This window comes from Nocardia sp. NPDC050697 (assembly GCF_040654395.1).
GTDB lineage: Bacteria > Actinomycetota > Actinomycetes > Mycobacteriales > Mycobacteriaceae > Nocardia.
This window is the reverse complement of the sequence record NZ_JBFAHY010000010.1, coordinates 166,850-223,896: the sequence shown is the minus strand read 5'-3', so window position 1 is coordinate 223,896 and position 57,047 is coordinate 166,850. Positions and strand designations below refer to the sequence as shown.

Sequence of the window (57,047 nt, the reverse complement as noted above, 5' to 3'; positions counted from 1 at the left end):
CGACCAAACCATCACCCCCGGCATGCCGGTGACCTGGCTCATCGGCGAAGGACAACACGGAAAGTACCGCCAAGCCAGCGAGGTCCGGCCAGTCCGGTCCTGACCGCGCGGGACGACATCGACAGCCCCGGCGCACCAGCACCGGGGCTGTCGATGTGCGCGCGGCAGCTGCAGCGACCGCCATCGGCCCCATGCACGTCGAACCGGCACCGCCCCGATCGGGCCCGAGCTGGCCCACGTCGCCTGGGAAGCCCAGGCCACCGGCAACCCGGTACTCACCGCGAACGCGGCCGCCACCGTCCTTGGAATGACTGTCAACCGTGATGCCGAGGTCAGCGGTCATCTTGTGCAGGTTACGGTCACTATGAGTTGGTCCGGCGCTGGTCGATGACGGTGCCGCAAGTTGGCTTGGGCGGCTCGCCGACGTCCCGGACGTTGAACTCAGCAAGCCACTCTGTTCGAGCCGCGTGATGGTGGGTGCTGCAGGCAAAGGCGATGGCATCCGGAGTGGTGCCGGTGTTCGTCGTGCTGTAGGCCTCGACCTGCTGAGAAGCAGGAACTCCGCACTGAGGGAATGGTGGATGGATCTCGGGACCGTCACCGTCGTCCCGGAGAACAGCGAGGGCGCGGTTCAACTCGTGCGGTGCAATGTCATTCTTCAGTTCGGTCAACTTGCGCCTGTACCAGTCGATCGCGCCTTGTCTCGTGATGCCGAGGAGGCCGCCGATCTCCGCCCAGGTCATCCCGCCTTCGCGAGCCTCGCGCATCATCGACCATCGCGCGGAAGTGGTCGTCTCTACGATGCGGCGGGTGGCTATCAAGGCCTGTCGGGGGCTGATGCTGGCCAGCTCGTTCAGCATGCGAATACAGGTGGCACGGCCCTGCTCGCTTTCGGCGGGATGCTCCAAAGCCTCGGTGAAAATCCGGCGTTGCCGGTGGGCGGCCAGCACCGCGAAAATATCTTCAAGGTCGGTGTTCGTGAGGATGGCTTCCACGTTCACGCTGGCGGCCAGGTGACCGGATCGCGTGCGTGGCATGACGTGATGACCGTAGTTGTCCATGAGGCAAGTTTGCTTGCTTCGCCGGGGGTGCGCAAGTTTTCTTGCCTAACGGTTGTCGACGCCGATCTGGCTGCCCCGGGCCTGGATGGCTGAGGCCTATCTGCGGGGGTAGGGGATCTACCTACTGCAGCGCGCGGCAATGCCAGCTGTAGTGGCAGCATCATCGGAGTGAACTGATCAGGGCTGTGTCCGGGGTGCTTGGTGGCCGCGCTTGGGACGACTGCAAGGTTGAGGGAAGTGCTCATGGAGTCATCGCCTCTCCATCGGGGCCGGTCGGTGACGGCTCGAACGCCCAGGTCGGTCGCATCGTCGGGGGCGACGGCTTCGCAAAGTTGTCACCGCGGGGCCCGCGCGTTCCGTTCCCATTCGTTGTAGCCGTGTTGCGCGAAGGACTATGTGACCTGGTGTCAGTTTGCTTGGAAGTTGCGGGGAATAGCGCTGTGCCCGCGCTCGCTTACAGATGGTGGGCCAAATTGTAGACAGATCGTAGAGAACCGGGGGATACGCCACAGATGCCCAGGTCGTGGTGGGATAGGGTTTATTGGTCATGATGTCGGCTTGCCCGGGCACCCCCTCTCGCGCGGTGCCCAAGACGGTCTACCTCGATCACGCGGCAACGACTCCGATGTACCCCGCCGCCCTCGAGGCGATGACGGCTGCCCTCGGCCGGGTCGGGAACGCTTCGTCGCTGCATGGTTCGGGGCGGGCGGCGCGGCGGATGCTGGAGGAGGCGCGGGAGTCGATCGCGGCGGATCTGGGCGCCCGGCCCTCCGAGGTGATCTTCACCTCGGGTGGGACCGAGAGCGACAATCTGGCGATCAAGGGCATCTACTGGGCGCGGCGGGACGCGGAGCCGCGGCGGCGGCGGATTCTGGTCGGCGCCACCGAGCATCACGCGGTGCTGGACGTGGTGGAGTGGCTGGAGCGGCACGAGGGCGCGGAGATCACCTGGCTGGCGGCGGACGGCGCGGGGTTCGTCACGCCCGCGGTGCTGCGGGCGGCGCTGGACGAGCACCGTGACGAGGTGGCGCTGGTCACCCTCATGTGGGCGAACAACGAGGTGGGGACGATTGCGCCGATCGCGGAGCTGACGGCGGTGGCGCGGGAGTTCGACGTGCCGCTGCACAGCGATGCGGTGCAGGCGGCGGCGCAGCTGCCGATCGATACCGGCGCCGTCGGGCTGGCCGCGGCGAGCTTCGCCGGCCACAAGGTGGGCGGGCCGCACGGGGTCGGCGTGCTGCTGCTCGGCAGGCAGGTGCCGTGTGTCCCGCTGCTGCACGGGGGCGGGCACGAGCGGGATCTGCGCTCCGGGACCTCGGATATCCCGGGGGCGGTGGGGTTGGCGGCGGCGCTGCGGCAGACCGCGGCGGAGCTGCCCGCGCGGATCAAGGAGCTGCGGGAGCTGCGCGATGCCCTGATCGAGGGAGTGCGCGCGGTGGATCCGGAGGCGGTGCTGAACGGCCCGGCCGGGGAGCTGCGGCTGCCCGGGAACGCGCACTTCACCTTCCCGGGCTGCGAGGGCGATTCGCTGCTCATGCTGCTGGATGCGGCGGGGATCGAATGCTCGACCGGGTCGGCCTGCACGGCTGGGGTCTCGGGGCCGAGCCATGTGCTGGTGGCGATGGGGGTCGAGCCGTGGCAGGCGCGCTGCTCGCTGCGCTTCTCGCTCGGCCACACCTCCACCGCGGACGATGTGCAGACGCTGCTCACGGTGCTGCCGGGAGTGGTGGAGCGGGCCAGGGCGGCCGGGCTCACGAGCGTGAAGGGAGCGTACTGATGCGGGTTCTCGCCGCGATGAGCGGCGGTGTCGACTCCGCGGTGGCGGCGGCGCGGGCCGTTGACGCCGGGCACGACGTGGTCGGCGTGCACCTGGCGCTGTCGGCGCAGCCGGGCACGCTGCGCACGGGGTCGCGGGGCTGCTGCTCGAAGGAGGACGCCGGGGATGCCAGGCGCGCCGCCGATGTGCTCGGAATTCCGTTCTACGTCTGGGATTTCGCGGACCGGTTCAAGGAGGACGTGATCGACGACTTCGTCGCCTCCTATGCCGCGGGTGAGACGCCGAACCCCTGTCTGCGCTGCAACGAGAAGATCAAGTTCGCCGCGCTCGCCGATCGCGCGGTCGCGCTCGGCTTCGATGCGGTGGCGACCGGGCATTACGCGCGGCTGTCGGACGGGGTGCTGCGGCGGGCCGTCGATGCCGACAAGGACCAGTCCTATGTGCTCGCGGTGCTCACCGCCGAGCAGTTGAGCCGGGCCATGTTCCCGGTCGGGGACACGCCGAAGCCGGAGATTCGCGCCGAGGCCGCCGCGCGCGGGCTCGCGGTGGCGGACAAGCCGGACAGCCACGACATCTGCTTCATTCCGTCCGGGGATACCAGGGCGTTCCTCGGGGCGAAGATTGGGATCCGGCCGGGTGCCGTCGTCGATGCCGACGGGCGGAAGCTGGCCGAGCACGAGGGGGTGCACGGGTTCACCATCGGGCAGCGGAAGGGGCTCGGGTTGCCGGGGCCGGGTCCGGACGGGAAGCCGCGGTACGTGACCGGGATCGATCCGGACTCCGGGGAGGTCAGGGTGGGTTCGGCCGAGGAGTTGCAGGTGTGGACGGTGCGGGCCGAGCGGGCTGTTTGGACCTCAGGGGCCGCGCCGGACGGGGCTCTCGACTGCGTGGTGCAGGTTCGGGCGCACGGGGGGACGGCGCCCGCGGTGGCCGAGGCGGTGGATGGTGGGCTCACAGTTCGGCTGCGCGAGCCGTTGACCGGGGTGGCGCGGGGGCAGGCCGCGGTGCTGTACCGACCGGATAGTGCCGGTGACGAGGTCATCGGCAGCGGGACCATCGCCGGTACCGACAGCGCCGTGCCGATGGCCGACGCCCGGTGAGCGCCGCCGTCGAGGCCGTGCTGCGGGGTGGGGTCGCCACGGGGGTCGGCTCCTGGCCCGGTACGGATCCGCGGGAGGCCGCGGCGACCGTTGTCGGGGAGCTGCCCGGGTTGGCGCATCTGGTGGAGTTGCCTGCGCGCGGGGTCGGGGCCGATCTGCTCGGGCGCGGGTGTGCGCTGCTGGTGGACCTGCCGTTCGACAGCACCACGCGGGGGTACCGCTTCGCCGCGCGTGCGGGTGGGGTGGCGCGGCGGGCCCATGATCTGCTGCGGACCGATCTGGATGCGCTCGAGGAGGCGTGGGAGCGGGCGGGGGCGCCCGGGACCGGGCGGGCGGTGAAGGTGCAGGTTGCTGGGCCCTTGACCTTGGCGGCCGAGGTGGAGCTGGTCAATGGGCATCGGGTGCTCACCGATTCCGGGGCGCGGCGGGATCTCGCGGAATCGCTGGCCGAGGGGTTGGCTCGGCACGCCGCCGAGGTGGGGAAGCGGTTGAACGCGCCGGTGGTGGTGCAGGTCGATGAGCCGTCCGCCGGGTCGGTGCTGGAGGGTTCGCTGCGCGGGGTGAGTGTGCTGGACTCCGTGCGGTCGCTGCCCGAGCCGGAGGCGCTCGATCTCCTGGATACCGTGATCCGGGCGCAGTCCGTGCCGGTGGTTGTGCACAGTTGCGCCGCGCCGCCGCCGCTCGCGCTGTTCCGGGCCAGCGGGGCCGCCGCGCTCGCCATCGACGTCGCCGCGCTGCGGACCAAGGATCTGGATGGGGTCGGGGAGACGCTGGATGCCGGGAAGCTGCTGGTTCTCGGGTTGGTGCCGAGTACGCCCGGGGACGGTGAGCAGGGGTGGCGTGAGCTGGCCGAGCCGGGGGTTCGGCTGGTGGATCGGCTCGGGTTTCCGCGTCGGACGCTCGCCGAGCGGGTGCTGGTGAGCCCGGCCTGCGGGTTGGCGGGGGCGACGCCCGAATGGGCGCGGCGTGCACTGGATCTCACCGCCGATATCGCCCGCGCGTACGCGGAGGAGCCGGAGATGCTCGGCGCGGAGTAGCCGCTTTGTATGTCGCCCGCTTCGCGCTCGACTGATCTTTCGCCGTGGTGATTGGCCGGAGATCGCCCGATTGCGGGGGCGGGCGCGCCGAGGCCAGGGCTCGCCCAGCCGCGGGTTGTGGGTCGCGCGTTCGGGCTCGAAGCTCGCGCCCGCGACGCCGGGCCGAACGCCTCGCACCGCGCCGACGTGCGGCGATCCGCCCGGAATGTGTCATACCCCTGGACTATCGTGCCAGTTGTGACCGAACCCGAGGCCCCCGCACCGGCCACGGCCGAGGAGCAGCGCGCCTGGCAGCAGCTCGCGGACGAGGTGCGCGAGCATCAGTTCCGCTACTACGTGCGGGACGCGCCGATCATCACCGACGGCGAGTTCGACACGCTGCTGCGCCGCCTCCAGGCCATGGAGGACGAGCACCCCGACCTGCGCACCCCGGATTCGCCGACGCAGCTGGTCGGCGGCGGCTTCGCCACCGACTTCACGCCGGTGGACCACCTGGAGCGCATGCTCTCGCTGGACAATGTCTTCGACCTGGACGAGCTGCGTGCCTGGGCGACGAGGGTGGAGGCGGAGACCGGGCCGGACCTGCACTACCTCTGCGAGGTCAAGATCGACGGGGTCGCGCTGAACCTGGTCTACCGGAACGGGCGGCTGGAGCGCGGGGCGACCAGGGGGGACGGGCGCACCGGCGAGGACGTCACGCTGAACGCGCGCACCATCGAGGACATCCCGGCCGAACTCACCCCGAGCGAGACCTTCCCGATTCCGGAGCTGCTCGAGGTGCGCGGCGAGGTCTACCTGCGGCTCGAGGATTTCGAGACGCTCAATGCCGCCATCGTCGCCGACGGCAAGCCGCCGTACGCGAACCCGCGCAACACCGCGGCCGGTTCGCTCCGGCAGAAGGACCCGGCGGTCACCGCGCGGCGCCGGCTGCGGATGATCTGCCACGGCCTCGGCCGGATCCGCGGCTACGCCCCGGCCGCGCAGTCCGAGGCGTACGACGCGCTGGCCGCCTGGGGGCTGCCGGTCTCGCCGCACACCCGGCGGGTGCGGGGGATCGACGCGGTGATCGAGCGGGTCGCCTACTGGGGCGAGCACCGGCACGATATCGAGCACGAGCTGGACGGCCAGGTCATCAAGGTCGACGAGGTGGCGCTGCAGCGCAGGCTCGGCTCCACCTCGCGCGCCCCGCGCTGGGCCATCGCCTTCAAGTACCCGCCGGAGGAGGCGACCACCACGCTGCTCGACATCAAGGTGAATGTCGGGCGCACCGGGCGGGTGACGCCCTTCGCGGTGATGGCGCCGGTCTCGATCGCGGGCTCGACGGTCTCGATGGCGACGCTGCACAATGCCGCCGAGGTGGTGCGGAAGGGCGTGCTCATCGGCGACACGGTCACCATTCGCAAGGCGGGCGATGTGATCCCCGAGGTGCTCGGGCCGGTGGTCGATGCCAGGCCCGCCGATGCCCGCGCCTTCGAGATGCCGACGCACTGCCCGGAGTGCGGCACGCCGCTGGCGCCGGAGCGCGAGGGCGACGCCGATATCCGCTGCCCGAACACCCGCTCCTGCCCGGCCCAGCTGCGCGAGCGGGTGTTCCACGTGGCGGGGCGCGGCGCCTTCGACATCGAGGCGCTCGGCTACGAGGCCGCCATCGAGCTGCTGCGCTCCGGCGCCATCACCGACGAGGGCGATCTCTTCGACCTGGACGAGCCGCGGCTGCTCGGCACCCCGCTCTTCGTGAACAAGAACGGCAGCCTCTCGGCCAATGGCAGGCGGCTGCTGGAGAACCTGCACGCCGCCAGGGACCGGCCGCTCTGGCGGGTGCTGGTCGCGCTCTCCATCCGGCACGTCGGGCCGACCGCGGCGCGGGCGCTGGCCGCCGAGTTCGAGACGATGGAGCGGATCGAGGCGGCGACGCTGGACGAGCTGGCCGCGGCCGACGGGGTGGGCCCGACCATCGCGGCCGCGGTGGCGGAGTGGTTCACCGTGGACTGGCACCGGGCGATCGTCGAGAAGTGGCGGGCCGCGGGGGTCCGGATGGCGGACGAGCGGGACGCCGGGATCGAGCGGAACCTGACCGGTCTCTCGATCGTGGTCACCGGCTCGCTCACCGGGTTCTCCCGGGACGAGGCCAGGGAGGCGATTCTGGCGCGCGGCGGGAAGGCGGCGGGGTCGGTGTCGAAGAAGACGGCCTTCGTCGTGGTCGGCGAGGCGCCGGGCAGCAAGGCCGCCAAGGCCGAGGAGCTCGGGGTGCCGATCCTGGACGAGGAGGGGTTCCGCACCCTGCTCGCGGAGGGGCCGGAGGCGGTGCGACCGGCCGCGGGGGAGTAATGCCCGGCTCGAATCCGGCCCAGTGCGTCAGCTGACGGTGACGATGGCGCCGGTGGTGCCCTTGGGGTCGAACTTGGCGCAGTGGTTGTTGCTCAGCTCGACCGTGCGGCGCAGCTTCTTCCGCTCGCTCTGCACCTCGACCACGACGGTCGAGCCGCTGTTCGAGCAGACCTTCACCACCGCCGGGCTCAGCCCGTAGGCGACGCTGCCGGACTGGCAGGTGTAGGTCGTGTCGTGGAAGAAGATGCGGGCATTGCCCTCGGCGCACTCGAAATCGTCGGCCGCGGCGTCCGGCGCCGCCAGCGCCAGCCCGAGCGCGACCGCGGCGACCGCGCAGCCACCGGCCGCGATCCGCACCGGGAGGGCGAAGGGCTGCGGCTCGGCCACGGCGGTGACGGCAGTGTGCTGGTTCATGGGCGACCACCTGTTCGCAACGGTCGGGCAGGGCGGGCCGCGGTGTGCGGCATCGGAGGATGCGCACCGGCCCCGGCAGCAGGGATGCTACCCCGCCCGGCCGCCGCCCGCCGGGCGTGTGCTGCGACGATAGCCCGATGCTGCGCAGTTTCCAGGTGACGAACCACCGGTCGCTGGCCGGCCCGCAGGAGCTGCGGCCCGCCCGCGGCAGCGGCCGGGTCGCGGTGCCGGTCACCGGGATCACCGGCGCGCCCGCCGCCGGGAAGTCGAACCTGCTGGACGCGCTGGACCGCATGCGGGACGCGGTGCTGCACTCGGTGACCGGCTGGGACCCCTACGCGGGGCCGCCGCGCACCCCGCACCCCGGCTTCCCGGAGCGGCCCACCGAGTTCGTCGCGGGGTTCGTCGCCGAGGGCGTGCCGTACAGCTACGGCTTCCGGCTCACCGATGCCGAGGTGACCGCGGAGTGGCTGCACACGCAGCCGCGCGGGCGGCGCCGCATCGTCTTCGAGCGCGAGGGCGAGCAGGTGCGGATCGGGCCGGCCTTCGAGGCCGCGCGGTTCGGGCTCGGCGCGGTGGTGCCGCTGGTCCGGCCGAACGCGCTGCTGCTCACGCTGGCCGGGCAGCTGAACGCCGAGGCGCTTGTCCCCGCGTACCGCTGGTTCGCCGCGCTGCTCGAGGTGCAGCGCGGCCCGCTCGACCCGGACGCGGTCGCGCTGCGGCTCGGCGGCTACCTCTCCCGGGAGCCGCGCGGCGCGGTCCGGCTGCTGGAGCTGGCCGGGGAAGCGGGGCTCGGCATCACCGATCTGCTGCTGCCTGCGCCTGACCCGCGCTACGCCGCGTACCTCGCCGAGCTCGACCGCGACCTGGCGGGCGGCGCCGAGCAGCTGGAGCTCTGCGCCACCCGCCCCGGCCACGCCGACCTGCTGCTCCAGCAGCACGGGCTGACCGAGAACGCGCTGGCCAGGGAGCTCACCGCGCTGCGCGGGGCGCGGGACGCGCTCTTCGCCCGGATGGCGGCGCGCTCCGGCCCCGGCGTCCGGCTGCTGCACGCCGGGATCGACACGCCCTTCGCGCTCGCCGACGAGCCCGCCTCGGCGCAGGCGCTGCTGCGGCTGCTCCCCGCGGTGCTGGACGCGCTGGACACCGGCCGGGTGCTCGCCGTCGACGATCTCGACGCCGCGCTGCCCGCCGCCACCGCCGAGCGCCTGATCGGGCTCTTCCGCGGACCGGAGACCAATTCCCGTGGCGCCCAGCTGATTTTCACCAGCCGCGAGCCGCTCGGGGGCGGGCGCGGCTGGACCATCCGCCGCACCGAGCAGGGCACCTCCGAGCTGACCGCCGGCTGAACGCCCGGAATGCCCGGTACGGTGGGGGGCGTGCTGGAGTTCGCGATGCTGCTGATCATGGCGGCCACCCTGGTCGCGCTGGTGGTGCTGTACCGGCGCGGGAAGCGCGGCATGCCGATCGCCGAGCCCGAACAGGGCTCGCTGTACATCACCGGCGTGAGCCCGCGACCGGAAGCCTTCGGTGAGCAGTTCGTCACGGTGACGGGGAATCTCACCGGCCCCGGCGTCGCGGCCACGCAGGTCTACCAGCGGTTGGTCTGGGACGGCGATCATTGGCCCGCCATCGGCGACACACTGCCGGTGATCTACCCGGCCGGGAAACCGGACCGCTGGCAGATCGTTCGACCGGGCTAGAGCACCCCGGCGACGATCCCGGCCAGGTAGCCGAGCCGCGCCACCTCGGAGGGGCGGAAATCCGGGCCGCCGGGGCGGCCGAGCAGCAGCGCGCGGCCGTGGTGGCCGAGCGGCGCGGCGGCCAGCTTGGTGTCCATGTCGCGCCAGATCTCCGGCACCCATTCGGATTCCGGGTCGAGCACGGTCGGCTTGTCCAGCGGCAGCCACGGCGCGGAGCCGGCCTGGGTCTGCGGCGCGCTCTGGCTGCCGACCACCCGGTACGCGCCCTGCAGCCCGGTGTCGATGATGGTGCTCCAGCCGACCCGCAGCACCCGGGGCACGCCGTCGACCAGCACCTGCAGCCGGTCGTCGCGCGCGCTCGCGACCTGGTCGATGAGCTCGAGCTCGCGGTGCGTGTCGAGCAGCCCGGAGTAGGGGCGGATGGAGTCGACCACGACGTCGCCGATCGACTCGGCGGCGGTGATCAGGGTGTCCGGGAGCGCGTTGGGCGGTACGTCGACCACGAGGTCGTCCACGGCGAACCCGGCACCGCGCTCGACCACGTCCAGCGAGATGATGTCGGCCCCGACCGATCCCAATGCCAGCGCGAGTGCACCGAGGCTTCCCGGGCGATCCGGAAGTTGCACGCGGAGCAGGTAAGACACGCGCGTTCCTTTCCTTGGTAGCCGAGGCTCTGTACGGATACCCGGGTCACGCAATACTTACACCCGGAAGGCAGGGTTATCGACCCGAACTCGGCGCAGTGACGTACGCCACAGTCGTTTTCGCGCGGGGGGTGCTCCGAGGCCGGGGCGCGGGAACCCGCGGAACCGCGCGGACTAGGCTGGACGGGTCTTCTCGCCCCCGGCGCCACGTGCCGGGGACGACCTGCTCGAACCCACCATCACCGACGCCGAAAGGGGTCCCGCGGTGCCCGCCATCTCCCGCGACGAGGTCGCACACCTCGCCCGGTTGTCCCGGCTCGCGCTGTCCGACGACGAACTGGATCAGTTCGCCGGACAGCTGGACTCGATCCTGAGCCACGTGCGGACCATCTCCGAGGTGGCCGCCGCGGACGTCCCGGCCACCGCGACGCCGAATCCGGTCGCCAATGTCACCCGGCTGGACGAGGTGCGGCCGTGCCTCACCCCGGAGCAGGCGCTCTCCGGCGCGCCCGCCGCCGAGGAGCAGCGCTTCCTGGTGCCGCAGATCCTGGGGGAGGGCGAATGAGCGACAGCACGCAGCTCTCCGCCGCCGAGCTGGCCGCGAAGATCCACGCCCGCGAGCTCTCCTCGGAAGAGGTCACCCGGGCGCACCTGGACCGGATCGCCGCGGTGGACGGCGAGTACCACGCCTTCCTGCACGTCGCGCCGGAGGCGGCGCTGGCCGCCGCCCGGGTGGTCGACGCGAGCCTGGCCGCCGGCGAGGAGCCCGCCTCGGCGCTGGCCGGAGTCCCCTTGGCGCTCAAGGACGTCTTCACCACCACCGACATGCCGACCACCTGCGCCTCGAAGATCCTCGAGGGCTGGATGTCGCCGTACGACGCCACGGTGACGGCCAAGCTGCGCGCCGCCGGCATCCCGATCCTCGGCAAGACCAATATGGACGAGTTCGCCATGGGCTCCTCCACCGAGAACTCGGCCTACGGCCCGACCCGGAATCCCTGGGACACCACCCGGATTCCCGGCGGCTCCGGCGGCGGCTCGGCCGCGGCGCTCGCCTCCTATCAGGCGCCGCTCGCCATCGGCACCGACACCGGCGGCTCGATCCGGCAGCCCGCCGCCGTCACCGCCACCGTCGGCACCAAGCCGACCTACGGCACCGTCTCCCGCTACGGCCTCGTCGCCTGTGCCTCCTCGCTGGACCAGGGCGGCCCGTGCGGCCGCACCGTGCTGGACACCGCGCTGCTGCACGAGGTGATCGCCGGGCACGACCCGCGCGACTCCACCTCCCGCGACGTGCCGATCCCGGCCGTGGTCACCGCCGCCCGTGAGGGCGCGCGCGCCGATCTCACCGGCGTCAAGGTCGGCGTGGTGCGCGAGCTGCACTCGGACAGCTACCAGCCCGGCGTGCTCGCCTCCTTCGACGCCGCGGTCGCGGTGCTGAAGGATCTCGGCGCCGAGGTGATCGAGGTGTCCTGCCCGCACTTCGAGTACGGGCTGCCCTCCTACTACCTGGTCATGCCGTCCGAGGTCTCCTCCAACCTGGCCCGCTTCGACGCCATGCGCTACGGGCTGCGCGCCGGCGACGACGGCAAGCACAGCGCCGACCAGGTCATGGCGCTGACCAGGGCGGCCGGGTTCGGCCCCGAGGTCAAGCGGCGCATCATGCTCGGCACCTACGCGCTCTCGGCCGGGTACTACGACGCCTACTACGGCCAGGCGCTCAAGGTGCGCACGCTGATCGCGCAGGACTTCGACCGCGCCTACGAGCAGGTCGACGTGCTGATCTCGCCGACCAGCCCGTTCACCCCGTGGAAGCTGGGCGAGAAGGTCGACGACCCGCTCGCCATGTACCTCTCCGACCTCTGCACCCTGCCCACCAACCTGGCCGGGCACCCGGCCATGTCGGTGCCCTCCGGGCTCAGCGCCGACGACGGCATGCCGGTGGGGCTGCAGATCATGGCGCCCGCCTTCGCCGACGACCGGCTGTACCGGGTGGGCGCGGCCTACGAGGTGGCGCGGGGGCCGATCGCCTGAGCGGGAGCCGCCGGACGCTGTCGTCCGGCGGCTTCGGCGGCCGGGGTCAGTGCGCGCGGAGCGCTTCCGCGCGGGTCTTGACGCCGTCGGTCATGCCGCTGAAGCCGCGGCGCAGGTCGGCGCCGAGCAGCGTGGCGACGAGCGGGTGCAGCCAGCCGTTCAGCTCGAAGTGCGAGGCGTAGCGGGTGCGGCCGGCGTCCAGCGCGGTGACGGTGTGCGTGCGCAGGCTGTGCAGGGTGCCGAGCGGGACCGGTTTCATCCGGTAGCCGAGCGTGCTGCCGGGGGTGTGCTCGACGATCCACTCGCGCTGCCTGCGCGGTGTCGCGCCGCGCAGCCGGACGTGCATGTCGATGGGGTCGCCCGGCTCCAGGGTGCTGCGGCACTCCGGGACGAAGGGGTTCCACTCGCCGTAGCGCGGCAGGTCGGTGACGACGTCCCAGACCAGTTCGGCGGGGGCGTCGATCTCGACGACGTGATCGAGGACGAAGGCCATGCGGCGAAACTAGAACAAGTTTCACTTCGGGGCAAGGTGGGTGGCGCAGTCGCCCATGGCGGTGCCCTGGTCGGTGCCGTAGCGGTGGCCGTGGCCCGCAGGGGCGTCGAGGGCGCCGAGGAGGTCGGCTCCGGTCTGCAGGAACGACAGGACCGGCTGCCACTCGGGGGCGGGGGCGTCGGGGCGGGTGGTGCCGAGATCGGGGGCGTGCCACAGCAATCGGGGGGACCAGTGCACGACGGGGTCGGAGCGGTTGGCGAGCACGGTGGCGCCGGCGCGGTGCACCGCGTTCGCCGGTGGTCCGGCCCAGAGCGCCGCGCAGGTGCGGCGCTGCTGGTCGGCGGCGTCGGGGAAGATGCCGCTGCCGCCGAGGGCGCCGAGGCTCTGGCCGTAGAGGTAGAGGCGCGGCGGGTCGGGGAGGGTGGACAGTCTCCGCTCCAGGGCGGTGAACAGGGCGCGGGCGGAGTCCGCCGCCTTCTCCGGGCCGGTGACGAAGGTGACCCAGCTCGGGGCCGCGGAGTACTGGAGGGCGACCATCGCCACGTCGCCCGCGAAGCGGGTCTCCAGCCCCCTGGCGGCGCCGGCGTCGAGCCAGCCGGAGCCGGTGGGGACGGCGAGGACCAGGTGGCGGCGGGCCAGGCCGCCGGTGCGCTGGAGTTCACGCAGGGCGAGGGCGACGCGGTCGTCCAGGGTGGGGGCGGAGTCGAGGCCGATGTAGACGCGGACCGCGTCGGCGCTGCCGTCGGCGACGAAGCGGCGGCCCTGGGTGCCGAGGGTGTCCCAGGGGACGGTGGAGTACGTCGAGCCCGAGCGGGTGTACGGGAGGGGGGAGTTCGGCGACGCTACCGCCTGGGCGCCGTGCGGGAGCGGGACCAGGACGACGGTGGCGACGCCGAGGGCGAGTGCGCCTATCGCGGCGCGGCGGGGGGCTCTGCGGACGGTTCGCACCACCAGGACCGGGGTGGTGAGCAGGGCGGTGGTCAACGTCGCCCAGAGGGCCCAGTGCGCGGGCGTGGCCGGGGTGGTGTCCATGGCGGTGCGCAGGGTGTTCTGCCAGATGGCTGCGGCGGTGCAGCCGACGAGTACCGCGGCCGCGGTGAGGGCGAGGACCGGGGCCCGGTCGGCGATCTCCGCACGGTCGCCCCACGCGGGTTTCTGTCCTGGCCGGGCGCCGCCGCGGCGCGGGAGCGCACGGACCGCCGCCGTGCCGCCGAGCGCGAGCGCGACCAGCAGGGCGGTCAGCATCGCCTGGGTGAGCGGGCTGCGCGGGAGCAGGCCGGGGGCCAGCGAGGCGACGACGGCGAAACCGGTTGCCAGCGTTGTCGGCACGCGCGGCAGTGCCTCGGGCCGGGCAGGGAGCGCGACGGCAGCGATCCGCGGTGCGTACCCGGCGATCACAGCCGTGCCGCCACGGTCGGCCCTGCCGCCATCGGCCGTGCGGCGCCGTCCGGCCGCACCTCGGCGCGGGCCGGCGCGGTTTGCACCGCACCCTTTTTCCCGCGCCGGGAGAAGCGCAGCGCGACGGCGCCGGTGGCGAGCACCCCCGCCCCGGCGAGCATGCCGGCATTGTTCCCCTCGGGGTCCGGCACCGTCACCTCCTCCACCACCGGCACCCCGAAGTCCTGCCGGTGCGAATTGGCGCTGACGGCGGCGCTCGCCACATCGGCCATGAAATGGCAGCGGCTGCGGGAGAACTCGTCGGCGCGCACCTCGCAGGCCCGGTGCAGGTGGGCGGTGAGCGCGGCGTCCAGGTCGCGGCGCGCCCACGGGCCGAGCGGGGCGCCGCGGCCGTCGGCGAAGCGCAGCAGGTCGTAGCCGAGATCGTGGCCCTTGCACGGCAGTTCGAATTCGGCGGGGAGGGTGACGGGGGAGGAGCAGCCGCCGTCGGGGCGCACCACGAGGCCGTCGAGCAGGGCGGGGTGGTAGCCGAAGAGCTCGGGGAAGCCCTGCGGCACGGTGAGATCGAGGTCGTCGGTGCTCAGCGCGCGGACCGCGGCCGCGGCGTCGGAGTCCTCGGCGGGCGCCGGCGCGCTGGCCGCCGATTCGCCCGCGGTGAGGGTCAGCGCGGGTGCGACGACGAGGGCGAGCACCGCCCCGGTCGCGGTGACCGCCGCCAGCCGCCGATGCGGGGTGCTGCGCTTCCATCTGCTCATGCCGGTCGACGCTAGGGACGCCGGTCCGGCCGTTACCTCCCGCTCGGGTCGCTTCCCGCACCGGTTCCGGTGGGGGAGGGGGTCGGGGGGCCCGTACCCGGGTAGGGGGGCTGCTTCATCCGCCGGGGTGAGGACAGTCCTCGCCGGAGTTCCTACTGTCGAGGTCATGAGGAAAATCAGGGTAACCGCGCGACGGAGCGCAGCGTGAAACGGCGGATGCGGGGTATCCCCGCCAAGTTGTGGGTCGATGCCTGCACGGTGCTCGTCGCCGTCACCTTCTACTCCGTGGCCTGGCCGACGCTGCACGTCACGCACGTGGTCACGCCGCCGGTGCAGCCCTTCCTCGCCGCGCTCGCCGCCTTCCCGATCCTGCTGGTGCGGGTGAACCCGGCGCTGGGCTGGGCGGTCTCGGCGGGCTCGGCGCTGCTCATCGCGGCGGCGGTGCCGCACCAGCCGGGCAGCGACCTGCCGTTCCAGGTGGTGCAGCTGATCTGCCTGATCGTGCTGCTCTTCGCGGTCGGGCTGCGCGCCCCGCTGCCGCTGGTCGGGGTGGCCTGGCTGGCGACATCGCTGCTGGTCGGCGCCACCATGCCCGGTGCGGGGGCGGAGCTGGGCTGGCCGCTCGGGTTCGGCGCGCTGATCCTCTTCGCGCTGCTCGTTCGCTGGCTGGTGCTCTCCCGGCGGCAGCTCTCCGCCTTCGAGGAGGAGAACGAGCTGGAGCGGGCGCGGCGGGCCATCCTGGAGGAGAAGGCCAGAATCGCCCGTGACCTGCACGATGTGGTGGCGCACCACATGTCGCTGGTGGTGGTGCAGGCGCAGACGGCGCCGTACCGGGTGGAGGGGGTGAGCGCGGGGGCGCGCGCCGAGTTCGAGTCCATCGGGGCCACCGCGCGGGAGGCGCTGAACGAGATCAGGGGCATGCTCGGCGTGCTGCGCAGCGACGGGCAGCTGCCGGAGCACGCGCCGCAGCCGAGCGCGGCCGATCTGCCCGCGCTGCTCGACGCCACCCGGCGGGCCGGGGTGCCGCTGAGCTGGACGGTCGAGGGCGAGCTCGGCGGGGTGCCGGAGACGGTCGGGCTGGCGCTCTACCGGATCGTGCAGGAGTCGCTCGCCAATGCCTCCCGGCACGCGGCGGGGGCCGAGGTGCGGGTGGCCGTCGCGGTCGGGGCGGAGCTCACGGTGTGGATCGGGAACGAGCCGGGGACGCCGGGGCCCGCCGGGAACGGCGGGCACGGGGTGGCGGGGATGCACGCCCGCGCGGTCGCGGTCGGCGGTGAACTGGTGGCGGGGGCGCGGCCCGGCGGCGGGTTCGACGTGCGGGCGCGGCTGCCGCTCGCGGCGGGTGTGGCACTGATGCCCGCGGCGGCTGCCCCGCAGCGGTGATCCGCCGGATCCGCGGCGCGTCCGGCCCGGCGGCCCGCACCGTCACCCCCGGAATCGGGGGCACGGACCCCGGGACAATTAGGGTGGGCGCGTGGCAATAACGGTGCTGATCGCCGACGACCAAGCGATGGTGCGGCAGGGGTTCGGCGCCCTGCTCGCGGCCCAGCCGGACATCAGCGTGGTCGGCGACGCGGCGGACGGAAGGGCGGCGGTGGCCGAGGCCGCCCGGCTGCGCCCGGACGTGGTGCTCATGGACGTCCGGATGCCGGAGATGAACGGCCTGGACGCCGCCCGCGCGATCCTCGCCGCCGGGTTCGACCCGCCGGTCCGGGTGCTCATGCTCACCACCTTCGACATCGACGACTACGTCTACGAGGCGCTCGGCATCGGCGCCAGCGGCTTCCTGCTCAAGGACGCCCCCGCCGAGGAGCTGGTGCGCGCCGTCCGGGTGGTCGCCGAGGGGCAGGCGCTGCTCGCCCCGACCGTCACCCGCAGGCTGATCGCCGACGTCACCCGGCGCCGGGCGGGCCGGGTCAAGCCAGCGCCGCACCTGAAGCAGCTCACGCCGCGGGAGCGCGAGGTGCTGGAGCTGGTCGCCCGCGGCATGTCGAACACCGAGATCGCGGAGTCGCTCTTCGTGGCCGAGCAGACCGTGAAAACCCATGTCTCGAAGATCTTCTCGAAGCTGAACCTGCGCGACCGGGCGCAGGCCGTCGTGCTCGCCTACGAGTCCGGGCTGGTCACCCCGGGGTGAGCGGTCAGTGCGGGCAGCCGCCGCTCGGCAGCGTCCCGACGTGCCTGGCCAGCAGCTGCGCCAGGGTGTCGAGCAGCGCGGTGCCGTCGTCGTAGCTGCCGGAGTCGGCGCGCGCGGCCATGGCCACCGCGACCCGGCCGGTGGTGGTGGCGATGGTGCCGAACTGGCGCACGGTGTACTCGCCGGTGTCGTCGTCCGGGCCCCAGCCGCCCTTGAACTGGGCGGTCGAGAAGCGGCCGAGCCCCCAGGACTGGTCGGGGGTGACCGACCCCATGAGCGCGGTCACCATCTCGCTGCCGGAGAGGCAGGGCAGCTCGGCGGCGAAGGTGGCCTGATCGGTCAGGCTCCACTCGGTGCTGCCGTAGGAGGCGCCGTCCAGCTCGGGGTGCGTGACCGCGGTTCCGGTGGCCGAGTGCCCGGCCTCGTCGAGCACCTCCTGCACCGCGGCGCTCGCCTCGGCGTCGTCGCCGAGCTGCTGCCAGAGCTCCCACGCGGCGTCGTTGTCGGACACCGTGATCGCGGCCTCGGCGGCCTCGTAGGCGGCGTCCGCGTCCCTGCGCAGCGCGGCCAGCGCCAGCGGGACCTTGATGGTGGACCAGGCGATGCCGGAGGTCCAGTCACCGAGCACCGTCATCCGGCCGCCGCCGACCGGGAGCACCGCGAGCCCGACCTCGCCGGGAAGATCCTCCCGGAGCCGGGTGAAGTCCGCGACCAGCGCGTTCGGCCGGTAGGTGACCCGGGCCCGCCAGTCCGCGGCCCCGGTCTGGGTGGCCACGGTCACGGGGGTGGAATCGGTCCTGCCGGAGAGCAGCGCACACGAGGAACTCACCAGGACGACGGTCACCATCAGGGTCCGGATCGACCATCCGGCCCGCCGCCGCAGTCGCCCGGCATCACCGGACCGCCACTTCGACCTCACCACGCGCGTCCTCCCCACCACCAACTACCAACCCGCGTGTGCGTTCGTTCTCCGGCGGTGCACGACAAGCCATTCGACAACTCGCGGGCCGCCCTGCGATGCACGGCCCGTGGAATCAGTTTCACCGATTGTGCCCGGAAACCGAAACTCCGTGGTGACGGCGGCTGCGGGTAGGCTCTCAGCCTGGGTGTCACCGGAAGGGGGCGTGTTGCTGGAGCGCGGTGAGGTGTTCGCGGGATTCACCGTGGAGCGGCTGCTCGGCGCGGGCGGCATGGGCTCGGTGTACCTGGCGCGGCAGCCGAGGATGGACCGGCTGATCGCGCTCAAGCTGCTGAACCGGGAGTTGTTCACGCACACCGAGGTCAGGGCGCGTTTCGAGCGCGAGGCCGATCTGGTGGCGCAGCTGGACCACCCCTCGATCGTCGCGGTGTACGACCGCGGCACCGAGGACGGGCAGCTCTGGATCTCCATGCAGTACGTGGACGGGGTGGACGCCGGCACCGTCGACGTCACCGAGCTGCCGCCGGAGCGCGCGGTGCAGATCATCGAGGGGGTGGCGGCGGCGCTCGACTACGCGCACAGCATGGGCATCCTGCACCGGGACGTGAAGCCCGGGAACATCATGCTGGCGCGCTCCCAGGGCGGGCAGGGGGAGCGGGTGTTCCTCACCGACTTCGGCATCGCCCGGCTGCGCGAGGACTCGACGCACCTCACCCAGGACGGGATGTTCACCGCCACCCTGGCCTATGCCTCGCCGGAGCAGATGACCGGCAATCCGCTCGACCACCGCACCGACCAGTACTCGCTGGCCTGTGCGCTGTACTGGCTGCTGGTCGGGATCGGGCCGTTCGACTCGCCGAATCCGGCGGACATCATCCACGGGCACCTGAACCTGGTTCCCGCGCCCATCGCGCCGCGGCGGCCCGGGATCGCGCCCGCCATGGATCTGGTGATCGCCAAGGCGATGGCCAAGCATCCGGCGCACCGGTACGGGAGTTGCGGGGAGTTCGCGGCCGCGGCGCGGGCGGCGTTGAACGCGCCGGGGAGTGGGGGAATGGCGGCGGTCGCGCCCGTCGCCGCGGCGCCGTTCGGGGGCGGGCCGGTTCCGGCGGGGGCGCCGGTGGCGGCGCAGGCGGGGGCGCCGCCCGGTGTGCAGGGCGGGCCACTACCGCCCGCCGCGCCCGGGCCCGCGGGTCCTGTTCCGGTCGCCCCGCAGGGCGCGCCCGCGCAGCCGGGCCCGGTCCCGTCGGCCCCGGCGCAGGGTGGTCCGGTACCACCGAACAACCCCGGCGCGGGGCCGGTGCCAGCGGCTCCGGCGCAGGGCGGGCCGAACAACCCCGGCGCCGGATCAGTGCAGCCGAGCCCCGGAGCGCCGAACAATCCCGGCGCGGGGCAGCTGCCCCCACATGGCCCCGGCGCGGGGCAAACACCGCTGAATAGTCCCGGCGCAGGTCCGAGTAATCCTGGCGCGGGGCAGCCGCCGCCGAACGCACCCGGTGGCCGGGCGCCGAACGGTCCAGGTCCGGCGCCGGGTGGGGGTGCGCCGCCGCGCAACGGGCACGGCCCGCTGCCGCCGGGGCCGGGGCACGGGGTGACCCCCGGACCGCGCCCGCGGCGGCGGGGCGGGGGACGCCGGATCGTCGGTACCCTGCTGCTCGGCTGGCTGGTGGTCGTGGTGGTCGCGCTGCTGGTGCTGGTCGGCATCCTGTTCGTGGTCCTGCGCGCCGACGGCGACGAGGGCTCGTCGACCACCCAGGGCCGCGCGGTGGGCCCGCCCCCGATGCAGCCGACCCAGACGACGCAGTCGGCGACGGCGGAGGCCGACCCGCTGGCGGTGAGCCGCCGCGCCTTCCCGCGGCTGGTCCCGGCCGGCCGGGACGAGGACGGCACCGGCTACCTCGGCACCCGCTGCGTCCTGGTCACCCCGGACGAGGACCGCATCCGCTTCGAGGAGCTCGCGCTGAACGCCGGCACCTGGACCCGCGCCTGGCGCTGCGACCGCGACGGCACCGACCCGGATTCGCTGAGCTACGTGGTGCTGCAGTTCCCGGCCCCGGCCGCGGCCCGCGCCGCGGTCGACGCGCTGCCCGCGCACACCAGGTCGGTGGAGCGCAAGGACGGCACCCCGGTGACGCTGCACCGCTGGCTCCGCCCGGACCCGGCGGGCCCGTTCACCGAGCCGCAGAGCACCGCCCGGCTCATGGTGAGCTTCGGCGAAGACCCGCAGCGCGCCGCCTTCCTGATCTCGGTCGCCAACCACGGCGAGGCGAGCGGCACCGGCCCGGCCCCCTCCGCGCAGGCGGTGATCGACGACTGGTGGGAGGAGGCCCCGCTGTAGCGGTCAGTCCACCGCCAGCGCCTCCACCACCGGCATCCGGGCCGCGCGCAGCGCGGGCGGAATCGCCCCGAGCATGGCGAGCCCGAGCGCGATCGCCCCGTACAGCACCGGGATCGGCCCCGGCCGGTAGACGATGTCGATGGTCATGGCGTGCCCCATGGCCAGCGTGGCCAGGTACTGCACCGCCGCCCCGACGGTGAGCCCGAGCACCGCCCCGACCAGCCCGATCCCGGCCGCCTCGGCCAGCACCGAGCGCAGCAGGAAGCGGCGTCCGGTGCCGATGGCGCGCAGCACCCCGAGCTCCCGGCGCCGCTCCAGCACCGAGAGCATGAGGGTGTTGAGCAGCGCCACCGTCGAGACCAGGACCACGATCCACAGGATCATGGTGCTCAGCGCCGACCCCTGGCGCATGCTCGACGAGATCGCCGCCACCGAGTCGTCGCCCGAGGTCACGTACAGGTCGGGGGCGGCCACCCGTTCCAGCTCCGCGCGCACCGCGGCGGGGTCGGCGCCGGGCGCGAGGTCGACGGCGAGGATGGTCTCGCCGGGGCGCTGGTACCAGTCGCGCATGTGGTCCAGGTCGAGCATGACGACGCCGGAGATGGCGGAGAAGTACGGGATCACCTCCAGCACCGTCACCGTGCGGGTGCCGCTCGGCGTCGGCAGCGTGATCGGGTCGCCCGCGTCGACCTCGAGCGTGCGGGCGATATCGCGGGAGATCACCACGCCCTCGCCGGTGGCGAGCCGGGGCAGCACGTCGGGGCGCACCGCGCGCCAGTTCGGCGAGCCGGGATCGGTGGCCGCGTACCCCTGCAGCATGATCCGGCCGGTGCCGAGCGTGGCGAAGGCCATCTGCGCGGGGCGCACCCCGGCCACGCCCGGCAGCGCCGCCACCTCCTCGCGCAGCGCGGCGGGCAGCAGCGGGCCGGTGGGGAACTGCTCCAGCGAGGCCGGGCTGAGGTAGAAGTCGTTCTCCGCGAGCTGGTCGAAGGTGGTGGTGGCGGAGTCGACCATATTGGTGCCCGCGCCGCCGACCGCCACCGTCGCCGCGACGCCGATCAGCACCGTCATGGCGGTGGCCCAGACCCGGCGCGGCGCGCGCTCCAGCGTGGTCGCGCCGAGCGTGCCCGGCGCGCCGAAGAGCCCGGCCACCGCCGCGGTGGCCCGGACGATCGGGCGGGTCGCGGCGAAGGCGAGCAGCACCGAGGCGGTGAATGAGAGCGAGACCGCGGCCAGCGAGTACCGCCCGAGATCTGTGCTGGCGACCACCACCGCCACCCCGGCCAGCACGGCGCCGAAGAGCCCGGCCGCGATCCGCAGCGGCCGCGAGTCCGCCTCCGCGGTTCCGGCGTCGAGCGGCACCAGCGCCTCCACCGGCGCGACCTTGTACACCTGCCTGGCCGCGACTGCCGCCGCCACCACCGCGGCGAGCACGCAGGCCGCGACGGCGAGCGGGATGGCGTACCAGGGCACCAGGTACTCGGTGCGCGCCTCGACCGACTCCAGGATGGCGGCGGGCAGCGCCGCGATGGCGCCGCGCCCGATCAGGGTGCCGACCAGCGCGCCGAGCGCGCCGCCGACGATGCCGATCACCGCCGCCTCGGCGAGCAGGTCGCGCACCATCGGGCCGCGCGCCGCGCCCATGGCGCGCAGCAGCGACAGCGTCGGCCTGCGCTGCGCCACCGCCATGCTCATGGCGTTGTAGATGAGGAAGGCCGAGACGATGAGCGCCGCCGCCGATGACATGAGCGTGGAGTAGCGCACGATCTGGATGGCGCCGCTCGCCTGCACGGTGCGCAGCCCCGGGTCGGCGACCACCGCGCGCCCGCCGACCGCGGCGGTGAGCGCCGTGCGCACCGCCGCCGGGTCGGCACCGGGCGCGAGCACCACCTGGATGGAGTCGAGCTTGCCCTGCCGCCCGGTGACCAGCTGTGCCAGCGGCAGCGGGGCGACGACCAGGTGGCCGCCGTTGAGCGTGGCCGAGGTGGCGTCGTCCAGCACCCCGGCGACGGTGACCTCGCCCGCCCCGAGCGCGAAGCTCTCGCCCTCGGCGTGGCCGGTGGCGGCGCCGACCAGGACGCCGCGCGGCACCGTGAGCAGCTTGCCCGCCTGCCCCGCCATCGGCGCGGTGAGCGCGCTGTCCAGCGCGCCGATGCTCGCGTCCGCGCCGATCAGCAGCTGCCGGTTCGCGCCGGTGCCGACCTGGGTGCGCAGCATCGGGACCGCGTGCGCCACCCCGGGCGTCGCGGCGACGGCGGGCAGCAGCGCCTGCTCGAACCCGGCGTCGGTGATGCCGGTGATCTCCAGCTCGGCGGCGCCCGCCAGGTTCCTGGTGAGCGCGTCCACCGACCCGGTGACCGAACCGGAGATGCTCAGCACCGCCACCAGCAGCGCCGCCGACACCGCCATGACGATGAGCGAGAGCGCGGTCCGCCCCCGATGCGCGAGCAGCTCCCCGAGATTGAACAGCCGCAGCCGATCCCACCCGGCACTCATGCTGCCTCGTCCCGGCCTGCGCGCGGGCCCTCCGTGGTGACGCTCCGCTTCCTCCTCCGGGCCTGACGCGCTCATGCCGTGATCGCCCCGGCTCGCTCGTCCGACCCGATCCGCCCGTCGCGCAACGTGATCGCGCGATCGCACGCGGCCACCGCGCTCCGGTCGTGGGTCACCATGACGACCGCGTTCCCGTTCCCGGCGATCTCCCCGAGCAGCTCCAGAATGCTGGCGCCGGTGCGGGAATCGAGGTTGCCGGTCGGTTCGTCGGCGAGGATCAGCGGCGGCTCCATGACCAGCGCCCGCGCCACCGCGACGCGCTGCATCTGCCCGCCGGAGAGCTCGGCGGGCCGGTGCTCGGCGCGCTCCGCCAGCCCGACCCGCTCCAGCAGCTCCATCGCCTTCGGCTTGGCCCGCCGTAACCCGGTGCCGTCCAGCAGCTTCGGGATGGCCACGTTCTCCCAGGCGGTCAGCGTGGGCAGCAGGTTGAAGAACTGGAAGACGAACCCCACCTGGCCGCGCCGGAACTCGGCCTGCCTCTCCTCGTCCAGCGCGCCGATCTCGGTGCCGCGGAAGCGGATCGACCCGGTGTCCGGGCGGTCCAGCGCGCCGAGCAGGTGCAGCAGCGTGCTCTTGCCGGAGCCGGAGGGCCCGACGATGGCGGTGAACTCGCCGCTGTGCAGCCGTAGGTCGATGCCGTCCAGGGCACGCACCACCTGATCACCGACCCGGTAGTGCCTGCCGACTCCGCTCAGCTCCAGCATGGCCGGTTGCGTCATCGCGTACTCCCTCGCTCGGGGCGATTCCCCGCGTGTTGCCCGCTCGTCTCCCGATCGAAGCAGCCGGAGCGCCGGGCGGGCGGCGGATCGGCCGAGAAAGACCCCCTGATCGGTGCGGTGCCGTTCCACGGTACGGCGCGCGGCGCCTGCCCGTCCTCGTGCCCCGGGACGTTTTCCCGGCTCCGCCCACGGGTGGAGGCGGCTCCCGCCCCGGCACGATGTGCGCGCCGTCACTCCGGCGGTAACCTGGGCGGATGGGAGTGCCCGGGCCGGTGCGGCGAATCGCCGCGGTGCGCGATCGGCTGCCCGCCCTGCGCGATCGGACGATCGCCGCCATCCGGGCGCGGCTGGACAACCCGCCGGTCGACTACCCGCCCTCGGTGATCCTGCTCGCCGACGCGGCCATGCTCTCCATCGCGATCGCCGCCGGATTCCAGCGCCACGCCTACCTGCCGACGGTGCTCCCGGTGATCGCCGTCGGGTTGCTGCTCGGCTCGCTCGGGCTCTTCACCTTCACCGCCGTCGAGCCGACCCCGCTCACGCTCGGGCTGCCCGCGCTGATCGCCACCGCGGTGCTGCTCGCGCAGCCGGTCGAGGGCGATTTCGCGCCGTTCATCCTGGTGGTCGCGGTGGGCGAGATCGCCGCCGTCACCCCGAAGCGGGTGAGCGTGCCGAGCGCGCTGGTCGCGCTGGCGCTGCTGATCGGCTTCGACCTGGCCGGGAAGCTGGCGTGGCTGGACACCGGGCTGGCCGGGCTGCCCATGTACTGCGTCGGCGTGCTGCTCGGCTGGATGTGCGGCGAGATGCTGCGCAACCAGCGCCGATTCCTCTACCAGGAGCGCGCCTACCAGGCCATCCGCAGCGCGCAGGCGGCCGACGAGGAGCGCCGCCGGATCGCCCGCGAGGTGCACGACGTGATCGCGCACTCGCTGAGCATCACCCTGCTGCACCTCACCGCCGCCCGGCGCGCACTGCAGACCGACGAGGACGTCACCGAGGCGACCGAGGCGCTGGTCGACGCCGAGCGGCTCGGCAGGCAGGCGATGGCCGACATCCGGCGCACCGTCGGGCTGCTCGACACCCGCCCCGCCTCCCCGGCGCCGGAGCCGGGCGTCGGCGAGATCGCGGACCTGGTCGGCGATTTCGTCCGGGCGGGGCTGGACCTGAGCTTCCGCACCGAGGGCGATCCGGACGCCGTCTCGGCCGCCGCCGGGCTCGGGCTCTACCGGATCGGGCAGGAATCGCTCGCCAATGTCGCCAAGCACGCGCCCGGCGCCACCGGCAGCGTGCGGCTCGCGGTCGGCTCCGGGCACGTCACGCTCACCGTGCGCAACTCGCTGCCGGCCGGCCGGGCCGGCGACCCCGCCGGCATGGGCGTCACCGGCATGCGCAGACGCGCCGAGCTGCTCGGCGGCGAGCTCAGCGCGGGCGCGCGGGACGGGCACTGGACGGTCAGGGCCCGGGTGCCGCTGGCCGAGCAGCGCGGCTGCGGCGCCCGGCTCGCCGCGGAGGGCCGGTGACCGCGGCCGGGCCGGAGGACCCGGTCACCGTGCTCGTGGTGGACGACCAGGAGCTGGTCCGCGGCGGGCTGCGCCGCATCCTGCGCCGCCGGGACGGCTTCGCGGTCGCCGAGTGCGCCGACGGCGACGAGGTGCCCGCCGCCGTCGCCGCCGCCCGCCCCGACGTGGTGCTCATGGACCTGCGGATGAAGCGGGTCGGCGGCATCGACGCCACCCGCGCGCTGCGGCACGACCCCGCCGCGCCCCCGGTCCTCGTGCTCACCACCTTCGACGACGACGAGCTGCTCTCCGGCGCGCTGCGCGCGGGCGCGGCCGGGTTCCTGCTCAAGGACTCGCCCGCCGAGGACCTCATCCGGGCGGTGCGCACCGTCGCCGCGGGCGGCGCTTGGCTCGACCCCTCGGTCACCGACCGGGTGCTCGCCGGGTACCGGCGGGTGCGGCCCGCGGTGGATCGGGCCGCCGGGCGGCTCGCCGAGCTCACCGCCCGCGAATACGAGGTGCTGCAGCTGATCGGCCGCGGCCTCGCCAACGGCGAGATCGCGCGGGCCCTCGGAATCAGCCAGGTCACGGTGAAAAGTCATGTGGGACACATCTTCGGCAAGCTCGCCCTGCGCGACCGCGCGGCCGCTATCGTCTTCGCGTTTGACCACGGGGTGGTTTCCCCAGGAGAATCCACAGGTTGACGCGCGGCGCGTCTGGAACCGGAAGGTGAAGGAAGGACGGGGTGGAGACCGACGGCGTGGCACACGGAACACGGACGGGCACCCGCTTCGGGCCGTACGAACTGCGGTCGGTGCTCGGCCGCGGCGGTATGGGCGAGGTGTACGAGGCCTTCGACACCGTCAAGAACCGCACGGTCGCGGTCAAGCTGCTCACCGAGGAGCTCGCGCGCGACCCGGTCTACCAGGTTCGTTTCCGCCGGGAGTCGCAGGCCGCGGCGCGCCTCGCCGACCCGCACGTCGTCCCGATCCACGACTGGGGCGTGATCGACGGCACGCTCTTCCTCGACATGCGGCTGATCGCCGGGGTCGACCTGCGCACCGTGCTGAGCCGGGGCGGCGCCATGGCGCCGGAGCGCGCGGTCGGCATCGTCGAGCAGATCGCCGCCGCGCTGGACGCCGCGCACAGCGCCGGGCTGGTGCACCGGGACGTCAAGCCCTCCGACATCCTGCTGACCGCCACCGACTTCGCCTACCTCACCGACTTCGGCATCGCCGACACCGAGGGCGACGCCGCCGTCACCATGGTCGGGGTCGGGCTGGATTCCTACGCCTACACCGCGCCGGAGCGGTTCGACGCCGGGCCGGTCACCGCCGCCGTCGACATCTACGCCCTGGCCTGCGTGCTGTACGAGTGCCTGACCGGCGTGCCGCCGTACGCGGCGAGCACCCTGAACGTACTCATCCGCGCGCACCTCGCCGAGCCGCCGCCGCGGCCGAGCCTGCAGCGGGCCGGGGTGCCCGCGGGGCTGGACGAGGTCATCGCGCGCGGGCTGGCCAAGACGCCGGAGGAGCGGTACGCGAGCGCGCTCGACCTGGCCCGCGCCGCACGCGCCGCCGTCGGTGGCGCCGCCGGGTCGGTGCGGCCGGCCGCCGCGGCCCCGCAGTCCTGGTTCGAGACCGGCGCCGCCGAGCCCGCGCCCGCCGCGCCCGAGCCCGCGGAGTTCTCCGCCTTCGGCGAGCCCGCTGCCGAGCCCACCCCGCTGCGCGGCAATGGCACGGTGAACCCGTTCGCCGCCCCCGCCGCCGCGGCGGGGGCCGCCGGATTCGCCGCAGGCGCGCTCGCCGCCCAGCCATCCGAGGCGACCGCCGCCGGTTCCGGCGCGATTCCCGCGCAGCCGCGCGCTCCCTTCGGCGACAGCGCCGCGCCGGACGGCGCCGCACCGACCCCCGCCGCGCTCCGCGGCAACGGCACCGGCCCCGCGCCGGCCCAGCCGAACCATTCGAGTACCGGAGGAATTCCGATCACCCCGCCCGGCCCACGCCCCTACCCCGGTGGCCCCGGCCGCCCGCCGACCGGCGGCCACCCCATTCCGCCGCGGCAGCCCGCGGAGACCACCCCGCCGGTCTCGCCGGACTCGACCGCGGGCCCGGCCGAGGCCAGGCCGGTCGTCCCGGCCGGCACCCCGGTGCCGAACCCCGCCACCGGCGCCACGCTGGTGGTCCGGGTGCCGGACCACCTGCTCCCGGAGTCCGAGCGCAGGGCCGACGCCACCGGCGAGCACAAGGTGGTCCGCCCCAGCGGCGCCACCGAGGTGCGCCTCGGCGAGGTGCAGTTCTCGCTCCCGCCGGAGCCCGACCCCGCGCCGGAGCCGGCGCCGGGCAGCGGCCAGATGCGCGCCTTCCCCGACGCCCACCTGTACGCGGGCGGCCAGCAGTACCTGCCGCCGGAGCGCTACCAGCCCCCGGACGCGACGGCGAACGAGACCACCCAGTACATCCCGCCGGTCACCGACGCCGCCCCGGAGACCCGCCGCTACCCGGCGGAGCCCCCGCGCACCCCGCCGCCGGCCGAGACCACGCGGTACATCCCGGAGCAGGCGTACTCCGCGATGGAGCCCGCCGTCGACCCGGCCGGCTACGACCGCGACAACCCGCAGACCGAGTACCTCGGCCCCGCCGGGTACGCCGAGCCCGGCTACGACGACGGCTACGGCGAGCAGGGCTACGCGGGCCAGGGCTACGGCGACCGCGACTACGACGACGACCCCTACGGCTCCTACGACCCGTACGGCCCGCAGGAGCCCGACGGCTACGCCGAGGACGGGTACTACGAGGAGCCGCCGAAGCAGCGGTCGCGCGCCCGCTCGGCGCTCGGCCCGGTCCTCGCCACCGTCGTCGTCCTGCTCGCCATCGCGGTGGTCGGCACCATCGGCTGGCAGCGCTTCGCCGGCGGCGACAGCGCGGCCCCCGCCGCGGACGGCCCGAACGTCACCGCCGTCGCCCCGACCGCCGGGCTCACCGGCGCCGCCGCCCCCACCGGCCCGGCCACCACCACCGCGCCGGAGCCGACCACCACCGCACCGCGCAGCAGCACCACCACGACCGGGGCGAGCAGCACCACCTCGGCCTCGCGCACCTCGACCACCTCCGCCACCACCAGCGCGGGCGCGGTCAGCCTGCCCGCAGGCGCCTCGCCCTGCGACCAGGGCTCGGCGAGCACGCCGTACTCCCGGACGGCGACCGGCAGCGGGGTCACCACCTGCGGCTTCGCCGAGGCGGTGCAGGAGGCGTACAGCGCGGCAGGCGGCACCCCGCAGTCGGTGGAGGCGATCAGCCCGGTCACCGGCCGCCGCTACACCATGAACTGCACCCCCGACGGCAAGGTGGTCACCTGCATCGGCGGCGACAACGCCGTGGTCTACGTGTACTGATCGGGATTCACCCGATTCGTGCGAGGCGGCGGCACCGGCACCGCTCGTAGTCTCGGCCGCGGGCGCGCCGTCCGGGCGCGTCCGCGGACGAGAGGACCCCGCCGTGGCCGGAGACCGGGTGGTGGCGCCCTGGTCGATTCCGCGCGGGCTGATCGTCCTGCTCGCCGGGGCGGGCGCCGTCGTGGTCGTGGTCGGGATACGGGCTTTCGCGGGCGTGCTCGGACCGGTCTTTCTCGCGCTCATGCTCACCGTGGCGGTGCAGCCGGTGCAGGGGTGGGTGCGCCGGCGCGGCGGCCCGGCCTGGCTCGGGCTGCTCGCCGCGCTCAGCACCGTGGTCGTGGTGCTGGTCGCGCTGGTCGCCGCCCTGCTCTTCTCGGTGGCCCAGCTCGGCTCCGAGCTGCCGCACTACGCCGACGAGCTCGGCGAGCTGCTCGACGGCGCGCGCGAGCTGCTCGCGGCGGCCGGCATCTCCCAGGACCGCATCCACGCCGCGTTCAGCGATATCGACGTCGGCACCGTGGTCTCGGCGGTGGACGGCGTGCTCGGCGGGCTGCTCGGCGTGCTCACCGACCTGGTGTTCGTGCTGGCGCTGCTCATGTTCATGGCCTTCGACGGCATGACCATCGGCCCGCGCATGGCAGTGGTCGCCCGGATGCGGCCGGACATCGCCGTCGCCTTCGGCACCTTCGTCGACGGCACCCGCTCCTACCTGGTGGTCTCCACGATCTTCGGCTTCATCGTCGCGGTCTTCGACGGCGCCGCGCTGTGGCTGCTCGGGGTCCCGCTGCCGGTGCTCTGGGCGCTGATCTCCTTCATCACCAACTACATCCCGAATATCGGCTTCGTCATCGGGGTGATCCCGCCCGCCGCGCTGGCGCTGCTGGAGGGCGGCCCGACGCTCATGCTCTGGGTGCTGGTCGTCTACTCGGTGATCAACGTCGTGATCCAGTCGATCATCCAGCCCAAGTTCGTCGGCGACGCGGTGGGGCTGAGCGTCACGGTCACCTTCCTCTCGCTGGTGTTCTGGGGCTGGGTGCTCGGCGCGCTCGGCGCGCTGCTCGCGGTGCCGCTGACCCTGCTGGTCAAGGCGCTGCTGCTGGACATCGACCCCACCACCCGGTGGGTGGACGTGCTCATCGGCAGCGGCGGGCGCGGTCCGGATTCACCCGAAACGGATGAGGCGCCCGGCCCGGCCGGAGCGGAAGGGTGAGGGCGCGTCCACCACACGGAAGGGGTCGAGGATGACGCACACGACCGATACCGATATCGAGCGCGACCACTCGCTGCGCCAGGGCCTCGCCGCCGGCACCTCCATCGGCGCCGCGATCCTGCTGCTCACCGTCGGCGCGCTCTCACTGCTGGAGGGGATCTCGGCGGTGCTCGAGGACGAGATCTTCGTCGCGGGCCCGGAGTACGTCTACGCCTTCGACGTCACCACCTGGGGCTGGATCCACATCGTGCTCGGCGTGCTGCTGGTGATCGCCGGGCTCGGGCTGGTCACCGGCGCGGGCTGGGCCCGGGTGACGGCGATCGTGGTCGCCGCCGCCTCGATCGTCGGCAACTTCCTCTGGCTGCCCTGGTACCCCTGGTGGTCGGTGCTGGTCATCGCGCTGAACGTGGTGGTGATCTGGGGCGTCGCCACCTGGCGGCCGCTGCGCGACTGACGGCGGAGCGACCCGCGGGCACACCGGGGAGCGGAGACCCGGCCGCCGATAGATGCGGCGCGCCGGGCGTCGACACAGTACGTTGTGCGGAAGTTTCGCAACGAGAATGTGTCGAGGAATGTCTGCTGATCGATCCGGCCGTGTCCGCGCGGTCATCGGCTGCGCCGTGTTCGCGGCGGCCGCCCTGCTCACCTCGTGCGCGACCGGTACGAACATCTCCGGGACCGACGAGACCACCATCACCGAGGCCGCGGCCCGCACCGAGCAGCACGACCTGTCGTACGCGCTGCCCGGCACGCTGGCCGCGGACTTCGCCGAACTCCAGGCGAGCACCGGCGGCGCGATCGGGCTGGCGGCCATGCCGGTCGGCGGCACCTCGGCGCTCAGCTTCGGCACCTGGAGCACCGGCCCGGCCTGGTCGACCATGAAGGTCCCGCTGGTGCTGGCCGCGCAGCGCAAGGCGCCGGGCACCAATACCTACGCCGCCACCGCCGCCATCACCGAGTCCGACAACACCGCGGCGGACGCGCTCTGGCAGTCGCTCGGCTCCGGGCCGGAGGCGGCCGCCGCGGTCGAGGCGGTGCTGCGCGAGGGCGGCGACACCACCACCAGGGTGCCCGCCACCCGCCCGCGCGCCGAGCACTCGGCCTTCGGCCAGGCCGAGTGGAGCCTGGCCGACCAGGTGAAGTTCGCCGCCAAGCTGCCCTGCCTGAGCGGCGCGGCCGGTGTCACCGCGCTGATGGCCGAGATCGTGCCCGCGCACCGGTGGGGGATGGGCAGCATCGCCGGCGCCGACTTCAAGGGCGGCTGGGGCCCCGACCCCGACGGCGACTACCTGGTACGCCAGTTCGGCCTGGTGGACGGCGCGTCCGGGCAGATCGCGGTGGCCTTCGCCGCCAAGCCGGACTCCGGCGCCTTCAGCGACGGCATGCTCACGCTGAACCGGATGGCCACGGTGCTCGCGGCGCACCTGAAGGAGCTGCCCAGCGGCAAATGCAGGCGCTGACACACGTTACCCAGGGTTCACGGGGGCGGGGCGGCAGCGGATGACGCTGCGGGGCAAGATGAACGCCATGCGCATCGGAGTCTTGACCGGAGGCGGGGACTGTCCGGGACTGAACGCCGTGATCCGAGCCGTCGTTCGCACCGCGAACGGCCGCTACGGGGACGCGGTCGTCGGCTTCCAGGACGGCTGGCGCGGGCTATTGGAGGACCGCAAGATCGTCATCCAGAACGACGACCGCACCGACCGGCTGCTCACCAAGGGCGGCACCATCCTCGGCACCGCCCGCACCAACCCCGACGTGCTGCTCGCCGGGCTCGGGCAGATCAGGCGGACCCTGGACGACAACGGCATCGAGGCGCTCATCCCGATCGGCGGCGAGGGCACGCTGACCGCCGCCAGCTGGCTCGCCGACGAGGGCGTCCCGGTGGTCGGGGTGCCGAAGACCATCGACAACGACATCGACTGCACCGACGTCACCTTCGGCCACGACACCGCGCTCTCCATCGCCACCGAGGCCATCGACCGGCTGCACACCACCGCGGAATCGCACCAGCGCGTCATGCTGGTCGAGGTCATGGGCAGGCACGCGGGCTGGATCGCGGTGAACGCGGGGATGGCCGCCGGCGCGCACCTCACCCTGGTCCCGGAGGAGCCGTTCGACGTGGCCGAGGTCTGCGCCCTGATCAAGCGCCGCTTCCAGCGCGGCGACAAGCACTTCATCTGCGTGGTCGCCGAGGGCTCGCACCCGGCCGAGGACTCCGGCTTCGCGCTGCGCGAGGGCGGCATCGACGAGTTCGGGCACGAGCGCTTCACCGGCGTGGCGCAGCAGCTCGGCGCCGAGATCGAGCGGCGCATCGGCAAGGAGGTGCGCACCACCGTGCTCGGCCACGTGCAGCGCGGCGGCAGCCCGACGCCGTACGACCGGGTGCTCGCCACCCGCTTCGGGCTGCACGCCGCCGAGGCGGTGCACGCGGGCCGATTCGGCCAGATGGTGGCGCTGCGCGGCACCGCCATCGACCTGGTGCCGCTGGCCGAGGCGACCAAGCAGCTCAAGCGGGTTCCGGCCGATCGCTACCGGGAGGCCGAGGCCTTCTTCGGCTGAGCGCCCAGGGGGCTTGGCGCACCGGGGGCTGCGCGCGGCCGCCGCTGCCGTTAGCCTGTCCGCCATGGTCGATCTGCGTGTGGACGAACTTCCGGCGGCGGCCGCGGCGGTGCTGCGGCGCCGCGCCAAGGCCGACGGACGCTCGCCGGAGCAGCACGTCCGCCAGGAGCTGCTGGCGCTGGCGCGCCGCCGGGCCCCGATCGACGCGGTGGTGGAGTTCCGCGCCGAGCGCGGCGCCCCCGAGCCCAGCCTCGCCGAGCCGGACGCCGTCGCGCTGTGGAGCGAGTACGACCTGCCCACCGCGGTGGTCGCGGTCTTCGCCCGCAGGGCCGAGGCGGCCGGGCTTCCGCTCGGCGAGTACGTCCGGCAGGAGCTGATCGGCGTCGCCCGGCGCGGCACCGTCGCCGACGCGCTGCTGGAGTTCGCCGAGGTGCAGGAGCGCGACCCGTCGCTGCGGATGGACATGGACGAGATCGCCGCCTCGATCGCGTACGCGCGCGGGCTCTGACGGTCGTCGGGTATGACTGGAGCATGCGTGATCGGCGGCTGCTCCCGATAGTTCTGCTCGCGATCCTCGCCCTGGTGGCCGGGTGCTCCGGCGAGCAGGCGCCCGCCGACCCGGTGGCCGGGGAGTGGCACGGCTCGATCGAGGTGCCGGGGCAGCCGCTGCCCATCGGGGTCACCTTCGCCGACGGCGGCGGCACCATCGACATTCCGGTGCAGGGCGTCCAGGACGCGCCGCTCACCGACGTGACCACCGGCACCGAGAACGTCGGGTTCAAGCTCCAGGACATCCCGGGCGATCCGGTGTTCGAGGGCCGCTACGCCGATGACCGGATCACCGGCGACTTCACCCAGGCCGGGCAGCGCTTCCCGCTGAACCTGGAGCGCGGCGCGCTCGCGCCGCCCGCCCGGCCGCAGGAGCCCAAGCCGCCCTTCCCGTACCGCTCCGAGGACGTCACCTACCCGAGCGGCGACATCACCGTCGCGGGCACCCTGACGCTGCCGGACGGCCCCGGCCCGTTCGCCGCCGTGCAGCTGATCACCGGCAGCGGGCCGCAGGACCGGAACGAAGAGCTCATGGGGCACAAGGTCTTCCTGGTCATCGCCGATGCCCTCACCCGCGCCGGGTACGCCGTGCTGCGCACCGACGACCGCGGCGTCGGCGGCACCGGCGGCGATCTGAACGCCGCCACCTACGACGTGCTCGCCGGGGACATCGCCGCCGGTACCGCCTTCCTGCGCGGCCGCTCCGAGATCGATCCGGGCCGGGTGGGGCTCTTCGGGCACAGCGAGGGCGGGTACCTCGCGCCGCTGGCCGCGTCGAAGCAGGGCGACCAGATCGACTTTCTCGTGCTCATGGCCGGGCCGTCGGTGCCGGGGCGGGACGTGCTGATCGAGCAGAACGGGCTGCTGCTCACCGCGGCGGGCGCCACCCCGGAGGAGGCGCGGGCGCAGCAGGAGTACGTCGCGGAGTGGTCGGCGCTGCTCGCCGCCGGTGACCTCGCCGGGGCGCGGGCCGCCACCGAGCGGCAGGAGGCGTCGCTGCCGCCGGAGCAGCGCAGCACCCCGGCCGTGCTCGACGCCCAGGAGTCGCCGGTGATGCGGGCCTTCCTCGGCTACGACCCGGCGCCCGCGCTGCGCGCCGTCCGGGTGCCGACGCTGGCCGTCTTCGGCGGCAAGGACCTGCAGGTGCCGCCGGCGCAGAGCGAACAGCCCATGCGCGACCTGCTCGCGGGCGCGCCCGACCCCGAGGTGCACACCTTCCCCGGGCTGAACCACCTGCTGCAGCCCGCGAACACCGGCTCGCCCTCGGAGTACGCGACCATCGAGACCACCATCGATCCGGCCGCGCTCACCTTCATGACCGACTGGCTGACCACCCGGATTCCGCCGCGCTGAGCTTATTTAGACTGGGCGCATGAGCGCACCCACGGTCGATCTGCTGGACTACGCCGACGTCCTCTCCCGCTTCGAGCCGGTGCTCGGCATGGAGGTCCACGTCGAGTTGTCCACCGCGACCAAGATGTTCTGCGGCTGCCCCACCGAGTTCGGCGCCGAGCCGAACACCCAGGTGTGCCCGGTGTGCCTCGGGCTGCCCGGCGCGCTGCCGGTGGTGAACCAGCGGGCGGTGGAGTCGGCCATTCGCATCGGGCTCGCGCTGAACTGCACCATCACGCCGTGGGGGCGGTTCGCCAGGAAGAACTACTTCTACCCGGACCAGCCGAAGAACTACCAGATCAGCCAGTACGACGAGCCGATCGCGCAGCACGGCTACCTGGACGTGCTGCTGGACGACGGCAGCACCTTCCGGGTCGATATCGAGCGCGCGCACATGGAGGAGGACACCGGCAAGTCGCTGCACGTCGGCGGCGCCACCGGGCGGATCCACGGCGCCAGCCACTCGCTGCTCGACTACAACCGGGCCGGGGTGCCGCTCATCGAGATCGTCACCAAGCCGATCACCGGGGCCGGGGAGCGCGCCCCCGAGGTGGCGCGGGCCTACGTCACCGCGCTGCGCGATCTGCTGAAGTCGCTCGACGTCTCCGATGTGCGGATGGACCAGGGCTCGCTGCGCTGCGACGCCAATGTCTCGCTCATGCCGATCGGCGCCGCCGTCTTCGGCACCCGCACCGAGACCAAGAACGTCAACTCGCTGCGCAGCGTCGAGGTCGCGGTGCGCTACGAGATGCGCAGGCAGGCCGCGGTGCTCACCGGCGGCGGTGAGATCGTGCAGGAGACCAGGCACTTCCTGGAGGCCGATGGCTCCACCTCGCCGGGGCGGCGCAAGGAGACCGCCGAGGACTACCGCTACTTCCCGGAGCCGGATCTGGAGCCGATCGCGCCGGACGCCGACTGGGTCGAGCGGCTGCGCGGCACCATCCCGGAGTACCCGTGGCTGCGCCGGGCCCGCATCCAGTCCGACTGGGGGCTCGCCGACGAGGTCATGCGCGACCTGGTGAACGCGGGCGCGCTCGACCTGATCATCGCCACCGTCGACGCCGGCGCCCCGGTCAACGAGGCGCGCTCCTGGTGGGTTGCCTACCTCACCGAGAAGGCCAAGGAGCGCGGGGTCGCGCTGGACGAGCTGCCCATCACCCCGGCCCAGGTGGCCGCCGTGATCGGGCTGGTCGAGGCGAAGACGGTGAACAACAAGGTGGCCAAGCAGGTCGTCGACCTCGTGCTCGACGGGGAGGGCGAGCCCGCCGCCATCGTCGAGGCGAAGGGGCTCGGCATGGTCAGCGACGAGAGCGCGCTGCAGGCCGAGGTGGACAGGGCGCTCGCCGCCAACCCGGATATCGCCGACAAGATCCGCTCCGGGAAGGTGCAGGCGGCGGGCAAGATCGTCGGCGACGTCATGAAGGCGACGCGCGGCCAGGCCGATGCCGCCCGAGTCCGCGAACTCGTCCTAGCCGCCTGCGCCTGAGCGGGGGCGGAACGGGGGTCCGGGGGCTTGGCCCCCGGGAAACCCCCCTTTCGGACCTAGTCCGGGCCACCTCCACCACCGGCGGGCGGCGGAATCCGGACGACCCGGTCGTCGTTCGGCCCCGGCTGCCCGCCGTCCTTATTCACGGTCCCGACCCACACGGCACCGTCGGGCCCCGGCGTGGCCCCGTTCAACCGCCCGTACTTGTCCTGGACGAAGATCGTCGGCGCCGTCGTCACGGCTCGCGAGGCGGGATCGGCGGCGACCAGCGCCAGCGCCCTGGCCTCGCTGAGCGCCACCGCGACCCCGTCGGCGGTGGTCGCGCACCCCCCGACCCCGGGCCGATCCGGCCAGGTCCACGCGGTGATCGCGACATTGTCCGGCCCGACCCGCTGCAACCGGTCCTCGGTGGCGGTGCGGTCGGTGATCCACACTCCGTCCACCGCGTCCCGGCACACATCGCCCGCGGTGCCGATCCCGGCGAGCACCGTCTCCGGCCGCACCCCGCCCCCGGAGCGCGGGTCGGTGATGCTCAGCAGCTTGCCGGCGAGCGTGCCCGGCGCCTGCGCGGCCCCCGGATTGCCGGCGTCGCCGGTGAGCACGAGCAACTTCTCCGGCGTCACGAACTCCAGCGCGCCGTGGTTGCCGGTGGCCCCCTTCGGAATCCCGGTCAGGATCTCCTTGGGCGGCCCACCGGCCGCGATCCGCACCACCCGGTTGTCCGACCCGGTGGTGATGTAGGCGTAGATCAGCCCGTCCTCCCGGTAGGTGGGGGAGAGCGCGAGGTCGTTGAGCCCGCCGTCACCGGAGCCGTCCACGTCGATCCGGGCGATCTCCACTGCGGGCTGCTCCGGCACCACCTTGAGAATGCGCCCGGTGCGCCGCTCCGCCACCAGCGCGCCGTCGCCTACGGCGACCAGCCCCGCCGTGGGGTCGAGGCAGGTCGCGACGACCGCCGGGTCCGGGTCGATGCAGGGCCCGGTCGGCCGCTGCGTCGAGGACGGAGCTTGCGGCTCGCTCGGGCCGATCTGGGCGCCGCCGAAGGTCGGCTCCGGGGTGAACGGGCTGGACGCGGAGTCGTCGAAGCGGGCGCATCCGGCGAGCACGGTCGAAGCGAGCACCAGGCCGAGCGCCACCCGGCCGACGGCAACCACAGTCATGGATCAGACGTTACGGAAGAACTTCCCGGCACGCCGCCCCACCCCCGAACCGGACACACCGCGGGGAACCATGGTGCGCGTCGCCCGATCCGGCCTAGGGTGGACGGTTGTGACGGAGAAGTCGAAGGGCGCACCGGATTCCGGTGACGCCGGCCGGTCGCCCACAGGCCCCATCCCGCAGACCGGCGCCGTCGGCAATGTCGGCAGCCCCATGGACCAGCACGTGACGCAGGAGTTCGCCCGCCCGAACCTGGGCAAGGAGGTCCCGCGCACCGACGAGGAGCTCGGGCTCGACCCGGACGACCTGCCGAACGCCGAGGCCCGCACCGAGGTGCTGCCCACCACCGCGCCGCAGCAGCCCGTGGACGATGCCGCGACCTACTCGTACGCCAGCATCCCGCCCGCCGCCAACGGCCCGGCCGATCCGGACCGGCTGCGCCGCAACCGCACCGGGTACGACCGGCGCGGCACCCTGGACTTCGGGCTCTTCGTGCTGCGCCTAGTGGTCGGCGCGACCTTCGTCTACCACGGGGTGCAGAAGGCGTTCGGCTGGTTCCACGGCCCCGGCTTCGACGGCACCAGGGACTTCCTGGAGCAGGGCGGCTGGGATCACGCCGGGGTGGCCGCGCCGCTGCTCATCGCCGGGGAGATCGGCGGTGGCCTGCTGCTCGTGCTCGGCCTGGCGACGCCGCTCGCAGCGGGCGCCGTGCTCGCCGTGATCCTCGACGCCTGGGCCTTCAAGCAGGGCATGTACCCCGGCTTCCAGTACAAGGCCGGGCCCGGCGCGGTCGAGCTGGAGAGCATTCTCGCGGGCACCGCCGTCGCGGTGCTGCTCACCGGCCCCGGCCGCTGGTCCCTCGATCGCGGCCGCGGCTGGGCCGTCCGCCCCGGCTGGGGCTCGCTCCTCGTTCTGCTCGTCGCCATCGCCGCAGCGGCTGTGACCTGGTGGTACCTGCACGGCGGCAACCCGCTCGCGGTCTGACCCGCCGCGCGGGGATCGCGCACGCGGCGATGGGTCGGCCGAGCTCCCGGTGCCGGACCCGCTCGCGCGAGCGGAGCGCAGCGTGGACACGGCCGCTCACGCGGAACCGTCGCGTCGGTGTGCCCGCGGAGGTCGGCTCGTCCGCGGCGACACCATCATCGCTCTCTGCGGGTCCCGCGCAGGGCGGGGCCGACGCCCCGCACGCGGTGCGTGGGCGCACACCGTGCCCGGCGGCACCGGCCGCACACCCGCACACCGCGCAAAATCGGCGCCCCACCGAGGGGGCGCCGATTCCGTGCTCACGGCACGCGCCGGACCGCACCCTTGTCCGCCGAGGTCGCCAGCGCCGCATAGGCGCGCAACGCCGTGGTCACCGGGCGCACCCGGTCCACCGGCTGCCACGGCCGCTCCGCCGCCTCCATCTTGGCCCGCCGCTCGGCCAGCACCGCATCCTCGACCAGCACCTCCAGCGTCCGGGTGGCGACATCGATGCGCACCCGGTCCCCGTTCCGCACCAGCCCGATCACGCCGCCGCTCGCCGCCTCCGGCGAGATGTGCCCGATGGAGAGCCCGGAGGTGCCGCCGGAGAACCGCCCGTCGGTGATCAGCGCGCACTTCTTGCCGAGCCCGGCGCCCTTGAGGAACGCCGTGGGGTGCAGCATCTCCTGCATCCCGGGCCCGCCGGCGGGCCCCTCGTAGCGGACCACGAGCACGTCCCCCGCCTGGATCTGCTTCCCGAGGATCAGCGACACCGCCTCCTCCTGCGACTCGACCACCACGGCGGGCCCCTCGAAGGAGAAGAGATCCTCGTCGATACCCGCCGTCTTGAGGATCGCCCCGTCCGGCGCGATATTGCCGCGCAGCACCACCAGCCCGCCCTCCACGGTGTAGGCGTGCTCGAGATCGCGGATGCAGCCACCGGCGGCGTCGGTATCCAGCGACGACCAGCGGTTGCCGGTGGAGAACGGCTCGGTGGTGCGCACCCCGCCCGGCGCCGCGTGGAAGAGCTCGAGCGCCTCGGCCGACGCCTTCCCGGAGCGGATGTCCCAGGTGTCGAGCCACTCGTCGAAGCTCGCGGTGTGCACGGTGGAGACGTTCTCGTGCAGCAGCCCGGCCCGGCGCAGCTCGCCGAGAATGGCCGGGATGCCGCCGGCCCGGTGCACGTCCTCCATGTGGTAATCGGAGTTCGGCGAGACCTTGGCGAGGCACGGCACCCGGCGGCTGATCTCGTCGATGGTGCCGAGATCGAAGTCGATCTCGCCCTCCTGCGCGGCGGCGAGCGTGTGCAGCACGGTGTTGGTGGAGCCGCCCATGGCGACGTCCAGCGCCATGGCATTGCGGAAGGCGTCGGCATTGGCGACGCTGCGCGGCAGCACCGACCCGTCGTCGTCGCGGTACCAGCGGGTCGCGATATCGACCACCACGGTGCCCGCCCGCTCGAAGAGCGCCCGGCGGGCGGCGTGCGTGGCGAGCGTGGAGCCGTTGCCGGGCAGCGCGAGCCCGAGCGCCTCGGTGAGGCAGTTCATGGAGTTGGCGGTGAACATGCCGGAGCAGGAGCCGCAGGTCGGGCAGGCGCTGCGCTCGACCTCGCTCAGCCCCTCCTCGGAGACGGCGGCGTTGGCGCTCGCCGAGATGGCGGTGATCAGGTCGGTCGGCGCCTGCGCGACCCCGCCGACCACCACCGCCTTGCCGGCCTCCATCGGCCCGCCGGAGACGAAGACCGTCGGGATGTTCAGCCGCATGGCGGCGTTCAGCATGCCCGGCGTGATCTTGTCGCAGTTCGAGATGCAGACCAGCGCGTCGGCGGTGTGCGCGTTCACCATGTACTCCACCGAGTCCGCGATGATCTCGCGGCTGGGCAGCGAGTAGAGCATGCCGCCGTGGCCCATGGCGATGCCGTCGTCCACCGCGATGGTGTGGAATTCGCGCGGGACGCCCCCCGCCGCCCGCACCGACGCGGCCACGATCTCGCCGACGTCCTTGAGGTGCACGTGGCCGGGCACGAACTGGGTGTACGAGTTCGCGATGGCGACGATCGGCTTCCCGAAGTCGGAGTCGGTCATCCCGGTCGCCCGCCAGAGCGCGCGGGCGCCCGCGGCATTACGGCCGACGGTGGTGGTGCGGGAACGAAGCGGTGGCATGGGCGTCCTCGTCTGATCGCGGGCTGGAGCGGCCGCGGCCAACCGGTCGGGGTGAACACGACGGCAGCGGCTGCGGCGTCTCAACGGTACTCGCGCGGGTCGACGCGATGGGAGCCGGGATCGACGCTGGTGGAACGGGTCCCGGGCGGGTCAGCGGCCGGGGGTCGCGGCGCGCCGCCTGTGGGTCGCGGGATTACCCGCGGCCTTGTCGGCGGTCAACGCCGGCGCCGCCGCGATTGTTCCGCGGCGCGCGTCACTCGCCTTCCGCCCGGGGCGCGTCGTCGGCCGCCGCGGCGCGCTCGGCCGCCGACTGCTCCCGGATCGCCTCCTCGGCCTGCGCGAAGACATCCGGGAGCCGCCCGCCGGAGGCGGCGATCAGCTCGCGCAGCCGGTCGTACCCCACCGCGGGCAGCCTGACCTCGGACTCGTCGGTGAGCCGCGCCCGCACGAACCCGCGCTTCGGCAGCCGCACCCCCGCCACCCGCGACCACGCCACCGACCGGGAGGTGAAGACCGTGCGCAGCTCCAGCCCCTCCGGCGTCACCGTGGTCCGGGTGCGTTCCACCCAGACCAGCACGAGCACCGGGAGCAGCAGCAGCCACCAGAGCCCGGCGGGCCAGCCGACGAAGGCGAAGAAGACGCAGAACGTGAGCACGAGCACGCCGATGTAGGCCAGCTGCGGCACCCGGATCACTCGGACCCCCGGCTCGACGCCGTGCGGCGAGCGCGGCCAGAGCAGCCAGCTCAGCACCCCGATCAGAGGGATCACCCCCCAGCGCAGCCACTGCGGCCAGTCCAGCGCGAACGCCACCGCGAGGAACACCAGGTAGAGCACCGGCACCGCGACCGCCGCGATCCGCCGCCAGCGCCCACCCGTGGCGGATCCCGCCGCGGCGATGTGGGACGATGCAGGTGGTGGCACGGACTGATGCGGTGATGACACCCCCCCATCCTCGCATTCGGCCGAGCGGACTCGAGCAACCACTGTGCTCCCACATAATGGGACCGCGAGGGTCGGCTGTTTGACTCGACGGTTCACGCGCGCTTAACGTCGAAGGCGTGAATCCAATCGAGCTTCTCGTACTCGGCCGGCGCGTCCAGCGTTGAGCACGACTTCCTAGTCGATTACGACAGCTCGCGTTGCGACGCGCCACCCTCGAACAGCCATGCTGATCGGGGGCTTTTTTGTGTTCGGGGTTCAAGACCACAAGCAGTGAGGAAAGACGGTGAGCGCACCTACCGCCAGGCCCGGGCCCTCGGCCCGCAAGCCTGCGCCTTCGGCCACTTCGCAGACCCCCGTCGCGACTGCAGCCGCGACGACGCGTCGCCAGCTCCCGCCCGAGCGGGTCACCGGCGCGCAGTCCGTCGTGCGGTCGCTCGAGGAGCTTGAGGTCGACACGGTATTCGGCATTCCCGGCGGCGCGATCCTTCCCGTCTACGACCCGCTCTTCGACTCCACCCGGGTGCGGCACGTGCTGGTCAGGCACGAGCAGGGCGCGGGCCACGCCGCCACCGGCTACGCCCAGGCCACCGGCAAGGTCGGCGTCTGTATGGCGACCTCCGGCCCCGGCGCCACCAACCTGGTGACCCCGATCGCCGACGCCCAGATGGACTCGGTGCCGATCGTCGCCATCACCGGCCAGGTCGGGCGCGGGCTGATCGGCACCGACGCCTTCCAGGAGGCCGACATCTCCGGCATCACCATGCCGGTGACCAAGCACAACTTCCTGATCACCGACGGCGTCGACATCCCCCGGATCATGGCCGAGGCGTTCTACCTGGCCGCCTCCGGCCGCCCCGGCGCGGTGCTGGTCGACATCCCGAAGGACGTGCTGCAGGCGCAGACCACCTTCACCTGGCCGCCGGAGCTGCGGCTGCCCGGGTACCGCCCGGTCACCAAGCCGCACGGCAAGCAGGTGCGCGAGGCGGCCAGGATGATCCTGGAGGCCAAGCGCCCGACGCTCTACGTCGGCGGCGGCGTGATCAAGGCCGAGGCCTCGGACAAGCTGCTGGAGCTGGCCGAGCTGACCGGCATCCCGGTGGTCACCACGCTGATGGCGCGCGGCGCCTTCCCGGACTCGCACACCCTGAACATGGGGATGCCCGGCATGCACGGCACCGTCGGGGCGGTGGCCGCGCTGCAGAAGTCGGACCTGCTGATCGTGCTCGGCGCCCGCTTCGACGACCGGGTCACCGGCCAGCTCGACTCCTTCGCGCCGAACGCCAAGGTCATCCACGCCGACATCGACCCGGCCGAGATCGGCAAGAACCGCCACGCCGACGTGCCGATCGTCGGTGACTGCCGCGAGGTGATCGCCGAGCTGATCGAGACGCTCAAGGCCGACCCGGCCGCCGCCGGCACCCCGCTGCTCGACCTCGCCGAGTGGTGGACCTACCTGGGCGGCATCCGCGACAACTACCCGCTGGGCTGGACCCCGCCGAGCGACGGCTCGCTCGCCCCCGAGTTCGTCATCGACGCCCTCGGCAAGCTCGCCGGGCCGGACGCGATCTACTGCGCCGGCGTCGGCCAGCACCAGATGTGGGCCGCGCAGTTCATCAAGTACGAGAAGCCGCGCACCTGGCTGAACTCCGGTGGCCTCGGCACCATGGGCTACGCCGTCCCGGCGGCCATGGGCGCCAAGATGGGCGCGCCGGAGAAGGAGGTCTGGGCGGTCGACGGCGACGGCTGCTTCCAGATGACCAACCAGGAGCTCGCCACCTGCGCGGTGGAGGGCGTGCCGATCAAGGTCGCGCTGATCAACAACGGCAACCTCGGCATGGTCAGGCAGTGGCAGACGCTCTTCTACCAGGAGCGCTACTCCAATACCGACCTCGGCACGCACACCCTGCGCATCCCGGACTTCGTCAAGCTGGCCGAGGCGCTCGGCTGCCACGGCATCCGGGTGGAGCGGGAAGAGGACGTGGAGGCCGCGATCCGCGAGGCGCAGTCCATCAACGACCGGCCGGTGGTGATCGATTTCATCGTCGGCAAGGACGCCCAGGTCTGGCCGATGGTCGCCGCGGGCACCAGCAACGACGAGATCATGGCGGCCCGCGGGATCCGCCCGCTCTTCGACGAGGACGAGCAGGCCGCCGAGCCCGCCGTGATCCACGAGGCGCTGACCCACGGCCAGAACGGACAGGAACAGTGAGCACCACCCACACGCTGAGCGTTCTGGTCGAGGACAAGCCGGGCGTGCTCGCGCGGGTCGCGAGCCTGTTCTCCCGGCGCGGCTTCAATATCGAGTCGCTCGCCGTCGGCGCCACCGAGGTGCCGGAGATCTCCCGGATGACGATCGTCGTCACCGTCGAGGACCTGCCGCTCGAGCAGGTCACCAAGCAGCTCAACAAGCTGGTGAACGTCATCAAGATCGTGGAGCAGGACCCCGATGCCTCGGTGGCCCGCGAACTGATCCTGGTGAAGGTGCGCGCCGATGCCAGCGTGCGGACCCAGGTGATCGAGGCGGTCACGCTGTTCCGCGCCAAGGTCATCGACGTCTCGCCGGACGCGCTGACCGTGGAGGCGACCGGGACCAGGTCCAAGCTCGACGCGCTGCTGCGCATGCTGGAGCCGTACGGCATCCGCGAGATCGTGCAGTCCGGTGTGGTCGCGCTCGGGCGCGGTCCGAAGTCCATCACCGCGACCCGCTAGTTCACAATCGTTCCCCGCCGCGCGGGGACTCACCGTTTCAGAAGGGACGAAACCACAGTGGCAGTCGAACTGTTCTACGACGACGACGCCGATCTCTCGATCATCCAGGGCCGGAAGGTCGCGGTCATCGGGTACGGCAGCCAGGGCCACGCGCACTCGCTGAGCCTGCGCGACTCCGGCGTCGATGTCCGGGTCGGGCTCGCCGAGGGCTCGAAGTCGCGGCCGAAGGCCGAGGAGGCCGGGCTCACCGTCGGCACCCCCGCCGAGGTGTCGGAGTGGGCCGACGTCATCATGGTGCTCGCCCCCGACACCGCGCAGGCGTCGATCTTCACCAACGACATCGAGCCGAACCTCAAGGACGGCGACGCGCTGTTCTTCGGCCACGGCCTGAACATCCACTTCGGGCTGATCAAGGCCCCGGCCTTCATCACCGTCGCCATGGTCGCCCCCAAGGGCCCCGGCCACCTGGTGCGCCGCCAGTTCGTCGACGGCAAGGGCGTGCCCGCGCTCATCGCCGTCGACCAGGACCCGAAGGGCGAGGGCCAGGCGCTGGCGCTCTCCTACGCCGCCGCCATCGGCGGCGCGCGGGCCGGCGTCATCAAGACCACGTTCAAGGAGGAGACCGAGACCGATCTCTTCGGTGAGCAGGCCGTGCTCTGCGGCGGCACCGAGGAGCTGGTCAAGACCGGTTTCGAGGTCATGGTCGAGGCCGGCTACGCGCCGGAGATGGCCTACTTCGAGGTGCTGCACGAGCTGAAGCTGATCGTCGACCTCATGTACGAGGGCGGCATCGCGCGGATGAACTACTCGGTCTCCGACACCGCCGAGTTCGGTGGCTACCTCTCCGGCCCGCGGGTGATCGACGCCGACACCAAGAAGCGGATGCAGGACATCCTCAAGGACATCCAGGACGGCACCTTCGTCAAGCGCCTCGTCGCCAATGTCGAGGGCGGCAACAAGGAGCTCGAGGGGCTGCGCAAGCAGAACGCCGAGCACCCGATCGAGGTCACCGGCGCCAAGCTGCGCGGGCTGATGAGCTGGGTCGACCGGCCGATCACCGAGACCGCCTGATTTTTCCTACGCACAGGGCCCGGTCGCTGCGGCGACCGGGCCCTGTGTCGTCGTCCGCGCCGGAGCCCCGCCCCCGGCCGCGGCCGATCAGCTGCTGCCGAACGTGCCGGGCCCGAAATTATTGGCGAACGGCCGCTGCCAGGGGTTGTTCCACGGGTTGTTGTTGTTCCAGGGGTTGTAGTCGCACCGCTCCCACCAGGGAGCGTTCTGGTCCCACCAGTTGCACTGCTGGAAGGGGTTGCGTGCGAACGGGTCGCGCCACGGATCGTTGCGGTGGTGGCGGACTTCGGTGACGACCGGCCCTGCGGCCGAGTCGGCGGCCGCTGGCGCGGCGAGCGCGATCACCGGCGCCGCGGCGAGCGCGCCTGCGACGGCCAGGCGGATCAGCGCCTTGCGGGGTGAGGATGTGGCGAACACGGTGGTTCCTTTCGCTCCGGCGGGGAAGGATTGCTCCTCCCACCCTGCTCCGCCTGCCCCGCAAAAGCCAGGGGTGTTCCCCGCTTCGGGGAGAGTTTCATCCCTTCGTATGAGGTAACCCCGATTGACCGGTACCGGGCGCCGCCGCACCGCGATCAGTGGTAGCCCGCTGTTTGCTCAACCCTTGCGGTGCCGTCTCGACAGGCGGACACTGGCCCGATGACGACATCGGCTGTGCCCACCACGTCCGTGGCCCCGAATGGTCGCTCGGCCCCCAAGCGGCTGCGCCGCCGCGTCCCGCGCTCGGCACTGGGGGAGTGGTCGCCCGCCCCCGGCCGCACCGACCCGATCGCCATTCTCGAGCGCCAGGCCGCCACCCGCGTGCCCGAGCTGGTCCCCATCCGCTATGCCCGCATGGTCAGCGGCATGTTCCCGTTCCTGCGCGGCGCCCCCGCCGTCATGGCCGCCGACCTGTCCGCGAGCGAGCACACCGGCCTCACCGTGCAGCTCTGCGGCGACGCGCACCCCGTCAACTTCGGCCTCTTCGCCTCCCCCGAGCGCGCCCTCGTCTTCGACCTCAACGACTTCGACGAAACCCTCTCCGGCCCCTTCGAGTGGGATGTCAAACGCCTCGTGGCCGGGCTCGCCGTAGCCGCCCGCGCCAACGGCTTCGACGACGCCTGCGCCCTCCGCATCGCCGAAACCGCCGCCGCCGCCTACCGCAACGCCATGCGCGAGTACGCCACCATGGACGGCCTCTCCCTCTGGTACCTGCGCACCGACGCCGAAACCGGCCTGGAGCTCGTCCGCAAACCCGCCCGCCGCCGCGTCGCGCACACCCTCGACGCCGCCCGCGCCCGCACCACCCTGCAAGCCGTCGGCAAACTCACCGAGCCGGGCCCCGACGGCCCCCGCATCCGCCACCGCCCACCCCTGCTCGTCCCCATCGAGCAGATCGACGCCGACGCCGTCACCGCCGTCTTCAGCGCCTACCGCGAATCGCTCCCCGAGGAGCGGCAGGTGCTGCTCGACCGGTACCGGGTGGTGGACGCCGCGCGCAAGGTCGTCGGCGTCGGCAGCGTCGGCACCCGCTGCTTCATCGTCCTGCTCGCCGACCGCGACACCGGCGATCCGCTCTTCCTCCAGGTGAAGGAGGCCGAACAGTCGGTGCTCGCGGAGCACCTGGAGCCGAGCCGGTACGAGCACCAGGGGCACCGGGTGGTGCACGGTCAGCGGGTCATCCAGTCCACCGCGGACATCTTCCTCGGCTGGTGCACCGGCCCCGCCGGGCGGTTCTTCTACTGGCGGCAGTTGCGGGACATGAAGGGGTCGGCGGATGTGGACACCATGACGCCCGGCGTCCTTCGCGCCTACGGCGCTTTGTGCGGCCGCACCCTGGCGCGCGCCCACGCTCGGTCCGGTGATCGGGTTGCGATCGCCGCTTACCTCGGTAGTTCGGATGTGTTCGATCGGGCTATGGGGCGGTTCGCGCTGGCGTACGCGGATCAGACGATCGTTGATCATCAGCGGTTGGTTGATGCGATTGCGTCCGGAGAGGTGGTGGCGGCGGAGAAGGGGTGGTGACCGCTCGCCTCGACTTACGATTGGTGTCATGACCGTGCCGGACACCGAGCGCCCGGACCTCCCCGAGTTCATGACCTGGGAGGAGCTCGAACAACTGCCTGACGAGATCGCCGACCAGATCGAGCTCTGGGAGGGTCGGGTGGTCTGGGTGCGCCGAGGTCCGAGCGAACATCAGCGCTTCACCGTTCGAACGCGGAATGCACTCGAACGCTGCGCCCGTAAGAGCATGGCCGACGATCCGGAAACCTGCTGGCAGGTGGACATCGAGACCAACGTATTCCTCGGCAGCGCAGGCAAATCCGACTTCCTGACCCCCGACTTCCTGGTCTTCCGGTGCCTCGGCTCCTCGTACGAGGACGTCCGCGCAGCTGATACACTGCTGATCGGTGAAGTCCTGTCGCCGTCCAACACCCAGGCCGACATGGAGGCGAAACGGGATCGCTATGCCGGCGCGGGCATTCCCTGGTATTGGGAAGTGACGCTGGCCCGCACGGAAAGCGTCATCGCCACCATTCGTGCCTACGCTCTCGAGACCGGGCACGGTCATCTTCCTGACGGCGTTCGCCCTCTCCGTCCAGCGAGTTACCGTGTCGTCGGGGAGTGGACCGCCGCCGATGAGCACGGTGTCAGTATCGCCTTCCCTTTCCCCATCGACATACCGTGGTCCGAGCTCGCCTACTGAGCGGCAGAGACCGGGCTCTGCGCCTCGACTGTCCGGGTTGAAGACCGCCCCGTTCTGCCAACGAATGTCCGGCGAAGGTCAGAATCCTCGATGATGGCCGCCACGATGCTTCGGTGGGTGCCAGCGGCGACCGCCTGCCCGCGGGCGGCGACCTCTATTCCAACGGCCCCACCGAGGCGACGATCAGTACTGCCAGCGGCAGGCCAACAGCCACGGCCACGCCCACGGTGGTTCAGCCGTCGCCGATCACCGATCACCCCGTGTTCTCGCCAGCCCACGCGGGGTGATCGACCACCGTGCCGAGTACCGCGCGGCCACGATCAGCCCGCGCGACTCCAGCTGCCCGATCGCGCGGCGCGCGCCCCAGCCGGTCAGCTGGGCGTCTCGCTGAATTTGTGCGGCGGTCAGCATCCCGCCCGGCGCGAGCACGGACAGTACGGCCGTCTCCGCCTTCGATGTCCCGAACCCCACAGCCCGACACCCCCTGTCGTTTCGATTGATGAGCACCCGCTCCCGGGCCGTTACCGGGCCTCACGGTCGGCGGGCTTCCGGGCGCCGAACCTGCCCGGTGGCGGGGCCGAAATCGACGCTATGCGTCCGCCCTCAGGTCCGGAATCCCTACGCTGTTAGCTGGTGTTCGCCGCTGAAGCGTGGAGGGGACGCGATGCAATCCGGCAAGGCGCTGCGCACCGCCGGGAGGCGGTGGGTGTCCGGAGATCGTGGCCGCGTACGAGTGTGCCCTCGGGACCGATGTGGGGAGGCTCGCATCGGCCACGGCCAGCCCTCGGCACGTGGACGCCTTGGCGCTGGACGACGTGGCCGACATGCTGGCCGCGACTCGCCGCCTGGAGGATCGTGTGAGCTCGGTGGCCGTCCTGCCCGTGGTGCGCGGCATGGCGGAGATGTCGGAGCAGTTCGCCGGGGAGAGCCGCGAGTCCATCGCGGCCCCCGCTGCCCGGCTCGCGTCCGCAGTCAGCCAATTCCGTGGTTGGCTCGAACACGCCGCGGGTGCCGACCCGGCGGCCCGGCGCAGCTTGCGCACCGCACTGAAGCTCGCCGAGGAGTGTGGCGAACCGGACCGGCTGACCCACGCGCTGAGCTTCCGTGCCTACGTGGAGGCGGAGAGCGCGAACTACGGCGCCGCCGACGCGCTGAGCGCGGCGGCCGTAGCCGTGCCCGGTGACGCACCCCTTGCTCGGCGTCTACGAACGATTCCAACGCGCCCGCATGCTGGCTCTCACCGGGGAGTGCCGTGCCGCTGAAGCGGCGCTGACCGACGCCGACCACGCGCAGGCCGCCGCGGCGGACGAGGCGCCGCCGACGGCGGGTTACTGGTACACGCCGGGTTTCTACGGCCTCCAGCGTGCCCGAGTGCTGCGCACACTCGGACTGACCGAACAGGCATCGGCGGAAGTCGTCGCAGCCGTTGCGGCTCTGCCCGAGGAGCATCGCCGCGCACCGTGGGCGGTCAAGTGGCGGGTCGCGGCCAGCGGCGAAATCGACGTGCCGCACTGAGCGGCCTGTCCGCGTACTCACGCGCTCGACCCCCGATGGGAGTGCGGCCGGTGTCCGGAAGCCTCTTGATCTCTGTCGTTGGTGAATTCAATTGCCCGGCTTCTGATTTCGCCGTGTATCGCAGCGCGGAATGCCTCGGTCGCCGGGTGCGCGCCGACGACGTCTTGCTCGTGGGCGAGATCTTCTCAACTATCTCGTCATCGATGGGTGGACCGTCGCCGACGCGAACGGAATCCGTACCTCCTTTCCCTTCCCGATGGAAATCTCCTGGTCCGAACTCGCGCACTGATCGGAGCACGCCCGTTCATACCGGGTGGATACGCTTGCATCTGCGCACCGGACCGGAGGGAGTGGCAGGCGATGGCCCGTATTCGCAGGATCGTGGAGGGCACGCAGCGGGTGACCGCGCACAAGCCGGAGAACGCGGTCACCTGTCAGTGGCAGGTGATCGACGACGAGAACGGCGAGCCGCTGGTGCACCTCTCGACGTTCGGCTCCGAGGGTCGGCAGTCGAATCCGAAGAGCAGCCAGTCTATTCAACTGAGCCGCGCGGACGCCGTCGAACTCGTGCGCATCTTCAATCGAAAACTGGGGCTCGGCTGGGTGGAGGGCAGCGGGTCCGATCCCGAGGCGGCCGCGCCGGTGGCGGAGAAGTTCGCGCCGGCGACAGCGGAACTGGCGGAGGAATTGCTGATGCCGGTCGAGTGGTTGCAGCGTTGCATCGATCTGCTGCGAGACCGGCCTCAGCTCATCTTCTACGGGCCGCCGGGCACCGGTAAGACGTACCTGGCACGTAAACTCGCCGAGCACCTGTGCGGGGATAGGGTGACCGTGGTGCAGTTCCACCCGACCTACTCCTACGAGGACTTCTTCGAGGGTTTGCGCCCGGCCTCGACCGAAGGCGGCCAGATCACCTACGAACTGCACCACGGCCCCCTGCGGCAGGTCGCCGAGCAAGCGCAGCGGGAACCGGATCGGCTGCACGCGCTCGTCATCGACGAGATCAACCGCGGCAATCTCTCGAAGATCTTCGGCGAGTTGTACTACTTGCTGGAGTACCGGGACGAGACCATCCAGCTCATGTACTCCGGCCAGCGAATGCCCTTCCGACTGCCGGAGAACATCCTCGTGATCGGCACGATGAACCGCGCTGACCGCTCGGTGGCCTCGCTGGACACCGCCATGCGCCGGCGCTTCTCCTTCGTGCACCTGCATCCGAACCGCGAACCGACGAGCGAGCTACTCCGGAAATGGCTCGAGAAGGAGGGCCACTCCGGGGTGATCGCCGAACTCCTGGACGTGCTCAACAGCTCGATCGACGACGACGACTTCAAGCTCGGGCCCTCGTATCTCATGGGGCCGGCCGCGCAGTCCAGGCACAAGATGGAGATCACCTGGCAGACCAGGATCATCCCGCTGCTCGAGGACTACCACCTCAACGAACCCGACGTCGACGTGGACGCGCGCTACGCGCTCTCCGAGATCGAGAGCCGCATGAGCACGACACTCGGTGACTGGGGCGACACCGAGTGAGATCGGTCGACCTGATCGAACACGAGGACATCGAGGTCGACCTCACCCGGCCGCAGTACGAAGCGATTCGAGCCCTCGATTCCATCGCCGTCACGCCCCTGTTCTCCGGTCGGTACCGGCTCGACCCGAGAGGCAAGGTCGGCGCGATCCGGCTCGGGAATCTGCAATTGGTGCTCCATCCCAAGGTGACCGAATTGCGGAGGATTCCATTCCTTCTCGGCTACCACACCGGCGGCGATGTGTGGCGGCCGGAGTTCGTCCGGCTGGAGGCCGTCGCCGGGTTCTCCACCGCGTTCGCCGAGTCCTTCGTGCAGCTCGCTTCCCGGGCGCTCGCCAGCGGGCCGCTGCGGCGGTATCGAACCGAAACGACGGTGTCCGCTATTCCCTCGGGTCGAATGCGCGTCCGGGAACAAGCCACCCGGCAGTTCGGCGTCGCGGTGCCGATCCACATCGAACGCGACGAATACACGGTGGACACGGCGGAGAACCAGATCCTGCTCGCGGCGACGCGGCTGCTGCAGGGCCTTCCCGAACTGCCGGTCGCCACCCTGCGAAAGCTGCGGAAGATCGCGCAATCGCTCCAGGATGTGCGAATTCTGTCGCGCAGCGAACCGCGGCCGCCTCTCGTGCTCGATCGCGCAAACCGGACCTACCACGACGTGCTGCGCCTCTCGCTGGTGATTCTCGACGGCGGCTCGTTCGCGCTCGGCGAAGGGACGCTCACGGTCCGGGCGTTCCTCTTCGACATGTGGCGCATCTATGAGGACTTCGTGACCGGCGCGCTCCGGGCGGCCGTCGCGCCGCGCGGGTTCCGGGTCGCGACGCAGGACCAGCACCTCCTGACGACGAACTCCACGATCCGTTTGCGGCCCGATCTGGTGTGCTACGACGCCGCCGGGACGCCGGTCGCGGTGATCGACGCCAAGTACAAGGTGGAGCAGGGCGGCGGCCGGAATCGAACCTACCCCGAGGCGGACATCTATCAGATGCTGGCCTACTGCTCTGTGCTCGGACTTCGGCAGGGTCACCTCGTCTACGCCAGGGGTCACGAGCCGGAGAGCGTGCACCCGATCCGGAATTGCGGGATAACGATCTATTGCCACGCGCTGGATCTGGCACTTGAACCGGACACCATGATCGAACATATCGACGCACTCGCGGCACGAATCCTGAGAAATTCTCAGGGATGACCCGGACAGCCAGCTTCACATCGGCCGCGCGGGGTCGGTTCCCCGGTCACACACCGGAAAACGCCCTACAAGACGTCACCTTCCTCACACCCCCACCCCTCTTTCCAGGTGGAGGAATCCCCCCACACCTGGCAAGGTGGAGGACGAGACCAGGAGTAGCAACAGAAGTTTCCTGGCTCGTCTACAGGGAAGAATGAAATGGCTCAAGGCATTGTGAAGTGGTTCAACAGCGAGAAGGGCTTCGGCTTCATCGCACAGGACGGCGGGGGCCCCGACGTCTTCGTGCATTACTCGGCTGTGAGCGGCAGCGGCTTCCGCTCCCTCGATGAGGGCCAGCGGGTGGAGTTCGAGATCGGGCAGGGCCAGAAGGGCCCGCAGGCGCAGGACGTGCGCGTCGTCGCCTGATCCTCGATCGGACTTCGCAGCGGCCCCGTACCGGTTTCGGTACGGGGCCGCTGCTGTGTCCGCACCCGGGGGCGAAGGGTGGGCCAACGGGGGCGGACCAGGGGCTACTAAGCTGCTCGGTGGCAACCAACCCCCTTCCCCAGGAGTAACCCACCGTGAGCCAAGCTGGCCGTCCTGTTGTCCTGATCGCCGACAAGCTCGCCCAGTCGACCGTCGACGCGCTCGGTGACGGTGTCGAGGTCCGCTGGGTGGACGGCCCGGACCGTCCGGCCCTGCTGGCCGCGGTGCCGGAGGCCGACGCGCTGCTGGTGCGCTCCGCCACCACCGTCGACGCCGAGGTGCTCGACGCGGGCAAGCGGCTGAAGATCGTGGCGCGGGCCGGGGTCGGGCTGGACAATGTCGAGGTTCCGGCCGCCACCGAGCGCGGCGTCCTGGTGGTGAACGCGCCCACCTCGAACATCCACACCGCGGCCGAGCACGCCGTCACGCTGCTGCTCGCGGCCGCCAGGCAGGTGCCGCAGGCCGATGCGACGCTGCGTGAGCACACCTGGAAGCGCAGCAAGTTCAACGGCGTGGAGATCTTCGGCAAGACGGTCGGCGTGGTCGGGCTGGGCCGGATCGGGCAGCTGTTCGCCGCCCGGCTGGCCGCCTTCGAGACGAAGATCGTGGCGTACGACCCCTACGTGTCGCCGGCCAAGGCGGCGCAGCTCGGCATCGAGCTGCTGCCGCTGGACGAGCTGCTGGAGCGGGCCGACCTGATCTCCGTGCACCTGCCGAAGACGCCGGAGACCAAGGGCATCATCGGCCGCGAGGCGATCGCCAAGACCAAGCCGGGCGTGATCATCGTGAACGCGGCGCGCGGCGGGCTGGTGGACGAGGTGGCGCTGGCCGAGGCCATCCGGTCGGGCCACGTGCGCGCGGCCGGGCTCGACGTCTTCGAGACCGAGCCGTGCACCGACAGCCCGCTCTTCGAGCTGCCGCAGGTCGTGGTGACCCCGCACCTGGGCGCCTCCACCACCGAGGCGCAGGACCGGGCGGGCACCGATGTCGCCAAGTCGGTGCTGCTGGCGCTGGCGGGCGAGTTCGTGCCGGGCGCGGTGAACGTCACCGGCGGCGCGGTCGCCGACGAGGTGGCGCCGTGGCTGGAGATCGTGCGCAAGCAGGGCGCGCTGCTCGGCGGGCTCTCGGACGAGCTGCCGGTGAGCCTGGAGATCCAGGTGCGCGGTGAGCTGGCCGCCCAGGAGGTCGCGGTGCTGCAGCTGGCGGCGCTGCGCGGCATCTTCTCCGCGCTCATCGAGGACCAGGTGACCTTCGTGAACGCGCCCGCGCTCGCCCAGGACCGCGGGATCAGCGCCGAGGTGACCACGGTGTCGGAGAGCCCGAGCCACCGCAGCCTGGTCGACCTGCGCGCGGTGTTCGGCGACGGCCGGACGCTTAACGTCGCCGGCACGCTGACCGAGCCGCAGCAGGTGCAGAAGATCGTCAACATCAACGGGCGCAACTACGACCTGCGCGCCGAGGGGCTGAACCTGGCCGTCCTCAACTACGACGACCGGCCGGGCGCGCTCGGCAAGATCGGCACCCTGCTCGGCGAGGCCGGGATCGACATCCTGGCCGCGCAGCTCACCCAGGACGCGGACAAGGACGGCGCGACGGTGCTGCTGCGCGTCGGCCAGGAGGTCCCGGCCGAGGTGCAGGGCGCCATCGCGGAGGCGGTCGGGGCCACCAAGATCGCGCAGATCGACCTGTCCTGAGCGGCCCGGAAAGCAACGGAGCAACCATGAAGCTTGCTGTCATCCCCGGTGACGGAATCGGCCCCGAGGTCGTCGCCGAGGCGCTCAAGGTGCTGGACACGGTGCTGCCCGGTGTCGAGCGCACCGAGTACGACCTGGGCGCCAAGCGCTACCACGCCACCGGCGAGATCCTGCCGGACTCGGTGCTGCCCGAGCTGAAGCAGCACGACGCCATCCTGCTCGGCGCCATCGGCGACCCGTCGGTGCCGAGCGGCGTCCTGGAGCGCGGGCTGCTGCTGCGCACCCGGTTCGCGCTGGACCACCACGTGAACCTGCGGCCGTCGAAGCTGTACCCGGGGGTGGGCAGCCCGCTGGCCGGGGTGCCGGAGATCGACTTCGTCGTGGTCCGCGAGGGCACCGAGGGGCCGTACACCGGGACCGGCGGCGCCATCCGGGTCGAGACCCCGCACGAGGTGGCGACCGAGGTGAGCACCAATACCCGCTTCGGCATCGAGCGCGTGGTGCGCTACGCCTACGCCAAGGCGCGGGCGCGGCGCAAGCACCTCACGCTGGTGCACAAGACCAATGTGCTCACCTTCGCCGGGTCGCTCTGGCAGCGCACGGTGGCCGGGGTCGGGGCCGAGTTCCCGGACGTCACCACGGCGTACCAGCACATCGACGCCGCCACCATCCACATGGTGAACGACCCGGGCCGCTTCGACGTGATCGTCACCGACAACCTGTTCGGCGACATCATCACCGACCTGGCCGCCGCGGTGAGCGGCGGCATCGGGCTGGCGGCGAGCGGCAATATCGACGCCTCCGGCGCCAACCCCAGCATGTTCGAGCCGGTGCACGGGAGTGCGCCGGATATCGCCGGGCAGAGTAAGGCGGATCCGACCGCCGCCATTCTCTCGGTCGCGCTGCTGCTCACGCACCTCGGGCACACCGAGCAGGCGGGGCGGATCGAGGCGGCGGTGGCGAAGGATCTGGCGGGGCGCTCCGGTTCGGCCTCGACCGTCGAGGTCGGGGATCGGATCGCTGCCGCGGTCTAGGGTTTCACGGCTGGTGCCCCGCCCGGGTTCGGGTGGGGCACCGGTTGTTTTCGCGGGGCTCCGCCCCGCAACCCCGGTCGCCCCGCGGCGGGGCGACGTCGCGGGGTTTCGGTCCGGCGGGCCGGGACCCACCCGGCCGGGACCCACCGGGCCGGGACCCACCGGGCCGGGACCCACCGGGCCGGGCCGGGCTCGTAGACCCTCAGGGCGTGGAGGCGACCGGGCGAGGCCGGTCGCGGGGGACCAGGGGGACCGCGACCGTGGCGATGACGGCGGCGGCGATGAAGACCGCGGGGAAGCCGGCGGCGTCGATGACGGCGCCGAAGACCGGCGGCACCGCCGCCATGGCCAGGTTCTGGCCGGTGTTCTGTACCCCGAGCCCGCGCCCGCTCCAGTACGGCCCGGCGATCTCGGCGACCGCGGTGAAGGCCAACCCGTTGTCCGACACGGTGATCACCGACGCCGCGACGAGCAGCGGGATCGCCACCCACCACCACTCGGTCCAGGCGGCCAGCGCCAGCGCGGCCATCGAGACGACGGCGGCGATCGCCACCGTGCGCAGCGGCCCGAGCCTGCTGCCCACCCGATCCGACCAGGCGCCCGCGCCGATCCGGCCGAAGGCACCGAGCACCTGGGTGACGGTCACCAGCAGCCCCGCCGCCGGCACCGACCAGCCCGCGTCCCGGTGCAGCCAGAGCAGCGCGAAGGTCCACAGCGTGCCCTGCGGCACCACCAGCAGCACCGAGGTGGCGTGCACCCGCCACAGCGTGCCGTCGCCGCGGTAGGGGTTGGCGAGCAGCCCCGGATCGGCCGCCGAGCGCTGCGGCCGCGGCGGATCGATGATGCCGAGCGCGCACGCCACCGCCGCCAGCGCGGCCATGACCGCGGGGACGAGCACCGCCGCGGGCACCCCGTGCTGCGCCGCCACCGCGGGAATCGCCAGCGCGCCGATCCCGACCCCGAGCGGCTGCGCGGTCTGCCTGATCCCCATGGCCAGCCCGCGCCGGTGCGGCGGGAACCAGCCGACGATCACCCGCCCGCTCGCGCCGTTGGTGCTCGCCGCGCCCGCCCCGCCCAGGAAGAGCAAGGCGCCGAGCGCGATCGGGTGCGCGGTGAGCGCGGCGGCACCGCCGGCAGCCGCGGTGATCAGCGGCCCGGCGACGAGCACCTTGCGCTCACCGATCCGATCCACCACCCAGCCCCAGGCGATCAGCGTGCAGACCAGCCCGACGGTGGGCATGGCGACCAGCAGCCCCGCGGTGGGCAGCGCCATCCCGCCGTCGGTGAGCGCGGGGAGCAGGAACGGCACGCCGTGGATGAAGACCGCGCTCGAAGCCTGTGCGAACACCCCGAGCCCGAGCATGGCCCAGCGCCGCCGTTCGCCGACCGCCGCCGTCACCGCCACCATGACTACCTCGCATTCCCATATATCGGGATTCATATCTCATAAACTGAACGCGAGCCTCACGGTACACCGCGCCGGAGCGGACCGCTCGGTCGGGCGTGTTCGAGCAGGTGGCGCCGGGTCGATAGACTGCGGCCATGCGCCTAGGTCGAGTAGCCAGTCCCGACGGAGTCGCCTTCGCCCGTATCGAGGGCGAGGGATCCGAGAGTGTCGCCAGGGAGATCGCCGAGCACCCGTTCGGCAGCCCGACCTACACCGGCCGGAGCTGGCCGGTCGCCGACGTGCGGCTGCTGGCGCCGATCCTGGCGAGCAAGGTGGTGTGCGTGGGCAAGAACTACGCCGCGCACGCCGCGGAGATGGGCGGCGAGGCGCCGGAGTCGCCGGTCATCTTCCTCAAGCCGAACACCGCGATCGTCGGCCCGAACGCCCCGATCATCTTGCCGCCCAGCTCTTCCCGGGTGGACTACGAGGGCGAGCTGGCGGTGGTGATCGGCCGCCCGTGCAAGGACGTGCCGGCCGCCAAGGCGCGCGACGTGATCCTCGGCTACACCGTCGCCAACGATGTCACCGCGCGCGATCAGCAGCAGGCGGACGGGCAGTGGACCAGGGGCAAGGGGTACGACACCTTCTGCCCGCTCGGGCCCTGGATCGAGACCGAGCTGGACCCGGGCGATCTGGAGCTCGTCACCGAGCTCGACGGCGAGGTGCGCCAGCGCAGCCGCACATCGCTGCTGCTGCACGACATTCCGACGCTGATCGAGTTCGTCAGTACCGTGATGACGCTGCTCCCCGGCGATGTGCTGCTCACCGGCACCCCCGAGGGCGTCGGCCCGGTGCAGGCGGGCCAGAACGTCTCGGTGACCGTCGAGGGGATCGGTACGCTGACCAATCCCGTTGCCACCAAACGCTGAAAGAGAGCCATGACCGAAGTTCGGGTCCGCTTCTGCCCGTCGCCCACCGGGACCCCGCACGTGGGGTTGGTGCGCACCGCGCTGTTCAACTGGGCGTTCGCCCGGCACC

At 72.4% G+C, this 57,047-nt stretch carries 52 protein-coding genes (2 of these 52 running past the window's edge); 37 read left to right on the top strand and 15 right to left on the bottom strand.

The window, feature by feature from the left end:
• Nucleotides 1-103, top strand: partial view of a hypothetical protein gene (locus AB0H71_RS29710; protein WP_357027356.1) — the end only. It extends 485 nt beyond the left edge of the window; 103 of the gene's 588 nt are visible here — the last part of the coding sequence; the start codon falls outside the window, past its left edge; the stop codon is at nt 101-103.
• A 259-nt stretch (nt 104-362) separates the two neighbouring features.
• On the opposite strand, the gene AB0H71_RS29705 is transcribed toward AB0H71_RS29710, so the two are convergent.
• Complete coding sequence (locus AB0H71_RS29705) at nt 363-1,061, bottom strand: hypothetical protein (protein WP_357027354.1); 699 nt, start codon at nt 1,059-1,061, stop codon at nt 363-365.
• 550 nt (nt 1,062-1,611) lie between these two features.
• On the opposite strand from AB0H71_RS29705, the gene AB0H71_RS29700 reads away from it, so the two are divergent.
• The 4 genes from AB0H71_RS29700 to ligA all read left to right on the top strand — a co-directional run bounded on the left by AB0H71_RS29700 (nt 1,612) and on the right by ligA (nt 7,303).
• Nucleotides 1,612-2,838, top strand: coding sequence for a cysteine desulfurase family protein (locus AB0H71_RS29700; RefSeq protein WP_357027427.1), 1,227 nt, complete (start codon nt 1,612-1,614; stop codon nt 2,836-2,838).
• A complete protein-coding gene (mnmA, locus tag AB0H71_RS29695) occupies nt 2,838-3,938 on the top strand; it encodes a tRNA 2-thiouridine(34) synthase MnmA (RefSeq protein WP_357027352.1) in 1,101 nt (366 codons plus the stop codon). The genes AB0H71_RS29700 and mnmA overlap by 1 nt, the downstream gene beginning before the upstream one ends.
• Nucleotides 3,935-4,975 (top strand): methionine synthase, encoded by a 1,041-nt coding sequence (locus tag AB0H71_RS29690; protein ID WP_357027350.1) that lies wholly within the window; start codon nt 3,935-3,937, stop codon nt 4,973-4,975. Before mnmA ends, AB0H71_RS29690 begins: the two co-directional genes overlap by 4 nt.
• Before the next feature lie 237 nt (nt 4,976-5,212).
• The gene (ligA, locus tag AB0H71_RS29685) at nt 5,213-7,303 is read left to right on the top strand and encodes an NAD-dependent DNA ligase LigA (RefSeq protein WP_357027348.1); all 2,091 of its coding nucleotides are present in this window, start codon (nt 5,213-5,215) and stop codon (nt 7,301-7,303) included.
• A gap of 27 nt (nt 7,304-7,330) precedes the next feature.
• On the opposite strand, the gene AB0H71_RS29680 is transcribed toward ligA, so the two are convergent.
• Entirely contained in the window at nt 7,331-7,717 is a 387-nt protein-coding gene (locus AB0H71_RS29680) for a hypothetical protein (RefSeq protein WP_357027346.1), read from the bottom strand.
• 137 nt (nt 7,718-7,854) lie between these two features.
• Here AB0H71_RS29680 and AB0H71_RS29675 point away from each other — a divergent pair, with 137 nt between their 5' ends.
• Together AB0H71_RS29675 and AB0H71_RS29670 are read left to right on the top strand one after the other, a co-directional pair.
• On the top strand, nt 7,855-9,066 hold the full coding sequence (locus tag AB0H71_RS29675; RefSeq protein ID WP_357027344.1) for an ATP-binding protein: 1,212 nt from the start codon (nt 7,855-7,857) through the stop codon (nt 9,064-9,066).
• A gap of 30 nt (nt 9,067-9,096) precedes the next feature.
• Nucleotides 9,097-9,420, top strand: a complete 324-nt coding sequence (locus tag AB0H71_RS29670) for a hypothetical protein (protein WP_357027342.1) — start codon at nt 9,097-9,099, stop codon at nt 9,418-9,420.
• Here the strand turns inward: AB0H71_RS29670 and AB0H71_RS29665 are convergent.
• A complete protein-coding gene (locus AB0H71_RS29665) occupies nt 9,417-10,064 on the bottom strand; it encodes an amino acid-binding protein (RefSeq protein WP_357027340.1) in 648 nt (215 codons plus the stop codon). The genes AB0H71_RS29670 and AB0H71_RS29665 overlap by 4 nt on opposite strands.
• Nucleotides 10,065-10,329: 265 nt before the next feature.
• Here AB0H71_RS29665 and gatC point away from each other — a divergent pair, with 265 nt between their 5' ends.
• Complete coding sequence (gatC, locus tag AB0H71_RS29660; protein WP_067658516.1) at nt 10,330-10,629, top strand: Asp-tRNA(Asn)/Glu-tRNA(Gln) amidotransferase subunit GatC; 300 nt, start codon at nt 10,330-10,332, stop codon at nt 10,627-10,629.
• On the top strand, nt 10,626-12,098 hold the full coding sequence (gene gatA / locus AB0H71_RS29655) for an Asp-tRNA(Asn)/Glu-tRNA(Gln) amidotransferase subunit GatA (protein ID WP_357027337.1): 1,473 nt from the start codon (nt 10,626-10,628) through the stop codon (nt 12,096-12,098). The genes gatC and gatA overlap by 4 nt, the downstream gene beginning before the upstream one ends.
• 46 nt (nt 12,099-12,144) lie before the next feature.
• Here gatA and AB0H71_RS29650 read toward each other — a convergent pair whose 3' ends face one another.
• The 3 genes from AB0H71_RS29650 to AB0H71_RS29640 form a co-directional block, all read right to left on the bottom strand.
• Nucleotides 12,145-12,591 carry an SRPBCC domain-containing protein gene (locus AB0H71_RS29650; RefSeq protein WP_357027335.1) on the bottom strand — a complete coding sequence of 149 codons (447 nt, stop codon included), beginning with the start codon at nt 12,589-12,591 and terminating at the stop codon, nt 12,145-12,147.
• A 21-nt stretch (nt 12,592-12,612) separates the two neighbouring features.
• Nucleotides 12,613-13,920: an alpha/beta-hydrolase family protein gene (locus AB0H71_RS29645; protein WP_357027333.1), complete on the bottom strand. Its 1,308-nt coding sequence runs from the start codon at nt 13,918-13,920 to the stop codon at nt 12,613-12,615.
• A 65-nt stretch (nt 13,921-13,985) separates the two neighbouring features.
• Nucleotides 13,986-14,744 (bottom strand): hypothetical protein, encoded by a 759-nt coding sequence (locus AB0H71_RS29640; RefSeq protein WP_357027331.1) that lies wholly within the window; start codon nt 14,742-14,744, stop codon nt 13,986-13,988.
• Nucleotides 14,745-14,948: 204 nt separating this feature from the next.
• On the opposite strand from AB0H71_RS29640, the gene AB0H71_RS29635 reads away from it, so the two are divergent.
• Nucleotides 14,949-16,127 carry a histidine kinase gene (locus AB0H71_RS29635; protein WP_357027329.1) on the top strand — a complete coding sequence of 393 codons (1,179 nt, stop codon included), beginning with the start codon at nt 14,949-14,951 and terminating at the stop codon, nt 16,125-16,127.
• 91 nt (nt 16,128-16,218) lie between these two features.
• The gene (locus AB0H71_RS29630; protein ID WP_357027326.1) at nt 16,219-16,881 is read left to right on the top strand and encodes a response regulator transcription factor; all 663 of its coding nucleotides are present in this window, start codon (nt 16,219-16,221) and stop codon (nt 16,879-16,881) included.
• Between the two features lie 4 nt (nt 16,882-16,885).
• Here the strand turns inward: AB0H71_RS29630 and AB0H71_RS29625 are convergent, their stop codons facing one another.
• Complete coding sequence (locus AB0H71_RS29625) at nt 16,886-17,728, bottom strand: hypothetical protein (protein WP_357027324.1); 843 nt, start codon at nt 17,726-17,728, stop codon at nt 16,886-16,888.
• Between the two features lie 280 nt (nt 17,729-18,008).
• Here AB0H71_RS29625 and AB0H71_RS29620 point away from each other — a divergent pair, with 280 nt between their 5' ends.
• The gene (locus AB0H71_RS29620; protein ID WP_357027322.1) at nt 18,009-20,138 is read left to right on the top strand and encodes a protein kinase; all 2,130 of its coding nucleotides are present in this window, start codon (nt 18,009-18,011) and stop codon (nt 20,136-20,138) included.
• A 3-nt stretch (nt 20,139-20,141) separates the two neighbouring features.
• Here AB0H71_RS29620 and AB0H71_RS29615 read toward each other — a convergent pair whose 3' ends face one another.
• Nucleotides 20,142-22,634: an FtsX-like permease family protein gene (locus AB0H71_RS29615; RefSeq protein ID WP_357027320.1), complete on the bottom strand. Its 2,493-nt coding sequence runs from the start codon at nt 22,632-22,634 to the stop codon at nt 20,142-20,144.
• 71 nt (nt 22,635-22,705) lie between these two features.
• Nucleotides 22,706-23,410, bottom strand: coding sequence for an ABC transporter ATP-binding protein (locus tag AB0H71_RS29610; protein WP_357027318.1), 705 nt, complete (start codon nt 23,408-23,410; stop codon nt 22,706-22,708).
• Nucleotides 23,411-23,664: 254 nt separating this feature from the next.
• Here AB0H71_RS29610 and AB0H71_RS29605 point away from each other — a divergent pair, with 254 nt between their 5' ends.
• The 10 genes from AB0H71_RS29605 to gatB all read left to right on the top strand — a co-directional run bounded on the left by AB0H71_RS29605 (nt 23,665) and on the right by gatB (nt 35,502).
• On the top strand, nt 23,665-24,930 hold the full coding sequence (locus AB0H71_RS29605; RefSeq protein ID WP_357027316.1) for a histidine kinase: 1,266 nt from the start codon (nt 23,665-23,667) through the stop codon (nt 24,928-24,930).
• Nucleotides 24,927-25,613 (top strand): response regulator transcription factor, encoded by a 687-nt coding sequence (locus AB0H71_RS29600; protein ID WP_357027314.1) that lies wholly within the window; start codon nt 24,927-24,929, stop codon nt 25,611-25,613. Before AB0H71_RS29605 ends, AB0H71_RS29600 begins: the two co-directional genes overlap by 4 nt.
• A 41-nt stretch (nt 25,614-25,654) precedes the next feature.
• Nucleotides 25,655-28,303, top strand: coding sequence for a protein kinase (locus tag AB0H71_RS29595; protein WP_357027312.1), 2,649 nt, complete (start codon nt 25,655-25,657; stop codon nt 28,301-28,303).
• A 103-nt stretch (nt 28,304-28,406) separates the two neighbouring features.
• Nucleotides 28,407-29,513, top strand: a complete 1,107-nt coding sequence (locus AB0H71_RS29590; RefSeq protein WP_357027310.1) for an AI-2E family transporter — start codon at nt 28,407-28,409, stop codon at nt 29,511-29,513.
• A gap of 31 nt (nt 29,514-29,544) precedes the next feature.
• Complete coding sequence (locus AB0H71_RS29585) at nt 29,545-29,967, top strand: hypothetical protein (RefSeq protein WP_357027308.1); 423 nt, start codon at nt 29,545-29,547, stop codon at nt 29,965-29,967.
• Between the two features lie 118 nt (nt 29,968-30,085).
• The gene (locus AB0H71_RS29580) at nt 30,086-30,973 is read left to right on the top strand and encodes a serine hydrolase (RefSeq protein ID WP_357027306.1); all 888 of its coding nucleotides are present in this window, start codon (nt 30,086-30,088) and stop codon (nt 30,971-30,973) included.
• A 67-nt stretch (nt 30,974-31,040) separates the two neighbouring features.
• Nucleotides 31,041-32,075, top strand: a complete 1,035-nt coding sequence (locus AB0H71_RS29575) for an ATP-dependent 6-phosphofructokinase (RefSeq protein ID WP_357027304.1) — start codon at nt 31,041-31,043, stop codon at nt 32,073-32,075.
• Nucleotides 32,076-32,139: 64 nt separating this feature from the next.
• Nucleotides 32,140-32,583, top strand: a complete 444-nt coding sequence (locus AB0H71_RS29570; protein WP_357027302.1) for a hypothetical protein — start codon at nt 32,140-32,142, stop codon at nt 32,581-32,583.
• 23 nt (nt 32,584-32,606) lie between these two features.
• Nucleotides 32,607-33,977, top strand: a complete 1,371-nt coding sequence (locus tag AB0H71_RS29565) for an alpha/beta hydrolase (protein WP_357027300.1) — start codon at nt 32,607-32,609, stop codon at nt 33,975-33,977.
• 19 nt (nt 33,978-33,996) lie between these two features.
• Entirely contained in the window at nt 33,997-35,502 is a 1,506-nt protein-coding gene (gene gatB / locus AB0H71_RS29560) for an Asp-tRNA(Asn)/Glu-tRNA(Gln) amidotransferase subunit GatB (RefSeq protein WP_357027298.1), read from the top strand.
• Nucleotides 35,503-35,558: 56 nt separating this feature from the next.
• On the opposite strand, the gene AB0H71_RS29555 is transcribed toward gatB, so the two are convergent.
• Complete coding sequence (locus AB0H71_RS29555) at nt 35,559-36,662, bottom strand: PQQ-dependent sugar dehydrogenase (RefSeq protein WP_357027296.1); 1,104 nt, start codon at nt 36,660-36,662, stop codon at nt 35,559-35,561.
• Between the two features lie 109 nt (nt 36,663-36,771).
• On the opposite strand from AB0H71_RS29555, the gene AB0H71_RS29550 reads away from it, so the two are divergent.
• Nucleotides 36,772-37,644, top strand: a complete 873-nt coding sequence (locus tag AB0H71_RS29550) for a DoxX family protein (protein WP_357027294.1) — start codon at nt 36,772-36,774, stop codon at nt 37,642-37,644.
• A gap of 299 nt (nt 37,645-37,943) precedes the next feature.
• Here AB0H71_RS29550 and ilvD read toward each other — a convergent pair whose 3' ends face one another.
• Together ilvD and AB0H71_RS29540 are read right to left on the bottom strand one after the other, a co-directional pair.
• Entirely contained in the window at nt 37,944-39,785 is a 1,842-nt protein-coding gene (gene ilvD, locus AB0H71_RS29545; protein ID WP_357027292.1) for a dihydroxy-acid dehydratase, read from the bottom strand.
• Nucleotides 39,786-40,038: 253 nt separating this feature from the next.
• Nucleotides 40,039-40,728 (bottom strand): PH domain-containing protein, encoded by a 690-nt coding sequence (locus tag AB0H71_RS29540; protein ID WP_357027290.1) that lies wholly within the window; start codon nt 40,726-40,728, stop codon nt 40,039-40,041.
• A 283-nt stretch (nt 40,729-41,011) separates the two neighbouring features.
• Between AB0H71_RS29540 and AB0H71_RS29535 the strand changes: the two genes are divergently transcribed.
• The 3 genes from AB0H71_RS29535 to ilvC are packed head-to-tail and all read left to right on the top strand — an operon-like array spanning nt 41,012 to nt 44,508.
• Nucleotides 41,012-42,937: an acetolactate synthase large subunit gene (locus AB0H71_RS29535; RefSeq protein WP_357027288.1), complete on the top strand. Its 1,926-nt coding sequence runs from the start codon at nt 41,012-41,014 to the stop codon at nt 42,935-42,937.
• On the top strand, nt 42,934-43,437 hold the full coding sequence (ilvN, locus tag AB0H71_RS29530; RefSeq protein WP_233019828.1) for an acetolactate synthase small subunit: 504 nt from the start codon (nt 42,934-42,936) through the stop codon (nt 43,435-43,437). Before AB0H71_RS29535 ends, ilvN begins: the two co-directional genes overlap by 4 nt.
• Nucleotides 43,438-43,494: 57 nt before the next feature.
• Nucleotides 43,495-44,508, top strand: coding sequence for a ketol-acid reductoisomerase (gene ilvC / locus AB0H71_RS29525; protein WP_357027285.1), 1,014 nt, complete (start codon nt 43,495-43,497; stop codon nt 44,506-44,508).
• 87 nt (nt 44,509-44,595) lie between these two features.
• Here ilvC and AB0H71_RS29520 read toward each other — a convergent pair whose 3' ends face one another.
• Nucleotides 44,596-44,925, bottom strand: a complete 330-nt coding sequence (locus AB0H71_RS29520; protein ID WP_357027283.1) for a hypothetical protein — start codon at nt 44,923-44,925, stop codon at nt 44,596-44,598.
• Nucleotides 44,926-45,144: 219 nt separating this feature from the next.
• Here AB0H71_RS29520 and AB0H71_RS29515 point away from each other — a divergent pair, with 219 nt between their 5' ends.
• A complete protein-coding gene (locus AB0H71_RS29515) occupies nt 45,145-46,509 on the top strand; it encodes a DUF2252 domain-containing protein (protein ID WP_357027281.1) in 1,365 nt (454 codons plus the stop codon).
• Nucleotides 46,510-46,537: 28 nt separating this feature from the next.
• The gene (locus tag AB0H71_RS29510; RefSeq protein ID WP_357027279.1) at nt 46,538-47,191 is read left to right on the top strand and encodes a Uma2 family endonuclease; all 654 of its coding nucleotides are present in this window, start codon (nt 46,538-46,540) and stop codon (nt 47,189-47,191) included.
• A gap of 246 nt (nt 47,192-47,437) precedes the next feature.
• Here AB0H71_RS29510 and AB0H71_RS29505 read toward each other — a convergent pair whose 3' ends face one another.
• Nucleotides 47,438-47,662 (bottom strand): hypothetical protein, encoded by a 225-nt coding sequence (locus AB0H71_RS29505; RefSeq protein WP_357027277.1) that lies wholly within the window; start codon nt 47,660-47,662, stop codon nt 47,438-47,440.
• A gap of 320 nt (nt 47,663-47,982) precedes the next feature.
• Between AB0H71_RS29505 and AB0H71_RS29500 the strand changes: the two genes are divergently transcribed.
• The 7 genes from AB0H71_RS29500 to AB0H71_RS29470 all read left to right on the top strand — a co-directional run bounded on the left by AB0H71_RS29500 (nt 47,983) and on the right by AB0H71_RS29470 (nt 54,622).
• Complete coding sequence (locus tag AB0H71_RS29500; RefSeq protein ID WP_357027275.1) at nt 47,983-48,453, top strand: hypothetical protein; 471 nt, start codon at nt 47,983-47,985, stop codon at nt 48,451-48,453.
• Nucleotides 48,419-48,706 carry a hypothetical protein gene (locus AB0H71_RS29495; protein WP_357027274.1) on the top strand — a complete coding sequence of 96 codons (288 nt, stop codon included), beginning with the start codon at nt 48,419-48,421 and terminating at the stop codon, nt 48,704-48,706. The genes AB0H71_RS29500 and AB0H71_RS29495 overlap by 35 nt, the downstream gene beginning before the upstream one ends.
• Before the next feature lie 444 nt (nt 48,707-49,150).
• Nucleotides 49,151-50,239: an AAA family ATPase gene (locus AB0H71_RS29490; protein WP_357027272.1), complete on the top strand. Its 1,089-nt coding sequence runs from the start codon at nt 49,151-49,153 to the stop codon at nt 50,237-50,239.
• Complete coding sequence (locus AB0H71_RS29485) at nt 50,236-51,429, top strand: restriction endonuclease (RefSeq protein ID WP_357027270.1); 1,194 nt, start codon at nt 50,236-50,238, stop codon at nt 51,427-51,429. Before AB0H71_RS29490 ends, AB0H71_RS29485 begins: the two co-directional genes overlap by 4 nt.
• 198 nt (nt 51,430-51,627) lie before the next feature.
• The gene (locus AB0H71_RS29480) at nt 51,628-51,834 is read left to right on the top strand and encodes a cold-shock protein (RefSeq protein WP_011210759.1); all 207 of its coding nucleotides are present in this window, start codon (nt 51,628-51,630) and stop codon (nt 51,832-51,834) included.
• A 155-nt stretch (nt 51,835-51,989) separates the two neighbouring features.
• Nucleotides 51,990-53,588: a phosphoglycerate dehydrogenase gene (gene serA, locus AB0H71_RS29475; RefSeq protein WP_357027268.1), complete on the top strand. Its 1,599-nt coding sequence runs from the start codon at nt 51,990-51,992 to the stop codon at nt 53,586-53,588.
• A gap of 26 nt (nt 53,589-53,614) precedes the next feature.
• Complete coding sequence (locus AB0H71_RS29470; protein ID WP_357027266.1) at nt 53,615-54,622, top strand: 3-isopropylmalate dehydrogenase; 1,008 nt, start codon at nt 53,615-53,617, stop codon at nt 54,620-54,622.
• Between the two features lie 202 nt (nt 54,623-54,824).
• Here AB0H71_RS29470 and AB0H71_RS29465 read toward each other — a convergent pair whose 3' ends face one another.
• The gene (locus tag AB0H71_RS29465) at nt 54,825-56,030 is read right to left on the bottom strand and encodes an MFS transporter (protein WP_357027264.1); all 1,206 of its coding nucleotides are present in this window, start codon (nt 56,028-56,030) and stop codon (nt 54,825-54,827) included.
• Between the two features lie 134 nt (nt 56,031-56,164).
• Here AB0H71_RS29465 and AB0H71_RS29460 point away from each other — a divergent pair, with 134 nt between their 5' ends.
• The gene (locus AB0H71_RS29460; RefSeq protein ID WP_357027262.1) at nt 56,165-56,938 is read left to right on the top strand and encodes a fumarylacetoacetate hydrolase family protein; all 774 of its coding nucleotides are present in this window, start codon (nt 56,165-56,167) and stop codon (nt 56,936-56,938) included.
• Between the two features lie 9 nt (nt 56,939-56,947).
• Nucleotides 56,948-57,047, top strand: partial view of a glutamate--tRNA ligase gene (gene gltX, locus AB0H71_RS29455; RefSeq protein ID WP_357027260.1) — the 5' portion only. It continues 1,373 nt past the right edge of the window; only the first 100 of its 1,473 coding nucleotides appear in the window; it begins with the start codon at nt 56,948-56,950; its stop codon lies off the right edge, out of view.

Excerpts from the sequence above, each read along its gene's own strand:
- AB0H71_RS29555 (WP_357027296.1), bottom strand. The coding sequence starts at position 36,662 with ATGACTGTGGTTGCCGTCGGCCGGGTGGCGCTCGGCCTGGTGCTCGCT.
- AB0H71_RS29575 (WP_357027304.1), top strand. The coding sequence starts at position 31,041 with ATGCGCATCGGAGTCTTGACCGGAGGCGGGGACTGTCCGGGACTGAAC.
- AB0H71_RS29495 (WP_357027274.1), top strand. The coding sequence starts at position 48,419 with ATGCTGGCTCTCACCGGGGAGTGCCGTGCCGCTGAAGCGGCGCTGACC.
- AB0H71_RS29615 (WP_357027320.1), bottom strand. The coding sequence starts at position 22,634 with ATGAGTGCCGGGTGGGATCGGCTGCGGCTGTTCAATCTCGGGGAGCTG.
- AB0H71_RS29605 (WP_357027316.1), top strand. The coding sequence starts at position 23,665 with ATGGGAGTGCCCGGGCCGGTGCGGCGAATCGCCGCGGTGCGCGATCGG.
- AB0H71_RS29480 (WP_011210759.1), top strand. The coding sequence starts at position 51,628 with ATGGCTCAAGGCATTGTGAAGTGGTTCAACAGCGAGAAGGGCTTCGGC.
- AB0H71_RS29610 (WP_357027318.1), bottom strand. The coding sequence starts at position 23,410 with ATGACGCAACCGGCCATGCTGGAGCTGAGCGGAGTCGGCAGGCACTAC.
- AB0H71_RS29460 (WP_357027262.1), top strand. The coding sequence starts at position 56,165 with ATGCGCCTAGGTCGAGTAGCCAGTCCCGACGGAGTCGCCTTCGCCCGT.
- AB0H71_RS29640 (WP_357027331.1), bottom strand. The coding sequence starts at position 14,744 with ATGAGCAGATGGAAGCGCAGCACCCCGCATCGGCGGCTGGCGGCGGTC.
- AB0H71_RS29510 (WP_357027279.1), top strand. The coding sequence starts at position 46,538 with ATGACCGTGCCGGACACCGAGCGCCCGGACCTCCCCGAGTTCATGACC.
- AB0H71_RS29565 (WP_357027300.1), top strand. The coding sequence starts at position 32,607 with ATGCGTGATCGGCGGCTGCTCCCGATAGTTCTGCTCGCGATCCTCGCC.
- AB0H71_RS29650 (WP_357027335.1), bottom strand. The coding sequence starts at position 12,591 with ATGGCCTTCGTCCTCGATCACGTCGTCGAGATCGACGCCCCCGCCGAA.
- AB0H71_RS29570 (WP_357027302.1), top strand. The coding sequence starts at position 32,140 with ATGGTCGATCTGCGTGTGGACGAACTTCCGGCGGCGGCCGCGGCGGTG.
- AB0H71_RS29515 (WP_357027281.1), top strand. The coding sequence starts at position 45,145 with ATGACGACATCGGCTGTGCCCACCACGTCCGTGGCCCCGAATGGTCGC.
- AB0H71_RS29470 (WP_357027266.1), top strand. The coding sequence starts at position 53,615 with ATGAAGCTTGCTGTCATCCCCGGTGACGGAATCGGCCCCGAGGTCGTC.
- ilvD (WP_357027292.1), bottom strand. The coding sequence starts at position 39,785 with ATGCCACCGCTTCGTTCCCGCACCACCACCGTCGGCCGTAATGCCGCG.
- mnmA (WP_357027352.1), top strand. The coding sequence starts at position 2,838 with ATGCGGGTTCTCGCCGCGATGAGCGGCGGTGTCGACTCCGCGGTGGCG.
- AB0H71_RS29700 (WP_357027427.1), top strand. The coding sequence starts at position 1,612 with ATGTCGGCTTGCCCGGGCACCCCCTCTCGCGCGGTGCCCAAGACGGTC.
- AB0H71_RS29580 (WP_357027306.1), top strand. The coding sequence starts at position 30,086 with ATGTCTGCTGATCGATCCGGCCGTGTCCGCGCGGTCATCGGCTGCGCC.
- AB0H71_RS29680 (WP_357027346.1), bottom strand. The coding sequence starts at position 7,717 with ATGAACCAGCACACTGCCGTCACCGCCGTGGCCGAGCCGCAGCCCTTC.
- gatB (WP_357027298.1), top strand. The coding sequence starts at position 33,997 with ATGAGCGCACCCACGGTCGATCTGCTGGACTACGCCGACGTCCTCTCC.
- AB0H71_RS29625 (WP_357027324.1), bottom strand. The coding sequence starts at position 17,728 with ATGGTGACCGTCGTCCTGGTGAGTTCCTCGTGTGCGCTGCTCTCCGGC.
- AB0H71_RS29675 (WP_357027344.1), top strand. The coding sequence starts at position 7,855 with ATGCTGCGCAGTTTCCAGGTGACGAACCACCGGTCGCTGGCCGGCCCG.
- gatA (WP_357027337.1), top strand. The coding sequence starts at position 10,626 with ATGAGCGACAGCACGCAGCTCTCCGCCGCCGAGCTGGCCGCGAAGATC.
- AB0H71_RS29465 (WP_357027264.1), bottom strand. The coding sequence starts at position 56,030 with ATGGTGGCGGTGACGGCGGCGGTCGGCGAACGGCGGCGCTGGGCCATG.
- AB0H71_RS29705 (WP_357027354.1), bottom strand. The coding sequence starts at position 1,061 with ATGGACAACTACGGTCATCACGTCATGCCACGCACGCGATCCGGTCAC.
- AB0H71_RS29585 (WP_357027308.1), top strand. The coding sequence starts at position 29,545 with ATGACGCACACGACCGATACCGATATCGAGCGCGACCACTCGCTGCGC.